The following is a 57,671-nucleotide window of genomic DNA, read 5'->3' on the forward strand; positions in this document are numbered from 1 at the left end:
TACGTAATGACATGGCAGATCTCTCATTCCACGGCATAAGCAGCTCCACTCAGAAGTACTCATACCTATGTTGTAAGTGTCTACCATGTCCCCGAACAAGTGTTCATGATGTCCTCGGTCTGTACACTCCCACAGCGAGAGGGGGCTGATTGCCCCTGCTCTGCTGGAGCTAAAGAGATAATCTCGGCACCAAAGTGAGTCACTACAGTTTCAGACCCACTCCACCAAGGAGAGCTGATACGAAGCTGTGATCAGGAACAGGAGTTAATCAGTCACCGGGTGTACAGAACGAATGGCGTAGGCAAATTGTGACTCGATCGGTCCCCTCTCCCTGTGGGAGAGGGTTAGGGTGAGGGCATTATTTGCGGCTCAGGCTGCCACGGCGGAACAGGTTACGGCGAATGCGCGTCATACCCGGTTTAGGTTTGCGCGGTTCATCCAGGCTGGCAAGCACCAGCTCCAGCACCCGCTCGGCAACATCACGGTGGCGCTGAGCCACGGCAAGCACCGGGCATTCCAGGAAATCCAATAACTCATGATCACCAAAGGTGGCAATCGCCAAATCCGCCGGTAAACGCCCACGCTGTTTCAGCGTAACGTCCATCACGCCCTGCAACAGCGAGAATGAGGTGGTAAACAACGCCTGTGGCATCGGATGGGTTTTCAACCATTCCGCGAACAGCACTCCGGCTGCTTCACGCTCATAGCTATTGGCATAGAGATAATCCACCTGCCGTTCATCATCCTGCCAGGCCTGACGGAAGCCCTGCTCACGCAAGAAGCTGACCGAAAGCTCAGGTAAAGCCCCCAGATACAACACCGACTTGGCGGGGAAAGTGCGTAACTCCTGCGCCAAGGCAAAGGCGTCTTCCTGATCGGCCCCCACCACGCTGATAAAGTGTTCACGATCCAGAGCGCGATCCAACGCGATAATCGGGAAAGGATCGTTAGCCCAGCGTTGATAGAAAGGATGCTCCGGCGGTAACGCAGTGGAGACGATGATCGCATCAACCTGGCGTTGCAGCAGGTGCTCAATGCAGCGCATTTCATTATCCGGCTGATCTTCCGAGCAGGCGATCAACAGTTGATAACCGCGCTGACGCGCCTGGCGTTCCAAGTAGTTGGCGATGCGGGTATAGCTGGTATTTTCCAGATCCGGGATCACCAGGCCGATAGAACGAGTGCGGCCCGCACGCAGCCCTGCCGCTACGGCATTCGGGTGATAATTGTGCTCCCTGACCACGGCCATCACTTTTTCGACGGTTTTATCGCTGACACGATACTGCTTCGCCTTGCCGTTGATGACATAACTGGCCGTAGTGCGCGAAACGCCTGCGAGACGCGCGATTTCATCCAGTTTCACGTTAACCCCTTTAAATGACTCTCAAAATGACAATGGATCGTGTGGCGTTGTTTACCCCACGCTTTCAATGTACGGCTAAGCATGCAGCGAACCGAAACCGAAAGCGGAAGGGTAATGAGTAACCATGATAGTCACTATGGTTATTCAACCCGTAATGGCGATCTAACAGCAGAAAACACTGCCGAGCAACCGCTTTCGCCCAAAGGTGCCAGCAAATGGGCAAAAAATTAAAAAGAAAGGGCGCAGCAAACCTGCCACGCCCCGGATACCGTGCAGAAAACCCGCTATCAGCGCATAATCTTGTCGCCACGCGACACGCCAACAATCCCCGAGCGGGCCACTTCGACGATTTCCGCTACTTCACGTACGGCGTTGAGGAAAGCGTCCAGCTTGTCGCTGGTCCCCGCCAACTGCACGGTGTAAAGCGACGAGGTGACATCCACAATCTGGCCACGGAAGATATCCGTGCTGCGTTTCACCTCTTCACGACCATAGCCGCTAGCCTGCAGCTTCACCAGCATGATTTCACGCTCAACGTGAGCCCCCTGCACCAGCTCACTGACGCGTAGAACGTCAACCAGCTTATGCAACTGCTTCTCTATCTGCTCCAGTACCTTTTCATCACCCACCGTCTGGATCGTCATGCGCGACAAGGTTGGATCATCGGTAGGAGCAACCGTCAGGCTTTCGATGTTGTAGCCACGCTGAGAGAACAGCCCGACGACGCGCGACAACGCACCGGATTCGTTTTCCAGTAATACCGATAAGATACGGCGCTTCATCAGGTTCTCTCCGTTTTGCTTAGCCACATTTCGTCCATGCTTCCACCGCGGATCTGCATTGGATAAACATGTTCGGTCTCGTCGACGGTCACATCGACAAACACCAGACGTTCTTTTTCAGCCAGCGCCTGCGCCAGCTTGCTTTCCAGCTCATCCGGGGTACGAATGGCGATGCCAACATGGCCATAGGCCTCGGCCAGCTTGACGAAGTCCGGCAAGGAATCCATATAGGACTGAGAATGGCGGCCAGAATAGATCATGTCCTGCCACTGCTTCACCATGCCCAGGTAGCGGTTATTCAGGTTGACCACCACTACCGGCAAATTGTACTGCAGAGCCGTGGACAACTCCTGGATATTCATCTGGATGCTGCCGTCACCGGTGACGCACACTACCGTTTCGTCTGGCAGTGCCAGTTTCACCCCGAGGGCGGCTGGCAGGCCAAAGCCCATAGTGCCCAAGCCACCCGAGTTGATCCAACGGCGCGGTTTATCGAACGGATAATAAAGCGCGGCAAACATCTGATGCTGGCCAACGTCGGAGGTGACATAGGCATCGCCTTTGGTCAGGCGGTGCAGCGTTTCGATCACCGCCTGAGGTTTGATGGTGCCACTGTCTTTGTTGTAGCCCAGGCAATCACGCGCGCGCCACTGTTCAATGGACTGCCACCAGTCACGCAGCGCATCGAAATCCTGCGCTTTGTCCTCATGCGCCAGCAGTTCCAGCATCTGCGTCAGCACCTGTTTGGCATCGCCAACGATAGGAATATCGGCATCCACCGTTTTGGAAATGGAAGTCGGGTCGATATCGATATGCAGCACCGTGGCATCCGGGCAGTATTTGGCCAGGTTATTGGTAGTGCGATCGTCAAAGCGCACCCCAACGGCAAAAATCACGTCGGAATGATGCATGGTCTTGTTGGCTTCATAGGTGCCGTGCATGCCCAGCATACCGACGCTTTGGCGGTGAGTCCCCGGGAACGCCCCCAGCCCCATCAGCGTACAGGTGACCGGCAGGTTCAGCTTTTCCGCCAGTTGCAGTAACTCTTCATGACACTCCGAATTGATGGCACCGCCGCCCACATACATGATCGGCTTTTTTGCCGCCAGAATGGTCTGTAGGGCGCGTTTGATCTGCCCGCGGTGGCCTTGCACCGTCGGGTTGTAGGAACGCATGCTGACGTCCTGCGGATACGCGTAAGGCATTCTTATCGCCGGGCCGACGATATCCTTCGGCAGATCGACCACCACTGGGCCAGGGCGGCCGGTAGAAGCCAGGTAAAACGCCTTTTTCAGCACGGAAGGAATGTCTTCGGTACGCTTGACCAGGAAGCTGTGTTTTACCACCGGGCGGGAGATACCCACCATGTCGCACTCTTGGAACGCATCGTAACCAATCAGTGAGCTCGGCACTTGACCAGATAGCACCACCATCGGGATGGAATCCATATAGGCGGTGGCGATGCCGGTAATGGCGTTGGTAGCCCCAGGGCCAGAAGTGACCAGCACGACACCCACTTCGCCGGTTGCTCGTGCATAGCCATCGGCCATATGCACCGCCCCTTGCTCGTGGCGCACCAGAATATGATCGATGCCCCCTACCGTGTGCAGGGCATCATAGATATCGAGTACCGCCCCGCCCGGATAGCCGAATACATGCTTAACGCCCTGATCGATCAGCGATCGGACGACCATCTCGGCTCCTGACAATATTTCCATGGGTTTGCCTCCAGGCTTACATAGCTTGTTCTTGTCTGACGCCGGAACGTAGCGCCTGTCCTGTCTGGGGCATGGCCCCAAAAATCTTATGGACGTTTTGGACTCTTAACATAGCGTCAGAATATGGGGCAGGCAAACGGCAAAATGGCTTATCGTGGGCAAGGGTATTGCCATCAGGCTGGAGAAGTGCGGCTTGGCAAAACTATGCACTAGCTGAGCGGTTGTTCAGCTAGGCATTATTTCGAGGGTGGGGGTAATTACAGAACTATATCAGGCAGGGCGGCTGAGGATTTTTCGTCCGCCTGCCGCCCCTATCATCACTTTTCCTGATACATCGACTCTATTTCATGCTGATAACGCTGTAGGATCACCTTGCGACGCAGCTTCAGCGTCGGAGTCAGCTCTCCCAATTCCATCGAGAAGGCCGCCGGCAGCAGGGTAAATTTCTTCACCTGCTCAAACAGAGCCAACTCTTTTTGCATCTCCCGCAAACGCTTTTCGAACATTTCGATAATATGGCTGTTGCGCAGCAGCTCGAGCCTATCCTGATACTTAAGATTGACCGATTTGGCATACTCTTCCAACGATTCAAAACTCGGGACGATCAACGCGGAGACAAATTTGCGTGCATCGGCAACGATCGCGACCTGTTCAATAAAGCGATCCTGCGCCAGGGTACCTTCCAGCATCTGTGGCGCAATGTATTTGCCGCCGGAGGTCTTCATCAGATCCTTCAGCCGTTCGGTAATAAACAGGTTGCCGCCATCGTCGATCATGCCAGCATCACCGGTTTTCAACCAACCGTCTGCGGTAAAGCTATCGGCCGTCTCCAAGGGTTTATTGAAATAGCCACGCATCACGATTGGCCCACGCACCTGGATTTCATTTTCATCGCCAATGCGCACTTCTACGCCGGGCAGCGGCTTGCCGATCGAACCAAAGCGAAAGTTGTTCTCTTCCCAGCATGAGACCGTGGCACAGGTTTCCGTCATGCCGTAGCCGTATTTGATGTTGATGCCCATCGCCTGGAAAAACAGAATGACGTTATCATCAAGCTTGGCACCGGCCGCCGGCAAGAAGCGCACCCGCCCCCCCAGGATCCCCCGCCGCTTGCTTAACACCAGCTTGTCAGCCCAGCGGTGAGAGAGGTCGAACAGCTTGCCTAACGGTTTCCCAGCCCTTTCCTGGAGGAACTTACGTTCACCGCAGACGATGGCCCAGTGGAATAAGGCACGCCGTAACCAAGGCGCACGAGCGACCTTTTCATGCACCGCGCTGAAGATTTTTTCATAAAAGCGTGGCACTGCACACATCAGGGTCGGTTTGACATCGGCCATCGCTTCCCGCACCCAGTCGGTATTGGGCAGATAAACGTTCTGCGCGCCCGAATGCATGATAAAGAAGCTCCAGGCACGTTCAAACACGTGTGACAGTGGCAGGAAGCTGAGGGAAACGTCATCCGCCGTCACCGTAAGACGATCGTCATGCAGCTGCAACTGTGCGGCCATATTGCGGTAGTCAAGCATCACGCCTTTCGGCTCCCCGGTGGTGCCTGAGGTGTAGATAAGGGTGAATAAATCCTGCAAATCGCGCTCGGCAATTCTTTGCTGACGCTGGGCTTCGAAACGCTCGATATCCGCAAGACGTTCGAAATGATGCAGGTGTTGAGCAATCTCACAGCCGCGCAAATCAGCTGAAGCATCAAAGACAATAATGTGGGTCAGTTGCGGGCATACGCCACGCAGCGCAATCGCGGCATCCAACTGTTCTTGTTCGCCGACAAACAGAATGCGGATATCGGCATCGTTAATGATAAATGCCGCCTGAGCAGGAGTGTTGGTGGCATAAAGCGGCACGCTGACCGCCCGCAGCTCGAGGATCGCCAGATCGGCCAACGACCAGGCCATGCTGTTGTTGGCAAAAATCGCGATACGTTCCTGTACTTCGACGCCCAGTGCCAGCAAGGCGCAGGCAATATGTTGCATATGCGCCCCGACCTGCGACCAGGTCAGCCGTGTTTCTCCCTGCGGGGACCACTGACGGAAAGCCGTATGTTCGGCACGGTTAGCAATGTGATGCTGTATACGTTCGACCTGATGGTAATGCTGCAAGGTATTGGTCATAGCGCTCTATGCCTGAAATTAATCAACCAGTTAACCGCGATTGGAGCGGAAGCTCTCACATCTCAGCTTACACGTGTTTACTTTTTTTGCGCAGTCTACCTAGTCTCCGGCTGTGGGAAAAGGGATTTCAGCGTAGAAGTGTGAGCCAAAACGCGCTTGTGCTCATTTCTCTTGATCTTGGACAAAAGGGAGTGCAAAAGGTTTACGCCAAACAGACAAAGTGGGATCGACGACAAGAAAGGAAAGGTGACAGGTTAAAATAACGGCAGTCTCGTTTGGGGCAGAATAGTGTTTCGGTCACTTAAATTAAATAACCCTCGCGGGTTAATGATATTTTTCACGGTATCACTACACGGAATTATCTTAGTTTTTCTTGAGCCTATTCTTATTAATCTTTCACGCTGTCCATTATCAACCCGACGCACTCGAAAGCGCGCTGGGCCAATAAATCACTAATTAACGCAATACACCCGCTTGGCTAAGTACGGACTTCATCCACTGATGGCCTTCATCACGCTCGGCAGACTCATGCCAGGAAAGATAACAGGTGGTGGTTTTTCTCTCCCAAGGCAGCGGAATTAATTTTAGCTGCAAGGCTTGTGCGTGCTGCTGGGCAAACCAGCGAGGAGCGATTGCCACCATCTCGGTCATGGCGACCAGATTCAATACGCTGAACAGGTCGGTACATTGCTGGGTGACACTGCGTTGTAGGGTTTCGTCCAGATAGTAGGGTTTGCTAAAGGAGCAAAAGCGCTCCAATGCGATGACGGCATGATGCTCCGCCAGCATCTGTTTCTGGCTAATGGTACCTACCAGGCGTGGGTGAGACTGCGCGGCAACCAGGGTCAATTCATCATCGAATAAGGCAATATCCTGAAACTCGGGATGTTCAAGGCGGCTATAGCCAATAACAAACTCGGTTTCCTGATAGCGTAACTGATGCTCGATGTTATTGCTCATGTAAGACTTGGTCTGTATCTGCACGTTGGGAGCCATGCTCTTGACGTTGTTGATTATTTTGGCAGTCAGACGAATATCTAGCGGGCTGCAGATAGAAAGCATAAAGAGGCGTTCACTGCTCAGGGCATCAAAACCAGCGCCTGGCAGCTCATTTTGTACCAGCTGCAGTGCCTGGCGTACCGGGCCAAAAAGTTGGCGGGCGCGCATGGTAGGCTGAATGCCACGGCCGAAGCGGACAAACAGCTCGTCGTTGAACATGATCTTCAAACGCGACACGGCATTGCTGACCGCTGGCTGCGACATCCCTAAGGAATTTGCCGCCTTGGTAATATTCTGCATCTGCATAACTGCATCAAAAACAGTGAGTAAATTAAGATCCACACTGCGCAAATGAATATCACCGTTTTCTTTCCTCAAGACAGTTCCTGAATTATATTCGGACATATCCAAACTCCACTAAGTCCCATGTAGATAATCCCGCTAGCGCGCAGGGGAATAACGGGAAAAGACACGCTACGTTATTCCCACACAGCGAAATTAGTTATCCCTTTTGACTACCCTTGTAAGATAGCAATCGGGCATCATCCTATAAAAATATGACACAGGGTGCATATTAGGCATTGTTCGTCGTTAGGTAGCTTTGGCACATCGGTTCGCAACTCGCCGATGGCATACAAACAAAATTGGCAGACAAAACACCTGTGTTATGGATACCTGTTTGGCCCCATCAACCTCTGGATCAGACCATAAAATGAGTTAATGGACAATCATGCCAGAGCAAAATAGGTATCTTTAGCATCACTTAATTGATTGTAGCGGCTCAGTTCAGCGCTAAAAATACGAATTACGAATAGATTAACAAAAACAAATTGACACCATGAATACCAAACCAGAAACATCAGCATCCTATCAAACCACGTTTGCTGGTTTTTTGCGCCAACGAAAAATTTTAACCTAGTAGTCTTGTTAATCAATGCAACAGCGCCACTTTCAAACCATTTATGCTAATAAAACCCCCATCACCTGCGGATTTAGCGCTGGCCCTGGGAGGTTTTACCGAGTTTCCAACTAGCGCCATCCCCACTGGCGCCGCGCTTTTCAATACCCCTGCTTTAATCAGGTGTTGACATGCCCCGGCCAATAAAGTATCAAATTAGGCAACGAAACAATTTTAGAGAAGCTGACCGCCATGATCCGTACTCACCGTCTACTAGGCCTACTACTAAACGCATCTTATGTGCGCGGTACGCTGGTGGACGGGGTTCAAAGCTGATTCAGCCCATCATCTGCAAAACCCGCGCTACTGCGCGGGTTTTTTTTTACCCGCTTAGCGTGAAACAAACACGACAAGGAACAACACGATGAGCCAACAAGTCATTATTTTCGATACCACATTGCGTGATGGTGAACAGGCGCTGCAGGCGAGCCTGAGCGTTAAAGAAAAAATCCAGATCGCCATGGCGCTGGAAAGAATGGGTGTCGATGTAATGGAAGTCGGCTTCCCAGTCTCCTCACCTGGGGACTTCGAGTCAGTACAGACCATTGCCCGCCAGATCAAAAACAGCCGCGTTTGTGGTCTGGCACGCTGTGTTGATAACGACATTGACGTCGCTGCCGAAGCATTACGCGTGGCCGAGGCCTTCCGTATTCACGTCTTCCTGGCCACCTCCACCCTGCATATCGAATCCAAACTGAAGCGCTCTTTCGACCAGGTGCTGGAAATGGCGGTGCGCTCCGTCAAACGCGCCCGTAACTATACCGATGACGTAGAGTTCTCCTGTGAAGACGCTGGCCGTACCCCCATTGATAACCTGTGCCGCGTGGTAGAAGCCGCCATCAATGCCGGTGCCACTACCATTAATATCCCTGATACCGTTGGCTACACCACGCCAAACCAGTTCGGCGGCATCATCACTACGCTGTACGACCGCGTGCCTAATATTGATAAGGCGATTATCTCCGTCCACTGCCACGACGATTTGGGCATGGCCGTGGGTAACTCTATCGCTGCCGTCCAGGCCGGTGCCCGCCAGGTAGAAGGCACCTTGAACGGCATCGGCGAACGTGCCGGTAACTGTTCACTGGAAGAAGTGATCATGGCCATCAAGGTGCGTCAGGACTTTATGCAGGTGCACACCAATATCAATCATCAGGAAATCTACCGTACCAGCCAGTTGGTCAGCCAACTGTGCAATATGCCCATCCCGGCCAACAAGGCCATCGTCGGTTCCAATGCCTTCGCTCACTCCTCCGGTATCCACCAGGACGGCGTGCTGAAAAACCGGGAGAACTACGAAATCATGACCCCGCAGACCATCGGTCTGAAAGATGTCCAGTTGAACCTGACCTCCCGTTCCGGCCGCGCGGCGGTAAAACACCGCATGGAAGAAATGGGCTACAAGGAGCAGGATTACAATCTGGACGTGCTGTATGCGGCTTTCCTGAAGCTGGCCGACAAGAAAGGCCAAGTGTTTGACTACGATCTGGAAGCCCTGGCATTTATCAACAAGCAGCAGGAAGAGCCTGAGCATTTCAGTCTGGAATACTTCAGCGTGCAGTCTGGCAGCAGCATTATGGCTACCGCCTCGGTCAAACTGAAATGTGGCGACGAAGAGAAGTCCGAAGCCGCCACAGGCAATGGGCCGGTCGATGCGGTTTACCAAGCCATCAACCGTATTACCGACTACCCGATTGAGCTGGTGAAATACCAACTGACCGCCAAAGGCCAGGGCCGCGACGCGCTGGGCCAGGTTGATATCGTGGTGTCTTACAATGGCCGCCGCTTCCATGGCGTGGGCCTGGCAACCGATATTGTGGAATCCTCTGCCAAGGCGATGATCCACGTATTGAACAATATCTGGCGCTCTCAGCAAGTAGAAAAAGAAAAGCAGCGCTTGCAGCAAACCAAACATCAAAATAATCAGGAAACGGTGTGAACATGACTAAGACTTACCACATTGCCGTCTTGCCCGGAGACGGGATCGGCCCAGAAGTAATGGCCCAGGCCCATAAAGTGTTAGATGCCGTGCGCCAACGCTTTGGTATCCGCATCACTACCAGTGAATATGACGTCGGTGGTATTGCCATCGATCGCCACAGCACCCCATTACCCGCAGCGACCGTTGCCGGCTGCGAGCAGGCCGATGCCATCCTGTTCGGCTCGGTAGGCGGCCCTAAATGGGAGCACCTGCCACCGGCAGAGCAGCCGGAGCGCGGTGCGCTGCTGCCGCTGCGCAAGCACTTCAAACTGTTCAGCAACCTGCGCCCTGCTCGCCTGTACCAAGGGCTGGAAGATTTTTGCCCGCTGCGTGCCGATATTGCCGCGCGTGGCTTCGACATTCTGTGCGTACGTGAGTTAACCGGCGGCATCTACTTTGGCCAACCCAAAGGCCGTGAAGGCCAGGGCATGCATGAGCGCGCCTTTGATACCGAGGTCTACCACCGCTTTGAAATCGAACGCATCGCCCGTATCGCCTTCGAGTCTGCCCGCAAACGCCGCAATATCGTCACCTCGATAGATAAAGCCAACGTGTTGCAAAGCTCCATCCTGTGGCGTGAAGTTGTGACTCAGGTAGCCAAGGACTATCCGGATGTGTCGCTGTCGCACATGTATATCGACAACGCCACCATGCAGTTAATCAAAGACCCGTCCCAGTTCGACGTGTTGCTGTGCTCCAACCTGTTCGGCGATATCCTGTCGGACGAATGCGCCATGATCACCGGCTCGATGGGCATGCTGCCTTCCGCCAGCCTGAACGAACAAGGCTTTGGCCTGTACGAACCCGCCGGGGGTTCCGCACCTGACATCGCGGGCAAAAACATTGCCAACCCGATCGCGCAAATTCTGTCTGCCACCCTGCTGCTGCGTTACAGCCTGGGTGCCGATGAAGCCGCAGATGCGATCGAGCGCGCCATTAATCAGGCGTTGGAACAGGGCTACCGTACCGCCGATCTGGCCGGTGCCGGCAAAGCCATCGGCACCAATGAAATGGGCGATATCATTGCCCGCTTCGTGGCTGAGGGGGCGTAAATCATGGCCAAGACCTTATATCAGAAATTATACGATGCCCACGTGGTGCATGAAGCGCCAAACGAGACACCGCTGCTGTACATCGATCGTCATCTGGTGCATGAAGTGACCTCCCCACAGGCGTTCGACGGCCTGCGTGCCATGGGCCGCAAAGTGCGTCAGCCGGGCAAGACTTTTGCCACCATGGATCACAACGTGTCGACCCAGACCAAAGACATCAACGCCAGCGGCGAGATGGCTCGCATTCAGATGCAGGAGCTGATCAAGAACTGCGCAGAGTTCGGCGTCTCACTGTATGACCTGAACCACCCCTTCCAGGGCATTGTGCACGTTATCGGCCCTGAGCAAGGCATGACGCTGCCGGGCATGACCATCGTCTGTGGCGACTCACATACCGCCACGCACGGTGCCTTTGGCTCGCTGGCGTTCGGTATCGGTACTTCGGAAGTGGAACACGTGCTGGCGACCCAAACCCTGAAGCAGGGCCGCGCCAAGACGATGAAGATTGAAGTCACCGGCGATGCCGCAGAAGGTATCACCGCCAAAGATATCGTGCTGGCCGTGATCGGCAAAACCGGCAGCGCTGGCGGTACTGGCCACGTCGTTGAATTTTGTGGCAAAGCTATCGAAGCGTTGAGCATGGAAGGCCGCATGACGCTGTGCAACATGGCGATTGAGATGGGTGCCAAAGCGGGCCTGGTTGCGCCAGACGACACCACCTTCAATTACCTGAAAGGGCGCCAGTTCGCTCCTACCGGGGAAAACTGGGAGCAGGCCGTGGCCTACTGGCGCACCATGAAGTCCGACGCCGAAGCCAAATTCGATACCACCATCACCCTGCGGGCGGAAGATATCGCGCCACAGGTCACCTGGGGCACCAACCCTGGGCAGGTTATCGCGGTCGATCAGGCAATCCCAACCCCCGATTCCTTTAGCGATCCGGTGGAACGTGCCTCAGCTGAAAAAGCGTTGGCCTATATGGATCTGAAACCCGGCATCAAGCTGACTGACGTCGCAATCGACAAAGTGTTTATCGGTTCTTGCACCAATTCACGCATCGAAGATCTGCGTGCCGCAGCCGCCATTGCCAAAGGCCGTAAAGTGGCCGCAGGCGTGCAGGCGATTGTGGTGCCTGGCTCCGGCCCGGTCAAAGCTCAGGCGGAAGAGGAAGGTCTGGACAAGATCTTTATCGAAGCCGGTTTCGAATGGCGCCTGCCAGGCTGCTCCATGTGCCTGGCGATGAACAACGACCGTCTGAACCCTGGCGAACGCTGTGCCTCAACCAGCAACCGTAACTTCGAAGGGCGTCAGGGCCGCGGTGGGCGTACCCATCTGGTCAGCCCGGCTATGGCCGCCGCAGCTGCCGTTACCGGCCATTTTGCCGACATCCGTGAATTGCACTAAGGAGCACCAGCGTGGCTAAATTTACTCAACATACCGGCTTAGTGGTGCCTCTGGACGCGGCCAACGTCGATACCGACGCCATTATCCCGAAGCAGTTTCTGCAGAAAGTCACCCGCACCGGTTTCGGCCAGCACCTGTTCAACGACTGGCGCTTTCTGGACGATGCGGGTCAGCAGCCAAATCCTGAGTTTGTGCTGAACCTTCCGCGCTATAAAGGGGCCAGCATCCTGTTAGCCCGGGAAAACTTTGGCTGTGGCTCATCCCGTGAGCACGCACCATGGGCACTGACTGATTACGGCTTCAAGGTAGTGATTGCACCAAGCTTTGCGGATATCTTCTACGGCAACTCGTTCAACAACCAGCTGCTGCCGGTCACGCTGAGCGAGCAGGATGTGGATACGCTGTTTAAGCTGGTGGCAGAGCACGAAGGTACAGAGTTCGTGGTCGATCTGGAAAACCAGACGGTGAACGCCGGGGGCAAAAGCTACCCGTTTGAGATCGACAGCTTCCGCCGCCACTGCATGATTAACGGTTTGGACAGCATTGGCCTGACGTTGCAGCACGAAGCGGAGATTTCCCGCTACGAAGCGCAGCAACCGGCCTTTCTGAACTAAACCTCAGCCTCACCCGCCGCCCGGCGGGTGAGGCTTTCATCAAACTCACCAATAGCCTAACCACTTCCACCATACCCCACCAATCAACGCCCAGATCAGCAGGTTGACCACGCTCATGATAAAGCCGGTTTTCCACCATTCCCCCAGAGTGGCATAGCCCGACCCAAAGATGATCGGCGCGGTACCGGTAGCATAATGGGTTAACGACATCATCAGCGAAGACGAGAAGGCCAGGATCAGGCCAAGCAGAGCCGGAGGCGCACCAAGGGCAATACCTGCGGCAAAGAACGCGGCGAACATGGCGGTCACGTGCGCGGTGGTACTGGCAAAGAAGTAATGCGAATAGAGATAGACGAGCGTTAGCAGAATGGTCCCTCCGACCCAGCTCATCCCCATATGATCGATACCCGAACCTACCGTTTGTGACAGCCAGGCAATCAGACCCAGTTTGCCAAGGTAGGTCGCCATCATCACCAAGGCGGCAAACCAGACCACGGTATCCCAGGCCCCTTTGTGCTTCAGCACGTCGTCCCAGCTCAGTACGCCGGTTGCCAGCAGGATCGCCAAACCAATCACCGCAGCCGTCGTTGGGTTAACCGCCAGTGCGGGGCCAAAAATCATCGCAGGAACCCCGGCCCACAGCATCAGCAACAGGGCAAACACGCCCAGCGTGATTTTCTCTGGCAGGGTTATCCGCCCCAGAGTTTGCAGTTTATCTTGCGCAAACAGCGGCGCATCCGGGGTGCTTTTGATTTCTGGTGGATACAGCAGATAAACCACCAGTGGCATGACAATCAGCGAACAGATTGCCGGTACCAACGCCGCTATCGCCCACATGCCCCAGGTGAGTTCGAACTCGGAACCCGCGCCTTTGGCGATCAGATTGACAATCAGCGGGTTAGGCGCAGTTGCGGTGATAAACATCGCCGAGGTGATCGGGTTGATGTTGTAGTTCACCAGTGAGAGATAGCGGCCAATCTTGCCGGAGGTATTCAGCTCGGGCTTGGAGCCAAAGCTGTCCGCTATCGATTTCATTATCGGGTGGATGATCCCGCCGCCACGGGCGGTATTGCTCGGCGTCACCGGGGCCAGCACGGTTTCCGCCAGGGTTAACGCATAGGCAATCCCCAGCGTTTTCTTGCCAAACAGCGAGATAAAGTAGTAGCCAATGCGCGATCCCAGGCCGGTTTTATTCAGGCTCAGGGAGATCATGATCGAGAAACCGATCAGCCAGATGAGTTGGTTGGAGAACCCGCTCAGTGCATCGTCCAGCGCGGCCCCCGGCTTGCCAGGGTTGGTCACTCCGGTCACGGCCACCAGCGCAATGGCAATGATGGATACGGCGCCGATCGGCATCGCCTTGCCGATAATGGCAATGATGGTCCCAATAAACAGTGCCAGCAAATGCCAGGCATTCGGTGCCACCCCTTCAGGGACGGGGATCACAAACCAAATCAGCAGAGCAGCGATAACGGCACAGAGGGCGGGAACAGGTTTGAGCGGCGTTAGTTTATCCATAACATACCCACTTTAATCAACGGGATCGGCATCTCAATAGCAAGATGGATAAGAGCGTGAAGCTCACGCTCTGAGTCCGTTTATCTTAGTGAGAATGGAGCGGTTTTCTCAATGATATGTATCAACTAACCGGGTGTTACAGCTCACACTTCGCGAACTTTGGCACACATCCATAGCGCCAGGATGGCAAGCAGAGTAATCAGGTAGTAAACCGCAGAGTGCCCGAAGTTTTCCACCAACGCGCCTTGCAGTACACCGGCCAGGATCACCCCGGTCGAAATGCTGTTGGTAAACATGGTGGTCGCGGCACCGGGCCGCCCCGGCATCAGATCCTGAAAATACAACATGCCGATCCCGGCAACGATGCCGATAAACACCGCGTTGAACAGCTGCAATACCATCAGGGCCGACTGGAACTTGAACAGCACCAGCCCGGCATAAAACAGTACGCCTGCCGCCACCGCAAACAGCATCATATTGCGTTTGCCAAAGCGTTTGACGTAATAACCCGCCAGCAGCATAGCCGGAATTTCCAGCCCGGCGGCGGTCCCCATCAGCCAACCTGCCAGCCGTTCTGGCAAGCCCAGGTCGGCAGTGATATACAGCGGCATATCGATGATATACATGGTGTTGCAGGTCCACATCAGCATCGAGGCCACAAACAGCAGGCGCACATCGGGATCGCGCCAGGCGCTGATTGGCGCGATAGGCGGAGAATCTACGCTGATCTCAACGTTGGCACGGGGCACCGAAGGCAATATCAGCCACACCAGCAGCACGCTGACGACAAAAATCCCCGCCGCAATTATAAACATCACGGTAAAGCCGTAGTTCAGTGCCAACATAAACGACAGCGGCGGGCCAATCACCCAGGCCAGTGAAAGCTGAGCGCGCATCACCGAACTGAACATCACTACTTCACGTGCCGAGCTGTCCGCATACTCACGCGCCAGGGCAAAAATCTGCGGCATGGCGGTATTGGCAATCGCGGCCAGCAATACACCAGCAGTGATCAAGGTCAGATAATCACGGTTGAACGCAAACAACAGGCTATTGCCCACCGCCATGGCACAGCACACCAGGATCAGCTTGCGCCGATCGCCACGGGTATCCGAACGCTTGGCCAACAGGAAGCTGACGGCAATCCCGGCGATGGCATTCACGGTATAGAACATACCCACCCATAACGGGCGCACCTTTACCTCGGTGGTCAAAAACAGGCTCAGCGTGGGGGCTTGCAGCGCTCCGGCAATGCCGGTCAGGAAGGCTATCAACAAGAAGGCGGCAAAAACGGGATTAAAACGGCGCGGCAACCAGCGTCTGAAACTCATGGCGATATCCCTATCCAGAAATAAAGAAGGCTATGCTACAGAAGGAAAATTGCCGAAGGAAGTAAAGACGGCAGATAAAAATGCCAGTGGGTGTTACCCCACTGGCTGGTGAAAAGCACCATTACTCAGAAACACTTTTGCGGTGAACGTCAGATACGCTCACGGTATTGCTTGTCGCTCAGCGTGGCGATGTCCCACTGGGTCAAGTGGGCCAGCATCTCCAGCCGCGCCTGTTCAGGTACCACCCGCAGCCAATCTGCCTGCTGGCGGCGGATCGCGGTGAAATAACGCTGATAAAACTGTTTAGTTAACAGAACCGTCATTTGTTATCCCTCCGCTGATTCAACTGCCCTCATTATCGGCGTAATATAGGGAAAGATAAATTGACGACTTGATGCCAGAGAGTTCCTCTTTTATGTCCACCTCACGCCTGCAACAACAGTTCATCCGCCTGTGGCAACGCTGCCATGGCCAAACCACCGAAACCACGCTGCAAGAGTTGGCAGAGGTGCTCAGTTGTTCCCGACGCCACGTTCGTTCGCTACTGGGAGCCATGCAGCACGAGGGCTGGCTGACCTGGCAGGCCGAATCCGGCCGGGGTAAGCGTTCGCAGCTCAGCTTTCACTACACCGGATTGGCACTGCAACAACAACGCGCCGAGGAACTGCTGGAACAGGATCGCATCGACCAACTGGTCCAACTGGTGGGCGATAAAGACGTGGTACGCCAAATGCTGCTTTCCCAGTTGGGGCGCAGCTTCCGCCAGGGGAAACATATCCTGCGAGTGCTCTACTATCGTCAGCTTTACAACCTGTTGCCCGGCTCGGCACTACGCCGTTCAGAAACCCACCTGGCAAGACAGATTTTCAACGGCCTGACGCGGGTAAACGAGGAAAACGGGGAACTGGATCCCGATCTTTCGCATCATTGGCAAACGATCACTCCTTTGCACTGGCGTTTTTATCTACGTCCGGCGATCCATTTTCACCATGGCCGTGAGCTGGAAATGGAAGATGTGATCCAGTCGCTCAACCGCCTGATCCCACAACCGCTATTTTCACATATCGACAGGATCGACTCGCCTACGCCCTATGTCATCGATGTACATCTGCACACGCCGGACTACTGGCTGCCCTGGTTGCTGAGCAGCGTACATGCCATGATCCTGCCGCGCGAATGGCAGAGCCTGCCGGACTTTGCTCGCCATCCGATCGGCACCGGCCCCTATCGCGTGATACACAACAACCAAAGCCAGATGAAAATCCATGCCTTTGACGACTACTTTGGCTATCGCGCCCTGATCGATGAGGTCAACATTTGGGTATTACCAGAAATCACCGAAGAGCTGGCGCACTCCGGCGTCCAGTTACAGGGGGATGATACCGGTAGGAACGAGCTGGAAAGCCGCCTCGAGGAAGGCTGTTATTTTCTATTGTTCGATCAGCGTTCGGCACTGGCGGCCGATCCGGAAATCCGCAGTTGGCTAAGCGAACTGATCAACCCAATCGCACTGCTGAGCCACGCCGGGCCGCTCTACCAGCGTTACTGGGCTCCGGCCTATGGCATTCTCCCGCGCTGGTTACATAACCGTGTGTTGGGGCAGCAACCCAAGCCTGCAGGCTTAACCGAATTGACCCTGACCTTCTACAGTGAACACTCCGAGTTCCACGCAATCAAGCAGGCTATCGCCTCTCTGCTGGCTGAGCAGGGCATCAAACTCAATGTACAGGTCGTGGATTATGAAGCCTGGCATAAGGGCAAGGCGCAAAGCGATCTGTGGTTAGGCAGCGCCAACTTCACCCTGCCGCTGGAGTTTTCGCTGTTTGCCACGCTATACGAACTGCCGTTGATACAACATTGTCTGACGGAAGATATCGCGCAGGATGCCGCTCAGTGGCGGGAAAACAGCCTGTCCATGGCCGAGTTTTGCCAGCGCCTGGTCAGCAGCCATCAGTTGCATCCGTTATTCCACCACTGGCTGCAACTGCATGGTCAACGCAGTATGCGTGGGGTACGGATGAATACCCTCGGCTGGTTCGATTTTAAATCTGCCTGGTTTGCGCCGCCGGAAGCATAATCGCCTTTCACCCACGCCGCTAAGCCTCTACAATAGCGCCGACTCAACGGGGTGCGGAGAACCCGCCAATTTTTGGCCAACGGTTTTCCGCTGAGAGCACACCCGTCGAACCTGATCCGGTCAATACCGGCGGAGGGATTTGAGCATGGCGCGTTAACCTTCGTTAACCCAGTCCTCAGATACCTTTGCCCCCTTTACTATTAGGAGTGCAAAGTGGTCAAAAAATACCTGCCCTGTTTATTACTGCTAGCGGCGATGCCCGTCCTGGCCAAGCCAACGCTGACGGTCTACACCTACGACTCTTTCGCTGCCGACTGGGGCCCTGGCCCGGTGGTAAAAAAAGCCTTTGAGGCCGAATGTGACTGCGAATTGAAATTCGTGGCGCTGGAAGACGGCGTGTCGTTACTCAATCGCCTGAGAATGGAAGGCAAGAACAGCGCCGCCGACGTGGTTTTGGGCCTGGACAACAACCTGCTGCAAGCCGCGCAGCAAACGGATCTGTTCTCCGCCAGCCAAGTCGATACTAGCAAGCTCACGGTTCCCGGTGGCTGGCACAACCAGACCTTCGTTCCCTACGACTATGGCTACTTTGCTTTCGTCTACAATAAAGACAAGCTGAAGAACCCGCCGACCAGCCTGAAAGAGTTGGTGAGCAGCGATCGCCCCCTGAAGATCATCTATCAGGATCCGCGCACCAGCACACCTGGCCTTGGCCTCCTGCTCTGGATGCAGAAAGTGTATGGAGACGAGGCACCGCTTGCCTGGCAACAGTTGGCGAAGAAAACCGTCACCGTTACCAAAGGCTGGAGTGAAGCCTACGGCCTGTTCCTGAAAGGGGAAGGCGACATGGTACTGAGCTACACCACCTCCCCTGCCTACCATCTGATCGAAGAGAAAAAAGACCTCTATGCGGCGGCTAACTTCAGTGAAGGCCACTACCTGCAAATCGAAGTCGCTGGCAAGCTAAAGGCCAGCAAACAGCCAGAACTGGCCGAGCGCTTCATGCAGTTTATGGTCTCCCCGGCCTTCCAGAACACCATTCCCACCGGCAACTGGATGTACCCGGTGATCAAGACGGAACTGCCCGCCGGTTTCGAACAGATGACCGTGCCGCAAACGGCATTGCAATTCAGCGCCGAGGAAGTGGCACAACAGCGTGGTAACTGGATCCGAGCATGGCAAACTGCCGTCAGCCACTGATCCCCCGCTGGTTATGGCCGGGGCTGATGGCCGCAGGTCTGATCCTGCTGATCGCGTTGGCGGCCATGGGCTCGCTGTGGCGTCATGCGCCCGAAAGTGATTGGCGCAGCCTGTGGCAAGACAGCTACCTGTGGCATGTAGTGCGCTTTACCTTTTGGCAGGCGCTACTCTCTGCCGTGATCTCGGTGGTGCCTGCCATCTGGCTGGCCCGAGCGTTATACCGGCGGCGCTTCCCTGGCCGTAACCTGCTGCTGCGGCTGTGCGCCATGACGCTGGTGCTGCCGGTGCTGGTGGCTGTATTTGGCATGTTGAGCGTCTACGGCAGGCAAGGCTGGCTGGCAACGCTCTGTGGTTGGCTGGGCGTGAACTACAGTTTTTCGCCTTATGGCCTGCAAGGCATCCTGCTGGCACATCTGTTCTTTAATATGCCGCTGGCCACCCGCCTTCTGCTACAGGCGCTGGAGAACATCCCCACCGAGCAGCGCCAACTGGCCGCACAGCTGGGGATGAACGGCTGGCAGCAGTTCCGCTTTGTGGAATGGCCTGCGTTACGCCGCCAGATCCTCCCCAGCGGCGCACTGGTGTTTATGCTGTGTTTTGCCAGCTTTGCAACCGTGCTTTCGTTGGGCGGCGGGCCACAGGCCACCACCATAGAGCTGGCGATCTATCAGGCCTTGAGTTACGACTACGATCTCAGCCGCGCGGCACTGCTGGCGCTGATCCAACTGGCTTGCTGCCTGGGGCTGGTGGTGCTCAGCCAGCGTTTGAGCCAGGCTCTGCCGGTTGGCCATACCCACGCCCAGCGCTGGCGTGATCCGCAGGACAGTCTGGGGCGGCGCATTAGCGATACGCTATTTATTGTCGCTGCGCTACTGTTACTGCTACCTCCGTTGCTGGCGGTGATCATCGACGGTGCCAACCAAACGCTGGTCACCGTGCTGCAACAGCCCATTCTCTGGCAGGCCCTGTTCACCTCACTACGCATCGCACTAGGCGCGGGCATTTTGTGCGTGGTATTGACCATGATGCTGCTATGGAGCAGCCGTGAGCTGAAGCTGCGACAACGGGCCGCCTGGGGCCAAACGCTGGAACTGAGCGGCATGGTGATCCTGGCGATGCCGGGTATTGTGCTGGCTACCGGTTTCTTTCTGTTGCTGAGCGATACCACTGGACTGCCGCAGTCGCCTTATGCGCTGGTGATCCTCACCAATGCGTTGATGGCGATACCCTACGCACTAAAAGTGCTGGAAAATCCAATGCGCGATCTGGCCGAGCGTTATAATCCACTATGCTTGTCGCTGGATATCCACGGCTGGCAGCGGCTGCGCTGGATCGAGCTGAAAGCGTTGCAACGCCCGCTGGCGCAGGCTTTGGCCTTTGCCTGTGTGCTGTCGATTGGCGATTTCGGCGTGGTAGCACTGTTCGGCAACGAGCAGTTCCGTACCTTGCCTTTTTATCTCTATCAGCAGATTGGCGCATATCGCAGCAACGACGGGGCCGTGACTGCCCTGCTGCTACTGCTGCTCTGTTTCCTGCTGTTTACCCTGATTGAACGTTTACCGGGCCGCCATGCTGACGCTTGAAAAACTGACCTATCTGTACGAACACCTGCCGATGCGTTTTGACCTGCGCATTCAGCCGGGAGAACACGTCGCGGTGCTGGGCCCTAGCGGCGCAGGCAAAAGCACCCTGCTCAGCCTGATCGCCGGTTTTCTGCCAGCGGCCAGCGGTAAACTGTGGCTCAACAGCAGCGATCATACCGCTTCGCCGCCAGCCAAACGCCCGGTGTCGATGCTGTTTCAGGAAAACAACCTGTTTGCCCACCTGACGGTCAAGCAAAACATCGGCCTGGGGCTGGATCCTGGACTGCGCCTAACCGCCGCACAGCAGGAACAACTAGCACAGATTGCCCAACAGGTCGGGTTGGAGGAGCATCTGCAGCGCCTGCCGTCACAGCTTTCCGGCGGGCAGCGGCAGCGGGCAGCCTTGGCGCGTTGCCTGATCCGCCAGCAGCCGATCCTGCTGCTCGATGAGCCTTTCTCTGCACTCGATCCGGCACTGCGCAGTGAGATGCTGCAACTGCTGCAAAACGTCTGCGACCAGCGCCAACTCACGCTGCTGATGGTTTCACACAATCTTGAGGATGCCGCCCGCATCGCGCCGCGTACGTTGCTGGTCGTGGATGGGCGGATTTATTACGACGGCCCGACGCAGGCATTAGTAAGCGGCAGCGCTCCGGAGGCCAAGGTGCTGGGTATTCCGGTTAAACCGTGATCTACCACGCGTTTTTTATGCTGAACCAATAAACCTGTTGTGCGAATTTTGCACCTGTGGTTTTATAAAATTCTGTTTTTTACTACTGATGATAAGGCTCCCTGTGATCGCATCCTCGCTGACCTCGACCCTACTAACAACCGCGCTACCAGCCGCGGTGGTCGTCGTGCGTGTGGTGGTGGTCGTCGGCAACGCGCCGTAGGGTCCGAATCAACGCATCGATTCCCAAACCCCGCCGGCGCAAACCGGGCGGGGTTTCTTGTTTTAGTCTCCCTGCCCAGAAAAGCTAACCGGCCCAGAGAAAAGGATAGGCACATGGCAACTTCGGGCACGCCACACCAAGGCCAACGTATTACCGGCGCACAGCTGATCGTGCATCTGCTGGAGCGTCAGGGTATCACCACTATTGCAGGCATTCCCGGTGGCGCAGCGCTGCCGCTGTACGATGCTCTGAGCCAAAGCACCGTCATCCAGCACGTGCTGGCCCGCCACGAGCAAGGGGCCGGTTTTATGGCGCAGGGCATGGCACGTACCAACGGCAAGGCGGCGGTCTGTATCGCTTCCAGCGGCCCGGGAGCCACCAATCTGGTGACCGCCATTGCCGACGCCAAGCTCGATTCGATCCCGCTGGTGTGCATCACTGGCCAGGTATCTTCCTCGATGATCGGTACCGATGCCTTCCAGGAAGTGGATACCTACGGCATTTCCATTCCCATCACCAAATACAACCACCTGGTCCGTGATATCAGCGATCTGCCGCAGGTGATCTGCGACGCATTCCGCATTGCCGAATCCGGCCGCCCAGGCCCGGTGTGGATCGACATCCCGAAAGACGTGCAAACCGCCGAAATTGAGTGGGATTTGTTACCGCCAATGGCCGTACCAGACGCCCCACCGGCCTTTGATAGCAAGCAGGTCGAACAGGCTGCTGCAATGATCAATCAGGCCAAGCGCCCTATTCTGTATCTGGGCGGCGGCATCATCTGCGCAGAAGCCCATAAACCGGCGCTGGAAATGGCCGAGCGCTCCAACCTGCCAACCACCATGACGCTGATGGCATTGGGAGCAATGCCGGTGGAACACCCGCTGTCATTAGGCATGTTGGGGATGCATGCCGCGCGCAGCACCAACTTTATCCTGCAAGAAGCCGACCTGCTGATCGTGCTTGGCGCCCGCTTCGACGACCGGGCAATCGGTAAAACCGAGCAATTCTGCCCGAACGCCAAAATTATCCACGTGGACATCGACCGTGCCGAACTGGGCAAGGTTAAACAGGCCAATATTGCCATCCATGCCGATGTCGGCCAGGTGCTGCAACAGCTGTTACCGATGATCGAAGCACAGCCGCGTACCGAATGGATGAACACCGTTAACGATCTGAAGCGTGAATTCCCGATCAACATGCCAAATGTGGCAGACCCATTGAGCCATTACGGGCTGGTTAAAGCCGCAGCACGCTGCGTGGACGAAAGCGCCATTATCACCACCGATGTAGGCCAGCATCAGATGTGGGTAGCCCAGGCTTATCCACTGAGCCGCCCGCGCCAGTGGCTGACCTCCGGCGGTTTGGGCACCATGGGCTTTGGTTTGCCTGCTGCGATTGGTGCAGCCCTGGCAGAGCCTCAGCGCAAGGTGCTGTGTTTCTCCGGTGACGGCAGCCTGATGATGAATATTCAAGAGATGGCGACCGCCGTTGAGCATAATCTGGACGTGAAAATCATCCTGATGAACAACCAGGCCTTGGGATTGGTACACCAGCAGCAGACGCTGTTCTATCAACAGCATATCTTTGCCGCCACCTATCCAAAGCGTACCGATTTCCTGAAGATTGCCGCCGGGTTTGGCCTGGACACCTGCGATTTGAATGCCGAGGCAGATCCACAGGCCGCGTTGCTGGCGGCCATCCAACGTCCTGGCCCTTGCCTGATCCACGCGCTGATCGATATCAACGAAAAAGTTTACCCAATGGTGCCACCGGGTGCCGCCAACATCGAAATGATTGGAGAATAAGCCATGCAATCACTACAAAAGAATCCACAGGTGATCCTGGAGTTGGCGGTACGGAACCATCCGGGCGTAATGACCCACGTTTGTGGCCTGTTTGCCCGCCGTGCCTTTAACGTGGAAGGTATTTTATGTATGCCGCTGAAAGATGGAACCCAGAGCCGCATTTGGCTATTGGTGGCCGACGATCAACGCCTGGTGCAGATGATCAGCCAGGTTGAAAAGCTGGAGGATGTGTTACAGGTGAAACGCCATAGCGAAGATATGCGGGTGTTTGAGCAGTTGGAGGCGTTCTTCCAGTAAACTTTCGCGGCTGAATGTTAAAGGCCGGGAGTGGTTAGCCCCCGGCCTTAGCTACGTTTCCATTATCAGTTCAGTAACTGAAGCACATAACGGATCAGTTCCAGCAACGCGATCAGCGCCCCAAGAACGATGATTGCCTTATCGATATCAATCATCCGGTTACTCCATTTCATGGAGTGAGGACACTACCGCTTACCCATACGCTGCCTGTCACGGTAGCTGCCTTCCAATGTTAGTTACTGACTGTCTCACCCCGGCCAGAGTTACCAGCTCTAGAGCGGGAAATAAAAAAACCGACCTCACCAGTCGGTTTTTTTACGCCTGAAATCAGCCCGCCAGCACTTTCCACAGCAGATGTCGATATACCGGCATCAACGCCTGCTGATGCATATAATAGAAACACACCAGCGCCCCTACCCAGCTCGCAATACAGGCCAACCGCAGCCGCCTCGGCGTTAGCCAGCGCGTCAGCTTATCGGCACTGCGCTTTCCTTCACGCCACCAGCGCCAACTCAGCCAAGCTGCCAGCCACAACAGTACCACCACGCCAAACAACAGCCATTTGAACAACGCGCTGTTGGCGCTGGCAGGAATATCGATCGCGACTCCCGCCAGAATGCCGGGAAAGAAATAGACCGGTGGCCAGGTCAGGCAACCGATGATATTCGGCAGGGCAAATTTGTAGGGAGGCAGATCGAGCATGCCGGCAACCATCGGCACCAGCGGGCGCGTCGGGCCAACAAAACGGCCGATCAAAATCGTAACGATACTGTGCTGATGCAGCGCATGCTCGGTTTTATCCAGCATCGCCTTGTTCTTTTTCAGGAACGACCAACGGTGCAGCGGCCCCTTGAAAGCCCGGCCGATAAAGTAGGAGATCCAATCCCCCAGCAGACAACCGACAATGCCCGCCCCCCAGGCCATATAAAAGTCCACCTGTCCGCTGCCGATCAGTGCACCAATGCTGGCCATCATCACCGTGCCCGGCAATAACAAACCGACCAACGCCAGCGACTCCAGGAACGCCACCAGCATGACCACCACCAGGGTGAAAGCCAATGACTGGGTGATCAACTGCTGTAAATAGGCTTCCATTAAACCTCTGTTGGTAAGCTAAACGTATGGGCGAAGGATTGTCCGGCGCGGGCCAGGGGGAGTCAATCGTTGAATTGTATGTAGATTTAGCCAATCCGGCCAGTAATAGACAATTACTGTATAAAAACCCATACTATAAACATCTATAGATCACCGATGCTCAGAAACTAGTGACATCTCTACAGCAGGGTTTCTTACTCACCCGCCATTGGCGTGATACGCCCGCCGGTACCGAAGTTGAGTTCTGGCTGGCAACCGATAGCGGGCCACAGCGGCTACGGCTGGCCCCACAGACCTCCGTGGCATTCATTCCCGCCGAACAGCGTCAGCGGGCAGAGTTGCTGCTGCGTGAAGAGCGTCATGTCGAGCTGAAACCCTTGCCGCTGCAGGATTTCCATTCCCGTCCGGTGATGGGCCTTTATTGCCGCCAGCATCGTCAGTTGATCAAGCTGGAAAAACTGCTCAAAGAGGGTGGCGTCAACGTGTTTGAGGCCGATATCCGCCCGCCGGAACGCTATCTGATGGAGCGCTTTATCACCGCCCCGGTGTGGTTCAACGGCCAACCCGACGGTAACGGCCTGTGGCTCAACGGCCAGATGAAGCCTGCCCCAGACTACCGCCCCACTCTAAAGCTGGTATCACTGGATATCGAAACCACCGCCCATGGCGAGCTTTACTCCATCGCGCTGGAAGGCTGTGGCCAGCGCCAAGTGTATATGCTCGGCCCGGCCAACGGCGGCACTGAGGCGCTGGATTTCGAACTGGAATACTGCAACAGCCGCCCACAAATGCTGGAACGCCTGAACCAATGGCTGGAGCAGCACGATCCCGACGCCATTATCGGCTGGAACCTGGTGCAGTTCGATCTGCGGGTGCTGCAGAAACACGCCGAACGTTATCAGATCCCCCTGCGCTTTGGCCGTAGCGGTAACCTGTTGGAATGGCGCGAGCACGGCTTTAAGCAAAACCACTTCTTCGCCTCGGCCTCCGGGCGATTAATTATCGACGGTATCGAGGCGCTGAAATCGGCCACCTGGAACTTCCCGTCCTTCAGCCTGGAATATGTGGCGCAAACGCTGCTTGGGGAAGGGAAATCGATCGACAACCCTTACCAGCGGATGGCGGAAATAGACCGCCGCTTTGCCGAAGATAAACCCGCTCTGGCTCGCTATAACCTAAAAGACTGCGAGCTGGTGACGCGTATTTTCGCCAAAACCGAACTGTTGACCTTCCTGCTCGAACGCGCCACCGTGACCGGCTTGGCGGCCGATCGCAGCGGCGGTTCGGTGGCGGCCTTCAACCATCTTTATATCCCGCGCATGCATCGTCAGGGCTATGTGGCTCCAAACCTTGGGGAATTGCCGGAAGAGCACAGCCCCGGCGGCTTTGTGATGGATTCACAGCCCGGCCTGTATGATTCGGTGCTGGTACTGGATTACAAAAGCCTGTATCCGTCGATCATCCGCACCTTCCTGATCGATCCCGTCGGGCTGGTAGAAGGCATGCAGCACCCAGATGATGAAAACTCGGTGCCGGGTTTTCGCCAGGCTCGCTTCTCCCGCACCAAACACTGCCTTCCCGAGATTGTTCGACAGATCTGGCAGGGGCGCGAAGCGGCCAAACGCCACAACAACAAACCGCTGTCGCAGGCGCTCAAGATCATTATGAATGCCTTCTACGGCGTGCTGGGATCGAGCGGCTGTCGCTTCTTCGATCCCCGGCTGGCCTCGTCGATCACCCTGCGCGGCCACGAGATCATGCGCCAGACGCGGGAGTTGATCGAAGCTAAAGGTTACCAGGTGATCTACGGCGATACGGACTCGACCTTTGTCTGGCTGAAAAAGGCCCACAGTGAACAGCAGGCCGCCGAGATTGGCCGCGAACTGCTCGATCACGTCAATCAATGGTGGCAGCAGCATCTGCAACAGCAATATGGGCTGGAAAATGCGCTGGAGCTGGAGTTTGAAACCCACTATTCCCGCTTTTTAATGCCCACCATCCGCGGTGCCGAGCAGGGCAGCAAAAAACGCTACGCCGGGTTGATCAGCAAACCGGACGGCAGTGAAGAGATGGTGTATAAAGGGTTGGAAACGGTACGCACCGACTGGACCCCGCTGGCGCAGCAGTTTCAGCAGCAGCTCTATCAACGCATCTTCAAGCGCCAGCCCTATCAGGACTTTGTGCGCGATTACGTGGCCAAAACGCTGAACGGCGAATTTGACGACCGGCTGGTGTACCGTAAACGCCTGCGGCGCAAGCTGGACGACTATCAACGCAATGTCCCGCCACACGCCCGAGCAGCCCGCCTGGCCGATGACTATAATCGTCAACAGGGGCGGCCACTGCAATATCAGAACGGTGGCTGGATCAGCTATGTAATGACGCTAGCCGGGCCAGAGCCGCTGGAAACCCGGCAATCTGCGATCGATTACGATCATTATCTCGAACGCCAACTGCAACCGGTGGCAGACGCTATACTTCCCTTCCTGTACGACGATTTTTCGGCGTTGGTCACCAGGCAGATAGGCCTGTTCTGAGCGGTCAAAGCAGGGGGTAATCCCCCCCCATGGGGAAACCCTTTCTTTTTACTGGTGTTAGTCGGCATTTGGGAAGAAAAAATCATCGGGTTTTACAGGTGACGAATGCGCCGCCTTCCATTACCATAGCGCCCTTCCCAAATTCTGAACCACTATTCACAACATCGTTGTCGCCATGCCGTCACCAGACGTCTGGCGTAACAGGCTATTACCCGCTAAATGAAAATAAAGCTCGCCAACCGGTAACAACGTGGTGGCAGGCAAGATGCCGGGAATAGCAGGCAGTTGAAACAGGTTACCCAGGGCTTATCTGCCGGGTAGCAAGACTTACTTAATAAGAATCGAGCCGACAAACTATGCCTTTTACACTTGGTCAACGCTGGATCAGCGATACGGAAAGCGAATTGGGACTGGGAACCGTGGTAGCACTGGACGTGCGCATGGTGACCCTGCTTTTCCCCGCAACCGGTGAAAACCGCCTCTATGCCAGAAACGACTCGCCAATCACCCGCGTGATGTTTAACCCGGGCGACACCATCAGCAACCACGAAGGCTGGCAGTTGCAGGTGGAGGAAGTCAAAGAGGATAACGGCCTGTTGACCTATATCGGCACGCGTCTGGACACCCAGGAAAGCGGCGTCGCTATGCGTGAAGTGCTGCTGGACAGTAAGCTGACCTTCAGTAAACCGCAAGACCGCCTGTTTGCCGGTCAGATTGACCGCATGGATCGCTTTGCGCTGCGTTTCCGCGCCCGCAAATACCAGAGCGAACAGTATCGCCTGCCGTTCGCTGGCTTGCGTGGTATGCGCGCCAGCCTGATCCCGCACCAATTGCATATCGCCTACGAGGTCGGCCAGCGTCATGCGCCGCGCGTTCTGTTGGCTGATGAAGTGGGCTTGGGTAAAACCATCGAAGCCGGGATGATTATTCATCAGCAACTGCTGGCTGGCCGCGCCGAACGCGTGCTGATCGTGGTGCCGGAAACCCTGCAACACCAGTGGCTGGTTGAAATGATGCGTCGCTTCAACCTCTATTTCTCCCTGTTTGACGATAGCCGCTATTCCGAAGCGATGCTCGACAGCAGCAACCCGTTCGAAACCGAACAGTTAGTGATCTGTTCGCTGGATTTCGTGCGTCGCAACAAACAGCGCCTTGAGCAGTTGGCCGATGCCCACTGGGATCTGCTGGTGGTAGACGAAGCTCACCACCTGGCCTGGAGCGAAGACGCGCCGAGCCGTGAATATCAGGTGATTGAACAGTTGGCGGAGCACATCCCGGGCGTACTGCTGCTGACGGCAACCCCGGAGCAGCTTGGCCAGCAAAGCCACTTTGCCCGCTTGCGCCTGCTGGATCCCAGCCGTTTCCATGACTACCAAGAGTTTGTCACCGATCAACAGAAATACCGCCCGGTAGCCGATGCGGTGACGCTGTTGCTGAGCGGCGAGCGCCTGGCGGATGACAAGCTGAACCTGTTGGGTGAGCTGATCGACGAGCAGGACATTGAACCCCTGCTGAAAGCGGCCAACAGCGATACCGACAACAGCGAGCAGGCGCGCCAGGAACTGGTCACCATGCTGATGGATCGCCACGGCACCAGCCGCGTGCTGTTCCGTAATACCCGTAACGGCGTAAAAGGCTTCCCACGCCGCCACCTGCACCAGATCAAACTGCCGTTGCCAACGCAATATCAGACGGCGATCAAGGTGTCCGGCATCATGAGCGCCAAGAAAACCGTCGAAGCCCGCGCCCGCGACATGCTCTACCCAGAACAGATTTATCAGGAGTTCGAAGGGGAGAATGCGACCTGGTGGAACTTCGATCCGCGCGTTGAGTGGCTGCTGGATTATCTGGTCGCCAACCGTCATGAGAAAGTGCTGGTGATTTGCGCCCAGGCCGCGACCGCTCTGCAACTGGAGCAGGTGCTGCGTGAGCGCGAAGCGATCCGGGCCGCCGTGTTCCACGAAGGGCTGAGCATTATCGAACGCGATCGCGCCGCCGCCTACTTCGCTTCACAGGAAGAAGGTGCACAGGTGCTGCTGTGCTCCGAAATCGGTTCGGAAGGGCGTAACTTCCAGTTTGCCAGCCAGATGGTGATGTTCGACCTGCCGTTTAACCCGGATCTGCTGGAACAGCGTATTGGCCGTCTGGATCGTATTGGCCAGATGCACGACATCCAGATCATGGTGCCTTACCTGGAAAACACCGCTCAGGCCGTGCTGGGCCGCTGGTTCCATGAAGGGCTGGATGCCTTCGAGCACACCTGCCCAACCGGCCGGCCGATTTATGACAGTTGCTATGAGCAACTGATTGGCTACCTGGCCGCCCCTACCGAGCAGGAAGGTCTGGATGAGTTTATCCATGCCTGTAACCAGCAGCATAAGCAATTGAAAACGCAGCTGGAACAGGGCCGTGACCGTCTGCTGGAAATGCACTCCAACGGCGGTGACAAAGCGCAGGCGCTGGCGGAAGCCATTGCGGCGCAGGACAACGACGTTAACCTGGTGAGCTTTGCGCTCAACCTGTTCGATATCGTCGGCATCAACCAGGAAGACCGCAGCGACAACCTGATCGTCCTGACTCCGTCCGACCATATGCTGGTACCGGACTTCCCGGGGCTGCCGCAGGATGGCTGCACCGTGACGTTTGATCGCGAGCAGGCGCTGTCGCGTGAAGATGCCCAGTTTGTCAGCTGGGAACACCCGATTATCCGCAACGGGCTGGATCTGATCCTCTCCGGCGACACCGGGAGCTGTGCAGTTTCCCTGTTGAAAAACAAGGCACTGCCGGTGGGCACCCTGCTGGTCGAACTGGTGTATGTGGTTGAGGCGCAGGCCCCTAAACACCTGCAATTGACCCGCTTCCTGCCGCCAACGCCGATCCGCATGTTAATGGATCGCAAGGGAACCAACCTGGCAGCACAGGTCGAGTTCGAAAGCTTTAACCGCCAACTGAACGCGGTCAATCGCCACACCTCCAGCAAACTGGTCAATGCGGTGCAGCAAGAAGTGCACGTGATGCTGCAACAGGCAGAAAGCCTGGTGGAAGAACAGGCCCGCGCCCTGATCGAACAGGCCAAGCAAGAGGCCGATGACAAGCTGAGTACCGAGCTGGCACGTCTGGAAGCCCTGAAAGCGGTTAACCCGAATATCCGTGATGACGAAGTCGAAGCGCTGGAGTTCAACCGCAAGCAGGTGCTGATTAACCTCAACGAAGCGGGATGGCGGCTGGATGCTATTCGTCTGGTAGTGGTGACACACCAGTGATCCACACAACGGGGAGCCAAGGCTCCCCGGTTTGCCCTTCTCAGCGGAGCTAACATGGAACCTTACAATCCCCCGCAAGATCCGATGCACGTGCTGTATCAGGATGAGCACATCATCGTGGTCAACAAACCTAGCGGGCTGCTTTCCGTGCCTGGCCGAGCCCCGGAGAACAAGGACAGCCTGATGACGCGTATCCAGGCAGACTTTCCTGCGGCGGAGTCCGTGCATCGCCTGGATATGGCTACCAGCGGGGTGATCGTGGTGGCATTGAACAAGGCCGCCGAGCGTGAGCTAAAACGCCAGTTCCGCGAGCGCGAGCCGAAAAAATGCTACATCGCCCGCGTGTGGGGGCATATGGCACAGGATGAAGGGATGGTGGATTTACCGCTGATTTGCGACTGGCCTAACCGGCCCTTGCAGAAAGTCTGTTTCGAAACCGGCAAGGCCGCACAGACCGAATATGTGGTGCTTTCACGGGACGCGGATGGCAGCACGCGGGTCAAGCTGCTGCCCATCACCGGGCGCTCACACCAATTGCGTGTGCATATGCTGGCATTGGGTCACCCCATTCTTGGCGATGGCTTCTACGCCCCGCCAGAGGCCAAGGCGATGGCACCGCGCCTGCAGCTGCACGCACAAGAGTTGCGTATCACCCATCCCGCGTTCCAGACACCGATGCATTTTCGCGTAGAGCCGGATTTCTGAGTTTTAAGAGCGCCGCACACGGCGCCCTTAACTATTTAAAGCCCTTCTCGCGTTTGATCAGGTCGTAGGCTGCCTGGATCTCCTGCGCTTTCTGTTTCGCCATCTCCATCATTTCCGGCGGTAATCCCTTGGCGACCAGTTTATCCGGGTGATGCTCGCCCATCAGCTTACGATAGGCACGTTTGATGGTGGTGGCATCGTCGCTGCTGCTCACGCCCAGCACCTTGCAAGCATCCTCCAGCGTTGGGCCACGTTGCGCCTGCTGGTAGCCGCCCTGGGAGTATCCCCCTTGCTGCCCCTGCCAACTGCCGCCACCGAACTGACGCCCGCCTTCAATCATGCTGAGGAACTGATCGAACTGAGCGCGGGAGATCCCCAACTCTTCGGCGATCACATACAGCACCTGGCGTTCATTCGGATGCAGCGAGCCGTCGGCAAACGCGGCCTGGATCTGAATTTCCAGAAACATCCGAATCAGGTCAAAGCGACCAAAACAGATGCTGCGTAACTGCTGCAAGGTTTCACGCAGCGGAAACTGGCTGTGCTTGCCTTCGCGGAACGCCTGCTGCGCCGCGGTTCGGGCCTCGCCATGCAGTTGCAGGCGGTCCATAAACAGACTGGCTATCTGGATATCAGCTTCGGTCACCCGCCCTTTCGATTTGGTCAGATGCCCCATAACCTGAAAGGTAGTGCGGAAAAATAACGTCTGCCGCGTTTGCTGATCGGTAAAGAAGCCCCGACTGCGCTTGTTATTACGTGCGGTATCAATCATATGGCCAACGATCAACCCCAGCACGACACCCCAGAATCCGCCGCCAGCCCAAATGGCGACAATCACTCCGAGCAGTTTTCCCCAATACTGCATATACTCCCCAACTATCAAACCGTAATAAGCCGTGTATCCCCATCGGTACGTGCAAGGGTTAAGGCGATTTTTTCCAAGAATTCGATTATCATACCTGTCATTTATCTCTGCGCCTAACGACGACGCAATCGAACGGCAGGATTTAACACTAGCGCAACGCTGATGAGTGATATAGTCTCTGACCGTTTGCCGGACATGACGCCTCTGATGACGGAACACCAAAACCGCGTATGAAAAAAAGTTTCCCAACACTGCTGGCCACGTTAATTTGGACGGCGATATATAGTCAGCACGCGCTGGCAGATCTGGCCGAGCAATGTATGCTCGGTGTGCCTGTTTATGATAAACCCGTGATCAGCGGCGACCCCAACAGCCTGCCGGTCACCATCATTTCCGATGATTCACAAGCCAACTATCCGAACAACGCGCTGTTCACCGGCAACGTCAACGTCGAACAGGGCAACAGCACCCTGACGGCGAAGCAGGTTGAGCTGAAGCAGACGCAAAAAGACGGGCAGCCGGATCCCATCCGTACCGTTACCGCCACCGGTGACGTGAATTACGCGGATAATCAGATCAAACTGAAAGGCCCTAAAGCCTGGTCAAACCTGAACACCAAAGATACCGACGTCTATCAGGGCGACTATCAGATGGTGGGCCGCCAAGGGCGTGGTGACGCCGACAAGATGAAGATGCGCGGTCAAAACCGCTACACCATCCTGGAAAACGGTACCTTCACCTCGTGCCTGCCTGGCGATAACAGCTGGAGCGTTGTGGGCTCCGAAGTGATCCACGATCGCGAAGAAGAAGTGGCCGAAGTGTGGAACGCCCGCTTCAAGATTGGCAAGGTGCCGGTGTTCTACAGCCCCTATTTGCAGCTGCCAGTGGGCAATAAACGCCGCTCCGGCTTCCTGATCCCCAATGCCAAATATGGCAGTAATAACGGCTTCGAGTTCATGCTGCCGTATTACTGGAACATTGCGCCAAACTTTGATGCCACCATCACCCCGCACTACATGACGAATCGCGGCCTGCAGTGGCAGAACGAATTCCGTTATCTGTTGCAACCGGGTCTGGGCACCATGGCCTTCGACTGGCTGCCAAGCGATAGGCAGTACGAAAAAGATCACGGAGATGTCGACGACAGTAAGCGTTGGCTATTCTACTGGGGCCATAACAGCGTAATGAATCAGGTGTGGCGTTTCAACGTCGACTACACCAAGGTCAGCGACCCTTATTACTTCACCGATCTGGATTCCAAATACGGTTCCACCACCGATGGCTACGCCACGCAGAAATTCAGCGTCGGTTATGCTGACGAGAACTGGGATGCTACGCTGGCCTCCAAGCAGTTCCAGATCTTCAGCGGTGCAGGTAACCAGAACGCCTACCGTGCACAGCCGCAGTTGGATCTCAACTACTATAAATCGGATATCGGTCCGTTTGATTTCCACACCTTCGGCCAGGTTGCCAACTTTACCAGCGTCAACCCGAATAACCCGGAAGCCACCCGTTGGCACATTGAACCGGCGATCAATCTGCCGCTGGTCAACAGTTGGGGCAGCCTGAATACCGAAGCCAAACTGATGGCGACGCATTTCCAGCAGACCATCCCGAACGGTTTTGCCGCCGACTATGCCAACCGTAACCCGGGTAGCCCGGTTCCCGATCTGGAAGGTTCGGTCAACCGCGTACTGCCGCAGTTCAAGACCGACGGCAAGGTGGTGTTCGATCGCCCAATGGATTGGTCAGAAGGTTATACCCAAACCATCGAGCCACGTATGCAGTACCTGTACGTGCCTTATCGCGATCAAAGCGATATCTATACTTATGACTCAACCCTGCTGCAAACCGACTACTCGGGCCTGTTCCGCGACCGCTCCTACAGCGGCCTGGATCGCATCGCCTCGCAGAACCGCGTGGCAGCCGGTGTCACTTCGCGTATTTATGATGACGCGCTGGTTGAACGTTTTAACGTTTCCGTAGGTCAAATCTACTACCTCAGCCGCTCGCGGACCGGGGATCAAAGTAGCAACTTTGATAATAGCGATGATACCGGCAGCGTCGTCTGGGCTGGTGACACCTATTGGAAGATTGACGATCGCTGGGGCCTGCGCGGTGGTGTGCAATACGACACCCGTCTTGACAGCTTCGCGTTAGGCGACGCGGTAGTGGAATATCGTCAGGATCAGAATCGTATGGTGCAGTTGAACTACCGTTATGCCAGCCCGGAATATATTTCGGCAACCCTGCCGGATATCAGCAACCCAGGCTATCAGGACGGTATTTCACAGGTCGGTCTGGTGGCCAGTTGGCCGATTGCCGATCGTTGGGCAGTCGTCGGGGCGTATTACTACGATACCCGTGCGAAACAAACTGCTAACCAGTTGGTCGGCCTGCGCTATAACACCTGCTGCTGGGCGGTTAACGTGGGATATGAGCGCAAGATCACCGATTGGGACTACGGCAATCAGGTCAGCAAGTACGATAACAAAGTTTCATTCAACGTCGAACTGCGTGGCTTGAGCAGCGATCACAGCCTTGGCACCAATGAAATGCTGCGTTCGGGTATTCTGCCTTACCAACGTGCCTTCTGATATTGATTAACGAATTGAAAAAAACAACTTTCACCCGCATTTGCGGAAACAGATAACGGGAAATGTATGAAGAACTGGAGAACGCTTCTTCTCGGATTGGTGGTTTGTGCCAATACCGCGTTCGCAGCACCGCAACAAATGGATAAAGTCGCCGCCGTCGTCGATAACGGCGTAGTACTCGAGAGCGACGTGAACGGCCTGATGCAATCGGTGAAACTCAACGCACAGCAGGCTGGCCAGCAATTGCCAGACGACAATACGTTGCGTCACCAGATCATTGAACGTCTGATTATGGATAATATCCTGCTGCAGATGGCGCAAAAAATGGGGATCACCGTCAGCGATGCCGATCTGGACAAGGCAATCGGCAATATCGCCGCCCAGAACAAGATGAGCCTGGATCAACTGCGTAGCCGCTTGGCGTATGAAGGTCTGAACTACAACACTTACCGTGCGCAGATCCGCAAGGAAATGCTGACCTCAGAAGTGCGTAACAACGAAGTGCGTCGCCGTGTCACCATCCTGCCGCAGGAAGTTGACGCGTTGGCCAAGCAGGTCGGCGCGCAGAACGGCGGTGAAACCGACATCAACATCAGCCACATCCTGATCCCGCTGCCAGAAAACCCATCGCAGAAGCAGGTTGATGAAGCCGAAGCGCTGGCGAAACGCCTGGCGGGTGAAGCAACCGGCGGTGCCGATTTCGGCAAGCTGGCGATCACCTACTCCGCCGACTCACAAGCGCTGAAAGGCGGCCAGATGGGTTGGGGTAAACTGCAGGAAATGCCAACGCTGTTCGCAGAACGTCTGTCCAGCTCCAAAAAAGGTGACGTGGTTGGGCCGATCCGCTCCGGCGTCGGCTTCCATATCCTGAAGGTCAACGATATCCGTGGCGGTACCCAGTCGATTTCAGTGACAGAAGTGCATGCCCGTCATATCCTGCTGAAACCGTCAGTAGTGATGACCGACGATCAGGCACGCGCCAAGCTGCAGGAAGTGGCTGCGGCCATCAAGAGCGGCAAAGCGAAGTTTGAAGACGAGGCCAAACAGCTGTCACAAGATCCAGGCTCTGCTCTGCAGGGCGGCGATCTGGGTTGGGCTTCGCCAGACATGTACGATCCTGCCTTCCGCGATGCGCTGCTGAAGCTGCAAAAAGGCCAGATCAGCGAGCCGGTACACTCTTCCTTTGGCTGGCACCTGATCCAGTTGCTGGATACCCGCCAGGTGGATAAAACCGATGCGGCGCAGAAAGATCGTGCCTACCGCATGCTGTTTAACCGCAAGTTTGCCGAAGAAGCGCAAACCTGGATGCAGGAACAACGTGCCGCTGCTTACGTGAAGATCCTCGATGGAAGCAATGCACCGCAATAACCGTATCGTCATCACCCCCGGCGAGCCTGCCGGGGTTGGGCCGGATTTGGTCACCGTACTGGCACAACAGGATTGGCCTGTTGAGCTGGTGGTGTGCGCCGATCCGGCCTTGTTGCTTGAGCGCGCCCGCCAGTTGGCGTTACCGCTCACGCTGCGCGACTACCAGCCAGGCCAACCTGCACAGCCACAGCGTGCCGGGACCTTAACGGTATTGCCCGTTGCAGCTCCGGCGGCCGTGGTCGCTGGCGAACTTAACGTCGCCAACAGCGCCTATGTGGTAGAGACTCTGGCACGTGCCTGTGACGGTTGCCTGAACGGTGAGTTCGCCGCGCTGGTCACTGGCCCGGTCAACAAAAGCATCATCAACGACGCTGGCGTGGCCTTTACCGGCCACACCGAGTTCTTTGCCGATCGCAGCCATTGTGAACGCGTGGTGATGATGCTGGCTACCGAGGAGCTTCGCGTCGCTCTGGCAACGACCCATCTGCCGTTACTGGCAGTCCCGGGTGCCATTACCCAACAGAGCCTGTTCGAAGTGATCACCATTCTCGATCGGGATCTGAAAAACCAGTTTGGCATTCCGCACCCGTTGATTTACGTCTGTGGGCTAAACCCACACGCGGGGGAAGGCGGCCATATGGGGCGTGAAGAGTTGGATGTGATTATTCCGGCTTTGGAGGTGCTGCGTAGTCGCGGCATCCAGCTGATTGGCCCGCTCCCGGCGGATACGCTGTTCCAGCCCAAATATCTGCAACATGCAGATGCGGTGCTGGCGATGTATCACGATCAGGGCTTGCCTGTACTAAAATACCAGGGGTTTGGTCGGGCGGTGAATATCACCCTCGGTTTGCCTTTTATCCGTACCTCGGTCGACCATGGTACCGCGTTGGAACTGGCTGGCAGCGGCACTACCGATGCAGGCAGCTTCAAAACGGCCTTGGCTCTCGCCATTAAAATGATAATTAACAGCAATGAATAATAGAGTCCACCAAGGGCACTTTGCCCGCAAACGTTTTGGACAGAACTTTTTAACCGATCAGTTTGTCATCGATAGCATTGTCTCAGCCATTCACCCACAGCCGGGCGAAGCGGTCGTCGAAATCGGCCCTGGCCTGGGAGCCTTGACCGAGCCGGTTGGCGCGCGTATGGATCGCATGACGGTGATTGAACTTGACCGCGATCTGGCAGCCCGCCTGGCCAATCACCCACAGCTGAAAGACAAGCTGACCATTCATCAGCAAGATGCCATGACGGTGAACTTCGCCGAGCTGGCAGCCGTGGAAGGCCAATCGTTGCGCGTGTTTGGCAACCTGCCGTATAACATCTCGACGCCGCTGATGTTCCACCTTTTCAGCTATACTTCAGCTATCCGCGACATGCACTTTATGCTGCAAAAAGAGGTGGTCAACCGTCTGGTTGCCGGCCCAAACAGCAAGGCATACGGGCGCTTGACCGTGATGGCGCAGTATTACTGCAACGTTATTCCCGTGTTGGAAGTGCCGCCGACTGCGTTCGCGCCACCGCCTAAAGTCGATTCTGCCGTGGTTCGTCTGGTACCGCATCTGGTGATGCCAAATATTGTCGGCGATGTGCGTATGCTCAGCCGCGTGACCACCCAGGCGTTTAACCAACGCAGAAAAACCATCCGCAACAGCCTGGGCGATCTTTTCACCCCGGAACAGTTGACGGAACTCGGCGTCGATCCGACGCTCAGAGCAGAGAATATTTCTGTAGCGCAGTACTGTAAGCTGGCAAACTGGCTTTCACAACAGCAGGCGCAGCAGCAATAAAGGAGCAGTTGTCATGATTGATTCGCCCCGTGTATGTGTGCAGGTACAGAGTGTGTATGTGGAATCACAATCGATACCTGAGGAAGAACGTTACGTCTTCGCGTATACCGTTACCATCCGTAATCTGGGGCGCTTTGACGTGCAACTGCTGGGCCGTTACTGGCTGATAACCAACAGTAACGGTCGGCAAACTGAAGTTCAGGGCGAGGGAGTGATCGGTGAACAGCCCATTATCCAGCCCGGCAGCGAGTTCCAATATACCAGCGGTGCGATACTCGAAACGCCGCTGGGCACCATGGAAGGCCACTATGAAATGGTTGATCAACAGGGTCAGCCATTCCGTACCGCTATTCCGGTGTTCCGTTTAGCCATCCCTACGCTGATCCACTAATATGTCGACATATCTTATCGGCGACGTTCATGGCTGTTTCGATGAACTGCAGTCGCTATTAGCGCAGGTTAATTTCGATCCCCTGCAAGACCAACTGTGGCTGACTGGCGACCTGGTCGCCCGTGGCCCCGGCTCGCTCGAAGTGCTGCGCTACGTCCGCTCTCTCGGCCCGGCATTGCGAATGGTTCTGGGTAACCACGACCTGCACCTGCTGGCGGTGTACGCCGGTATCAGCCGTAACAAACCCAAAGACCGCATTACCCCCTTGCTCGAAGCCCCTGATGCTGACGAGCTGATCAACTGGCTGCGTCGCCAGCCGGTGCTACAGGTGGATGATGAACGCAAACTGATCATGGGTCACGCTGGCATTACCCCACAGTGGGATATCGAGACCGCACAGATGTGTGCCCGTGAAGTGGAAGCGGTACTCAGCAGCGACAGTTATCCGTTATTTCTGGATGCGATGTACGGCGACATGCCCAACAACTGGAGCCCGGAACTGAGCGGGTTGGCACGCCTGCGCTTTAGTACTAATGCCTTGACCCGCATGCGCTATTGCTTCCCTAATGGCCAGTTGGACATGATCTGCAAAGATGCGCCGGGCACCGCTCCCGCTCCGCTGAAACCCTGGTTTGATCTGCCACGTCTGGTCGATCCCGAATACAGCATCATCTTCGGCCACTGGGCATCACTGGAAGGCAGAGGCACGCCGGAAGGGATCATCGGCCTGGATACCGGCTGCTGTTGGGGCGGGGATTTAACCCTGCTACGTTGGGAAGACAAGCGCTACTTTACCCAGCCAAGCAACCGCCGCGATGCAATAGACGGCGCGGATACGCTGGCAGCGTCTTAAAACGACAATGGGCACCCAAGGGTGCCCATTTGATAGCTAACCCGCCTTAGCGGCGTTCCAAAATCTCAAAACAGTAACCATGCGAGTTCAGTGCATCCGCATCGTGGAAGGCGCTGAACGAGGTTTCCCATTCGTCTGGCTCGTAATCCGGGAAGTAGGTATCGCCCCCCACTTCGGCATCGATATGCGTTAGATACATCCGGGAAGCCCGTGGCAGGAACTGGCTATAAATGCTGCCACCGCCCATCACCATCACTTCTTCCACCTCGCCAGCCGCAGCCAAGGCCTCCTCCAGCGAAGTCACCCAGGTCACGCCAGGTTCTTTACCCGGCTGGCTGCTTAACACGATATTATGGCGGCCCGGTAATGGGCGGCCAATCGACTCAAAGGTCTTACGGCCCATAATCACCGGTTTATTTAACGTGTTACGTTTAAACCACGCCAAATCCTCCGGCAGGTGCCACGGCATGGCATTTTCCATACCAATAACGCGATCCGCCGCCAAAGCAGCAATCAGGCTGATAATCATTGTTTAACCCTGTATAGGCAGCAAAATTGTTCACACTATACGTAAAGCCCCGGCCACCGTCGATAGACGAATCGAGCGATAGTCATATATCGGACGGCTCTGAAGATAAACTCCAGTAATCCCAGATCCTTAGAAAAAAGCCCTAAACGCCGGGACGTTTACGATACAGCCACAGACCCGGTACCGACAGGCCAATCGACAAGGCTCCCACGATAAAACAGGCTTTGAGGAAGTTGGAGATCATCACCGACATCAGGGCTTCGCTGTAGCCCAAATGTGAAATCTCCACCACGCTGATCATCGCGGTATAGGCTGAAATACCGGGGAACATCGGGATCACCGCCGCAACGGTAAACACCTTGGGATGTGCCAGCAGCCAGCGTGACCAGTAAATGCCGATGATACCGATCAGGATGGCGGCCAGGAACGAGCCCCACTCGATATTCATGCCGAAATGCATCATCAGCATCCGCGAACCGTGCCCCAGCGCCCCAAGCAAGGCACAGTAGCGCAGCGCTCGTAGCGGCACGTTGAACACCATGGCAAAGCCGAGCGCGGGTACCGCCGCCAGCAGCATGTCCTGTAACAGCGCCCACAGCAGGCTCATGACCACCCCCGTAAATCCCACAGCGACATCGCCATCACCACGCCGATGCAGGTTGCCAGCGTCAGTAAACTGGCCATCGCCCAGCGGGCCAGGCCGGTATTGACGTGGCCTTTAAACATATCGGCTACCGCGTTGATCAGCGGGAAACCGGGCACCAGCAACAGCACGCTGGCCGCCATCGCTACGCTGGAGGTTTGGTGGAAAAACGGCACACGTAACAGCAGGCCGGAGACCGACGTGGCGACAAAGGCCGTCAGGCAAAAGTTGATCAGCGGGTTCATATGGCGAGCGGTCAGCATCTGGCGCACAAACATCGCCAGACCACTGGCCATAAAGGTGACCGCAAAAGCATCTGGCCCGCCGCCGTTGAGCATGCTGAAACAGCCACAGGACAACCCCACCATCAGCACCACCAGCCAACGCGGATAGCGCAACGGACGGATTTTTTCAAAGCGCCGCGCCACGTCATGGACGTCGGCCAAATGGTGTTCCGCCAGGATCACAATGTGCTGCACCTCGGTCACCATTTGCATGTTGATCCCACGATCGACGTTCTTTCGCGTGGTGGTCAGGCAGGCATCATTGCTGATGGTGGTAAGCACCACGGCGTTGGCCGAGATGGAGCTTTCTACACTATCCATGCCAAGCGCCAGGCCCAAGCGAGTCGAAAGTTGTTCCACCACCATGCTTTCCGCCCCGTGCTGTAGCAGCAGCAACGCACACTGAATACACAGACGGGTGATCTCACGCTGTTGCTGGTTTACACCGGGTATCTCTGCGGTTAATTCCTTTTTCATGTCGCTCAATCACATCCTCTTAATGAAGACCCATCATATAACCAGAGATTGATGTAATAGGTTGATGCACGTCAGGAGGAGTGGCGTTATTATCAGCAGAATTAGGCCTTTTTCAGAGACTCGCTCATGCTTGAAACCTCATTGTTTGTCGCCGGCATTGCCACGCTCGGCATGCTTTCCCCCGGGCCAGACTTTTTTCTGGTGATTAAAAACGCAGCGCGCTATCCGCGCCTGGCAGCAATGATGACCGCGTTCGGCGTGATTTGCGGCGTGGCAACTCATATGTCTTACTGTGTCGCGGGTCTGGCGGTAGTGATCACCACCACGCCGTGGTTGTTCAACGTGCTGAAATACGCCGGTGCGGTGTACCTGATTTGGGTCGGTATTCAAGCCTTGTTGTCACGCGGTGGCAGCAAGATGAACGTCAGCAGCCTGCCTCAACAGCAGGTCAGCCTGAAAAGCGCCTTTGTACAAGGTTACCTGTGTAATCTGCTCAACCCGAAAGCCACGCTGTTCTTCCTCGCGGTGTTTACCCAGGTATTGCAAATCAACTCCGGCCTGGGTGAAAAACTGTGGTATGCCGGGATTATTTTCGGTCTTTCCGCCGTTTGGTGGCCGGTGCTGGTGTTTTTAATCCAAAGCGGGCCGGTACGCCGTGGGCTGGAGAAAACCCAGAAGGTGGTCGATAAGCTGCTGGGTGGGATGTTAATCGCCTTGGGCATCAAGGTCGCGCTGAGCTGAAAAACCGGCGAGGGGCAAACCCTCGCCAGCCAATTACCCTTTCGCTTCCACTACTTCTTCCTCAGGCGCTTTGCCATCAATACTGCCGCGCCAGCCGTTTTGCTGCACGTGAGATAGGCGCATCTGATCTTGCTCGATGGCCGACGACAGCATTTCTTTAGCCCGTTGCAGACTGGCGACACGGAACTCGGTATCTTCGTAGTTCTCCAGCGTATCCTCCAGCATCTTCAGGTTATACCGCCGGAAGGTATCCGCCTTTTCACGGGCTTCGTAGGCGTCCAGCCCCAGCAGTTCGAGAGTTTCTCTGCCGATCAGTAACGAGCTTTCAAAGGTTTCCCGCGCAGGTTTTTCAACCCCCAACTGCCGCAGTTGATACCAGTGGTCCACATCGCGGGCACGCGCCACCACTTTCAGGTGCGGGAAATGGCGTTTGACCAGCGCCGTCAGTTGCAGGTTAGCCTCCACGTCGTCGATGGCGTTAATCAGGATTTTGGCATGTTCCGCTCCTGCCGCTTCCAACAGATCGGCCCGCGTCGCATCGCCATAAAACACCTTGGTGCCAAATTTGCGCAGCGTTTCGATATGGTCCGGATCGTGATCCAGCACCACGGTATGCACGCCGTTGGCCAGCAGCATACGGCCTGCGATCTGGCCAAAACGGCCAAAACCGGCGATGATCACGCTGGCATTCTCTTCGTCGATCACATCTGCCGGGCGTTCGTCCTGCGGGGCATTTTTGGCCAGGCGAGCGGCAACCACCAGCAGCAATGGCGTGGCGGCCATCGAAAGTGCAACGGCCAACGTCAGCGATTTAGCCCATTCGAGTGGTAACACGCCAGCCATCTGTGCCGCAGCAAAGATCACAAAGGCAAACTCACTGCCCTGCCCCAGCAAAATGGCGAACAGCCCGCGCTGGCGCTTGGGTACCCCAAGCATCGGCGCAACCAGCCACAGCAGTGCCGCCTTCAACAGCATAAAGCCCAGCAACAGCGAGGCAATCAGCAACGGGTGATGGAACAGCGTGCCAAAGTCGATAGACATCCCCACGCCGATAAAGAACAACCCAAGCAACAGGCCTTTAAATGGCTGAATATCGCTTTCCAGCGCATGGCGGTATTCGGAACTGGCCAGCAACACGCCAGCCAGAAAGGCCCCCATCGCCATCGACAGCCCGGCCATTTCCAGCAGAATGCCAAAACCAAACACCAGGAACAGCGCCACGGCGCTGAAGACTTCACGCATGCCGGAACGCGCCACAAAGTGCAGCAAGGGCCGGGTCACATAGCGCCCCAACAGCACTACGACCGCCAGCGCCCCCACCACTTTGGCAGCAGAAAACACAAAGGCACCCAGCGTGGTAGCCGCGCCGCTGCTGGCTAGTAGTGGGATCATCGCCACCAAGGGAATAGCGGCAATATCCTGGAACAACAGTACCGCAAACGAGCTGCGGCCAATCGGCGAAGGCGTCAGGTTACGCTCACTCATCGCCTGCATGGCAATTGCCGTTGAGGAGAGTGCCAACGTCAAGCCAATCAGCAAGGCGACCTGCCAATTCAGGCCGAGGAAATAGCAGAAGGCGCTTAGCACCAGGCCGCATCCCACCATCTGGATGCTCCCGCCACCAAATACCGCTGCACGCAGCGTCCACAACCGCCGGGGATCCAGCTCCAACCCGATGATAAACAGCATCAACACCACGCCGATTTCGGCAAAAGTCAGTATCGACTCGGGATCGGAAACCAGTTTCAGCCCCCAGGGGCCAATCACACAGCCCGCAATCAGATAGCCGAGTACCGATCCCAACCCCAGGCGCACGGCAATCGGCACCAAAAGCCCGGCTGATCCCAGATAGATCAGCCCTTCAATCATCATCGAGTGATTATCCATTCACTGACTCCTGCTCTGCTGCTGGCTCGTTGTGTTCCATCAGATACTGCACCAGCCGCTGACGATAGGCTTCCCCGGCGGCGATCAAAGCCGGTTCGTTACAGGTAAAGGTGTTGTGCACGGCAAAATACGGTTGCCACTTCATACCGCAGTAAATCGCCGTGGCCTGTAGCGGCTGACCCAGTGCGGCAAAGTTGGGGTAATCGCCCAAAGTGAAATGCTGCTCATCTCCGCCGCTGGTGACCGCCCACAGACAGTCTTTCCCCACCAGGGCGTTGCCCTCGTGGCCATAGGCCCAGCCATGCTCCAGCACTTTGTCGATCCACAGTTTCAGCAACGGCGGCAAGCTGTACCACTGCATCGGATGCTGTAAAACCACCATATCGGCCCGTTCCAGCGCCCGCTGCTCGGCGTTGATATCGATATTAAAATCCGGATACAGTTCATACAGCGCACGGACCTCCACGCCGGGAATGTCTTTTACCGCCTGTAGCAACCGTTGGTTGGCATGGGAATGCCGGGGATAGGGATGGGCGTAAATAATCAGGATCATGCGCTTCTCGTTGTTGCGTTTCATACAACGAGTATATACCAGTCACCGTGCCGCCATTAATGACTTGAAAGCTTGCTAGCCCACGATGCCCCCATCCCCTGATCATCAGGATATGGGGGCAATATGACATCACTGGCTTACGGTAATTATTGATTTAACATGTTGATAATCTCAAACAAATGGTCAATTTCCTGACGAGTGTTGTAATGCATCAAACCGATCCGCACGACACCGCCACGTTGCTCCAGACCCAGTTGGCGGATTAGCCCCAGCGCATAAAAATGCCCGTTGCCGACACAAATATTGTGCTCTCCCAGCGCTCTGGCAACCGATTCAGGCAGCCCGTGCTCAAACGTCACGGCGAAAGTCGGTGTTCGGCAATTAGCATCAGGCCGATCGATTCCGTACAAACGCGCCCCCTTCACTTGCCGTAGTTTTTCCAAGAAATAAGCGCTGAGCGCTTCTTCATGCTGGCTGAGTTGGCTAAAGCTGTCTTGCAAGCGCTGGCGCAAGGGCGCTCCGGGTTCTCCCCACTGAGCCAGATATTCGATCGCAGCAGTCACCCCCGCAAGCCCTTCAAAACTCTGAGTTCCCGTTTCGAAACGCCCAGGACCAAGATCGGTGGCCGGTTCGACCTTGTAAGGACGTAACGTTTGTAACCACGGCGTAGCCAGATAGGCAATCCCGACGTGTGGACCAAAAAATTTATACGCGGAACACAGGAGTATGTCGCAACCCAACGCCTGAACATCAATAAGACGGTGTGGAGCATAGTGCACTGCATCTACATACACCAAAGCGCCAACCTGGTGTGCCGCCTCGACGATACGCTTTATATCCACGATCGAGCCTGTGGTATTTGACGCATAGGTGACAGCCACCAACCGGGTTCTGGCGTTCATGAGCGCACAAAGTTTATCGACGTCTAACGTACAATCCTGCGTATTAACAGGAACCTGATGGACAACGATCTGTTTATCGGCAGCGGCCTGTTGCCAGCTCGAAACGTTCGCATAGTGATCCAGAGCGGTGACGATCACCTCATCCCCGGCTTGCCAATCCCGGCTGATAGCGCGGCTCAGCTGAAAAGTCAGTGAGGTCATGTTGGCGCCAAAGACAATGTTGTCGGCCGAGCTGGCATTCAAGAACGCCCGAACGGACTCTCTGGCTTGTAACATCACTCGCTCAGTGGCTTTGCTGGAAAAATAGTGCCCCCCCAGGTTGGCATTATGGTGGCCCAAATAATCGACCATCTTGTCTAACACCGTGCGCGGGACCTGTGAGCCACCGGGACCATCAAAGAACACCACGCTTTTTCCTTGATACAGCTGACCCAGAGCGCTGAATTGCGTCCGGCTTTGTTCAGGCGTAAATTTCATGCCACCCTCGCTGTCAGAACAAAAACATCCATATGCCCTTCTTTATCGGTCACGACGGCACGGATTGGGCAGGCGTTATGCCACAGCTTACTATCAGCAATCATCGCAACTTCGCCATTTTCCAACACCTTACGGAAAAATGGCTCTTCGCGATTGCTGTTATAGAGCAGGATATCCCCCCCGACAATGTTATGCCTGTCGATACCGACTATCGCGATATGATCAAAACCATCACGATGGATGCCTTCTGGTGCCACCTGAGTTTCATCATAGGTGGTGGTAATGCGGATTTGGTGGATCTCGATTTCCTGGTTGTTCGGTAGAGCATTGCTTTCAACAAAGAGCCCACACATTTCGCGCATCCCCTCATTTTGCCAGGTCGTGGCCAGGAGCGGTTCAAACTGGCGGACAATATTGCCCTGAAAATGGTTGATATCCTCAGATTGTACAAACTCATGTTTGCCCGTCTCTACCACCTTTCCATCCTGAAAACGCATGACGGAATAACGCCGCAGGCGGTACTTGCCATCCGCATGCTGAGTGTGGGGAAGCGTGTTGAATGAAGGAGCCAGTTGAGCAATCCCCTCCTGGCTAAGATGGGTGATCTGCAGGATATTCTCGTGTTTGTTTAGCATGATGACACCTTATTGAACAGGCCCGTTTTACAACAGAAAATAACAGTAATCATCATTAAAAATAGATAAAGATAATGGGATATCAAATTTATCATCACAAAAATATGACGTACGCCCGAAAAATCAGCACAAGCCGCAAATCATCACTTTTGGGTTGCTCCAGCAATAAAAAAGGCGCTGCAAAAGCAGCGCCTCAGTGGTAGCCAAGTTATTAACTTACTTGGTGATACGTGCGTGCAGTTCCTGTACCGACGTGACCTGCTCGGTTGGATCGGCCTTCATCGCCATCGAGGTAGCAAAGCCGCCGTTCATCGTGGTGTCGTAGTGCACTTTATACTGCAGCGCACTGCGGCGGATCAGCTTGGAGTCTTCAATCGCCTGACGCCCCGCAGTGGTATTCACGATGTAGGTGTATTCGCCGTTCTTGATGCGGTCCTGAATGTGCGGACGCCCTTCATGCACCTTGTTGACCAGGCGTGGGTTAATCCCCGCTTCGCCCAGCACCACTGCGGTGCCGTGGGTAGCATCCAGTTCAAAGCCCTGCTTGAGCAGGCTGGCAGCCAAATCCACCACGCGAGCCTTGTCCCCACTGCGAACTGACAGCAGCGCACGGCCTTTCTTCATGCCGGAGTTACTGCCCAACATCGCCTTGGAGAAGGCTTCGGCGAAGGTACGGCCAACGCCCATCACTTCACCGGTCGAGCGCATTTCTGGCCCGAGGATCGGGTCAACGCCTGGGAACTTGTTGAACGGCAGCACCACTTCCTTGACCGAGTAGTACGGCGGGATGACCTCTTCAGTCACGCCCTGTTCGGCCAGTGATTTACCGGCCATCACGCGCGCCGCCACTTTTGCCAACGCTACGCCGGTAGCCTTGGAAACGAACGGCACGGTACGTGCGGCACGTGGGTTCACTTCGATCAGGTAGACTTCGTTGTTCTTCACCGCAAACTGCACGTTCATCAGACCACGAACCTGCAGCTCAAACGCCAGTTTTTCTACCTGCTGGCGCATCACGTCCTGGATCTCTTTGCTCAGCGTGTAGGCTGGCAGTGAACAAGCGGAGTCACCGGAGTGGACGCCAGCCTGTTCGATATGCTCCATGATGCCACCGATCAGCACGCGCTCGCCGTCACAGATAGCATCCACATCCACTTCTACCGCGTCGTCCAGGAAGCGGTCCAGCAGCACTGGCGCATCGTTGGATACGCTGACCGCGTTCTGGAAGTAACGACGCAGGTCGATGTCGTCGTAGACGATCTCCATCGCACGGCCACCCAGCACGTAGGATGGGCGCACCACCAGCGGATAACCGATGCCGGCCGCTTTCTCAACCGCCTGCTCGATGGTTGCCACGGTGGCGTTGGCCGGTTGCTTCAGGCCCAAGCGGTTAACCGCCTGCTGGAAACGTTCACGGTCTTCGGCACGGTCAATCGCATCAGGGCTGGTGCCAATAATCGGCACGCCTGCCGCTTCCAACTCACGCGCCAGTTTCAACGGGGTTTGCCCGCCATACTGCACGATCACGCCTTTTGGCTTCTCGATACGGACGATTTCCAGCACGTCTTCCAGCGTCACCGGTTCGAAGTACAAGCGATCCGAGGTGTCGTAGTCGGTAGAGACGGTTTCCGGGTTACAGTTGACCATGATGGTCTCGTAGCCGTCTTCGCGCAGCGCCAGCGAGGCGTGTACGCAGCAATAGTCGAACTCGATGCCCTGGCCGATACGGTTCGGGCCACCGCCCAGGATCATGATTTTCGGACGATCGTTGGTCGGGTTGGATTCACACTCGTCTTCATAGGTGGAATACATGTAGGCGGTGTCGGTCGCAAACTCTGCCGCACAGGTGTCCACACGCTTATAGACCGGGTGCATGTTGAAGCTGTGGCGCAGCTTGCGGATTTCGCTTTCCGCAACGCCAGCCAGCTTGGCCAGGCGCGCATCGGCAAAGCCTTTACGCTTGAGCGTACGCAGGAAATCAGCGTTCAGGCCGTTGATGCCCGCTTCGGCAACCTGCTCTTCCAGACGCACCAGCTCTTCAATCTGCACCAGGAACCAGCGGTCGATATTGGTCAGGTTGAACACGCCATCGACGGACAGACCGGCGCGGAAAGCATCGGCGATATACCAAATGCGATCGGAACCCGCATCCTTCAGCTCACGGCGGATCTTGGTCAAGGCTTCCGGATCGTCCAGGCTCACTTTCGGATCGAACCCGGTCGCGCCCACTTCCAGGCCGCGCAGCGCTTTCTGCAATGACTCCTGCTGAGTGCGGCCAATCGCCATCACTTCGCCGACCGACTTCATCTGGGTGGTCAGGCGATCGTTGGCACCGGCAAACTTCTCGAAGTTGAAGCGCGGGATCTTGGTGACGACATAGTCGATGGACGGCTCAAAGGAGGCTGGCGTACGGCCACCGGTGATGTCATTCATCAGCTCATCGAGGGTGTAACCCACCGCCAGCTTGGCGGCGATCTTGGCAATCGGGAAGCCGGTCGCTTTCGAGGCCAGCGCCGATGAACGGGATACGCGTGGGTTCATTTCAATCACGATCAGGCGGCCAGTTTTCGGGTTCACCGAGAACTGCACGTTGGAGCCGCCGGTTTCCACTCCGATCTCACGCAGTACCGCCATCGAGGCGTTACGCATGATTTGGTATTCTTTGTCGGTCAGCGTTTGCGCTGGAGCCACCGTGATGGAGTCACCGGTATGGATACCCATAGCATCGATGTTTTCGATCGAGCAGACGATGATGCAGTTGTCATTCTTATCGCGCACCACCTCCATCTCGTACTCTTTCCAGCCGATCAGCGATTCGTCAATCAGCAGCTCTTTGGTCGGGGACAGATCCAGACCGCGCTCGCAGATCTCTTCGAACTCTTCGCGGTTATAGGCGATGCCGCCACCGGTACCGCCCATGGTGAATGACGGGCGGATAATGCATGGGAAGCCCACATCAGCGGCCACCGCCAACGCTTCTTCCATATTATGGGCAATGCCGGAACGCGCCGTGTCCAGGCCAATTTTCTTCATGGCGATATCGAAACGGCGGCGGTCTTCGGCTTTGTCGATGGCATCGGCGGTAGCGCCGATCATGGTGACACCAAACTCGGCCAGTACGCCCTGACGTTCCAACTCCAACGCACAGTTCAGCGCGGTTTGCCCACCCATGGTTGGCAGCACCGCATCCGGGCGCTCTTTCTCGATGATTTTACGCACCACTTCCCAGTGGATCGGCTCGATGTAGGTGGCATCGGCCATTTCCGGGTCGGTCATGATGGTGGCCGGGTTCGAGTTGACCAGTACGACGCGATAACCTTCTTCACGCAGCGCCTTACACGCCTGGGCACCAGAGTAGTCAAATTCACACGCCTGGCCGATAACGATCGGGCCAGCGCCGAGGATCAGGATGCTTTTTATATCTGTACGTTTTGGCATGGCTTTTCTGGCTCCTGATTATTTGGCGTTGGTACGGTAAGTCTCAATCAGTTCGATAAAGTGATCGAACAGCGGCGCGGCATCGTGCGGGCCTGGGCTGGCTTCTGGGTGGCCCTGGAAGCTGAACGCGGCTTTATCGGTACGATGGATGCCCTGCACCGTGTGGTCGAACAGGGACTTATGCGTGACCCGCAATGTGTTCGGCAGATTATTTTCATCGACGGCAAAGCCGTGGTTCTGCGCGGTGATCATCACGGTATTGTTATCCAGATCCTTCACCGGGTGGTTACCGCCGTGGTGGCCAAGCTTCATCTTTATGGTTTTGGCACCGCTGGCCAGCGCCAACAGTTGGTGGCCCAGGCAGATACCAAATACCGGGATATCGGTTTCCAGGAAACGTTTGATCGCGGTGATGGCGTAATCGCAAGGCTCCGGGTCACCAGGGCCGTTGGACAGGAAGATGCCGTCCGGATTCATTTTCAGTACGTCTTCCGCAGGGGTTTGCGCTGGCACCACAGTGAGGCGGCAGCCGCGATCCACCAGCATACGCAGGATATTACGCTTGGCGCCGTAATCGTAGGCCACTACATGGTAAGGCAGTTCGCCCGCAGGTTTAGCCTCCGGCAAATCGCCTTCCAGCGTCCAGCTCCCCTGTTGCCAGGCGTAAGCTTCTTTGGTGGTGACCTCTTTTGCCAGGTCCATGCCTTTCAGGCCAGGGAAAGCCTTGGCTTTTTGCAGCGCCAGATCGGCATCGGTGAGGTCGCCCGCGATGATGCAGCCATTCTGTGCGCCTTTCTCACGCAGCAGACGAGTCAGCTTGCGGGTATCGATATCGGCAATCGCCACAATATTGTGACGCTTGAGGTAATCGGCCAGGCCCATTTCGTTGCGGTAGTTGCTGGCAATCAGGGGCAGGTCGCGGATGACAAGGCCTTGAGCATGAACAGCGGAGGATTCTGCGTCGGAATCATTGGTGCCGACATTGCCGATATGAGGATAAGTAAGAGTAACGATCTGGCGGGAGTAGGAAGGATCAGTGAGGATTTCTTGATAACCGGTCATCGAGGTATTGAAGACCACTTCCCCCACTGCCGTACCTTCTGCCCCGATGGCCCGACCGTGGAATTGGGTTCCGTCTTCCAGAACCAATAGCGCTGACTTAATCAAAACACCCTCCGAGGAATAATCAATCACAATATTTGCATATTAATTCAGATTTCACGCCCTAAATCAATGCAAAAACCGCCCTCAAGGCCAATTTTTGGCAAATTGGGCGCATTTTAATGATGAGCGTCCCGCTTGTCTAGATAAAGCGCCATTTTTTTCATTATTTTTGCAGCCTTCAGGGTTTAAAGGGGGTCACAGGCACAAAAACACCAGCAAACTTGACCGGGTAAACGGTTGCGAGACACAGTGACAGAAAAAATGGCTTAAAACAGCTTAAATCTGCGTAGGGAGCAATAAAGATGACGGAAAAAACAGGAATAAGACTAGATAACATATAAAAACAATAGCTACATTATTAAAAATGATATTAACCATCATTTTCAATGTTAAAAAAAAGGACAATAAAATTATTGTCCGATTATCATATCATTATGATCAACACAACCACATCACTATGGTGTTCATTAAAATTATAACTGGTCTAAACCGAGCACATCACGCATATCAAACAGCCCATTATGCTGGTTTGATATCCATGACGCGGCACGCACCGCGCCATTGGCAAACGTCATCCGGCTTGAGGCTTTATGGGTGATTTCTACCCGCTCGCCAATATCGGCAAACATGGCGGTATGTTCACCCACAATATCCCCGGCACGAATGGTGGCAAAGCCGATGCTCTTTGGATCGCGCTCGCCGGTATAGCCCACGCGCTCGTAAACCGCGCACTCTTTCAGATCGCGTCCCAAGGCACCGGCAATCGCCTCGCCCATAGCTAACGCCGTTCCTGAAGGAGCATCTACCTTGTGGCGGTGGTGAGCTTCCACAATTTCGATATCGGTATAATCGCCCATTACCTTGGCCGCTTTTTCCAGCAACTTGAGCACCACGTTGACGCCCACGCTGAAGTTGGCGGCAAACACGATGCCAATCTGCTGTGCCGCGGCCTGGATCGCCGCTTTACCTGCATCATCAAAACCGGTGGTGCCGATCACCATGGCTTTGCCGTGGGCCACGCAAAACGCCAGATGGGCCAGGGTGCCTTCCGGGCGGGTGAAGTCGATCAGGATATCGAAATCGTTGACAACCTTTTCCAGGTTATCGCTGACGGTGACACCCAATGCACCAACGCCAGCCAGCTCACCGGCATCTGTGTCAACCAGGCTAGAACCCAGGCGCTCCAGTGCCGCCCCCAATACTACGCCCTGTGCCTGCTGCACGGCCTGGATCAATTGGCGCCCCATGCGGCCACCGGAACCCGCAATCGCGATGCGGATTTGTGAATCAGTCATACTTCGCTCTCTTTTATGGTCAAAAGCCACTCCTCGGCTATGGGTTCAGGGTAACTTCCCTACCCTATCACTACCAGAGGATTTGCTTACGGATTAGAAAATTATGATATGCCCGGTATGTTATCAGTAACGCTGTCAATTGATTAACAATTACCCGATTAGCGTCAACCGTCTGGTGCTACATAATCATGCACTATTTATGCATTACGATGAATGGCGATAAAGTCGATTTTTGCTCATTCTGCACGCTAAAGGACGAGCTTAATACTGCAATACATAAAGCCTAAGGCAGGTGGGAGACATACAGGTTAGCCGACCGTTTAGCGCATGGATGCGCGATTCTAGCCCCCAGAGACGGGTTTACGGCGTGTCGGCGTTCTGTATGGCTCCCACCTGTTACACGATTAATTACAGCGAGTTAAAACGCAAAACGGGAAGCCAAGGCTTCCCGTTACTTAATGATATTGGCAACGATCAGTCGATCTGCTTGATATCCATGCGCAGTTCTTTCGGTACTTCAAACACGATGTTCTCTTCGCGGCCGCTGAGCTCCTGCACGTCTTTGCCGCCCAATGCTTTCAAGCGGCTGATGACGTCCTGAACCAGCACGTCCGGCGCAGAGGCTCCGGCGGTGACGCCAATGTTGCTGGCGTCTTTCAACCAGGATTCCTGAATGTCCGCCGCCGAGTCGATCAGATAGGCTGGTTTACCCACACGCTGGGCAAGTTCCGCCAGGCGGTTGGAGTTGGACGAGTTCTTCGACCCCACCACCAGCACCACGTCGGCATCACCAGCCAAGCTGCGCACCGCTTCCTGACGGTTGGTGGTGGCATAGCAGATATCGTCCTTGCGCGGCCCGATAATATCCGGGAAGCGCTTACGCAACGCATCGATCACATCGGAGGTATCATCCACCGATAAGGTCGTCTGGGTCATAAAGCACAGGTTATGCTCGTTCTTCACCTGCAATTGCCAGACATCTTCCGGCGACTCAACCAGGTACATGCCCCCCTCAGGGTTACTGTACTGGCCCATGGTGCCTTCCACTTCCGGATGCCCGGCATGGCCAATCAGGATCGCTTCGGTGCCCTTACGGCTGGCCCGAGCCACTTCCATATGCACCTTGGTCACCAATGGGCAGGTGGCATCAAACAGCATGGTCAGATCGCGGGCCTTAGCTTCGGCCCGAACAGCCTGCGACACGCCGTGGGCAGAGAAGATCAGGATCGAGCCGTCCGGCACTTCCGCGATCTCTTCGATAAATACCGCACCACGCTCGCGCAGGCTTTCGACCACATAGCGGTTATGCACCACTTCGTGACGCACGTAAATCGGCGCACCATAAATCTCCAGCGCACGTTCTACGATGCTGATCGCACGATCGACCCCGGCGCAGAAGCCACGCGGGTTAGCCAGCAATATTTGCATGCGCTTCCTCCTGCTGCGGGTCGATCTCCAGCACTTCGATATCGAAGGTCACCGGATGCCCCGCCAACGGATGGTTGAAATCAACGGTGATCGAATCTTCCGCCACTTCACGCACCACACCAGGCATTTCACTGCCGTCGATGGCGGTAAACAGCATGATGGTGCCAACATCCGGCACGCCGGTTTCGTTAAAATCGCGGCGTGAGAAGAACTGGATCAGATCCGGGTTCTCCGCACCGAACGCGGCTTCCGGTTGCAGGGTAAACGCACATTTGTCCCCTGCCCGCAGGCCGATCAGCTGCTGTTCCAGCGGAGCAGACAGGCTGCCATCACCCAGGCGGAACAGCGCTGGTTTGCCGTTACCCTGGGTTGATTCCGCGGTCGTTCCATCTGCCAGTTTCAGCGTGAAATGCACCAGCACTGCGCTGTTGCCGTTAACCTGAGCCGTCATATCACTTACCTTCGCTGTTGACGCTTTTCTTCGCCGGCAAGAACCCTTCCAGCACGATCATGGCGGCACCGACGCAGATAAAGCTGTCCGCCAGATTGAAGGTCGGGTAATGCCAGTTGCCGATATAAAAGTCGATGAAATCGACCACAAAGCCATGCCACAGACGATCAAACAGGTTGCCGAGCGCACCGCCGATAATAAAGGCATAGGCGATATTGTTCAGCTTCTGCTGGGCACTGCTGCGATACATCATCACCAGCAGCACCACCACGATGGCGACCGCAATACCGGCAAAGAACCAGCGCTGCCAGCCACCGTGATCCGCCAGGAAACTGAACGCCGCACCGTAGTTACGGGCGTAGTACAGGTTGATAGACGGGAACAACGGCTGGGTCTGGCCCAGCACGAAGTTACTCAGGATCCACTGTTTGCTGAAAAAATCCAGCGCCAGCACCACCACTACCAGCCATAGCCAGCGCAAGCCGGTCGAACTTATCGGTCTACTCATCAGGCGCTTGATCTCAGGCAAAGTTACGTTTTTCGCCGTCACCGGCTACGTTGGTCACACAGCGGCCGCAGAGTTCTGCGTGCTCCGCCACCTGGCCGACATCGGTGGTGTAATGCCAGCAGCGCGGGCACTTCTCACCATCCGCTTTGCTGAATGCAATTTTCAGCCCTTTCAACAGTTCGCTTTGCTGCGCATCGGCAGGAGCATCTGCAAACGGTGCTACGCTGGCCGATGAAGTCAGCAACACAAAGCGCAGTTCGTCCTGCAGGCTGTTCAGACGTGCTGCCAGATCGCTATCGGCGTACAGCGTAACCGCCGCCTCCAACGAACCGCCAATGTGCTTGTCCGCACGTGCCTGCTCCAGCACCTTGTTCACTTCACCACGCACTTTCAGCAGATCGGCCCAGAACGCATCGTTCATGCCTTCGCCTGCCGCCAGCCCGAACAGACCGTCGTACCACTCTTCGGTAAACACGTACTGCGGGCGCTCACCTGGCAGGAAGGCCCAGATTTCATCGGCGGTAAACGACATGATCGGCGCCATCCAACGTACCAGCGCTTCCGCAATGTGGAACAGAGCGGTCTGGCAGCTGCGACGGGCAACGCTGTCGCTTTTCGCGGTGTACTGACGGTCTTTAATGATGTCCAGATAGAAGGACCCCATTTCTACCGAGCAGAACTGCATCAGGCGCTGCACCACTTCGTGGAAATCGTAGTTGGCATAGGCCTGCTCGATATCCTGCTGCGCGGCCATTGCACGACCTACGGCCCAGCGATCCAGTACCACCATCTCTTCCGGTGCCACGCAGTCAGTGCTTGGATCAAACCCGTTCAGGTTGGCCAGCAGGAAACGCGCGGTATTACGGATGCGGCGATAAGAATCGGCAGCACGCTTGAGGATTTCGTCGGAAACCGCAATCTCGCCGGTGTAATCGGTAGAGGCGACCCACAGGCGCAGAATGTCGCCACCCAGCTTGTTCATCACGTCCTGCGGGCTGACGGTGTTGCCGATTGATTTGGACATTTTGCGGCCCTGACCATCGACGGTAAAGCCGTGGGTCAGCACTTCTTTGTAAGGCGCTTTACCCTTCATGGCGGTTGAAATCATCAGCGATGACATGAACCAGCCACGATGTTGGTCGGAACCTTCCAGATACATGTCGGCAGAGTGGCCGTTGAATTCTGGACGCACGTCAACCACGGAAGAATGGGTTGAACCCGAGTCGAACCAGACGTCCAGCGTATCTGGCACTTTCACATAATCGGCCGCTTCGGCACCGAGGATATCGGCAGCGTCCAGATCCCACCAGGCCTGGATCCCGTCTTGCTCAACACGCTTGGCCACTTCTTCCATCAGCTCTACGCTGCGTGGGTGAAGCTGCTCGGTGTCTTTATGTACGAACAGGGACATTGGGACGCCCCAGGTACGCTGGCGTGAGATACACCAGTCTGGGCGGTTAGCAACCATGGTTTCGATACGCGCCTGGCCCCAATCCGGGATCCATTGCACGCCTTTGATCTCTTCCAGCGACTGCTTGCGCAGACCCTTTTGATCCATGCTGATAAACCATTGCGGCGTGGCACGGAAGATGATCGGCGTTTTGTGGCGCCAGCAGCACGGGTAGCTGTGTTGCAGTTTTTCCACGTGCAGCAGAGCACCCTTTTCACGCAGCAGCTCAACGATCAGATCGTTGGCCTTGAACACGAACTTGCCGTCCAGCGTTGGATAGGTGCCGGTCAGGTAGCAGCCGTTCGGGCCAACCGGGTTGGCGACTTCCAGGCCGTATTTCTGGCCGATCACGAAGTCATCCGGGCCGTGGCCAGGAGCGGTATGTACGGCACCGGTACCGGCATCCAGCGTAACGTGATCGCCTAGGATCGCTGGCACGTCAAAGCCCATAAACGGATGGGTAAAGCGCATCAGTTCCAGATCGCTGCCCTTGCAGCTACCCAGCACTTCCCAATGGCTGATGCCTGCACGTTTCATCACGCTTTCTACCAGGTCCGCTGCCAGGATCAGGCACTGGCCTTCAACCTGGACCAGATGGTAGGCGAACTCTGCATTCAGCGAGATCGCACGGTTGGCAGGCAGCGTCCACGGTGTGGTCGTCCAGATCACCAGTGACACAGGGCCATTAACGCGGGTTACGCCAAATTTGCTGGCCACAGCCGCCGCATCAACCGCGTGGAACGCGACGTCGATGGATGGCGAGGTTTTGTCGTAATATTCAACTTCCGCTTCCGCCAGGGAAGAACCACAGTCCGTGCACCAGTGCACCGGCTTGGCGCCTTTGAGCAGATGACCATTGCTGATGATCTTGCCCAACGCACGGATGATGTTGGCTTCGGTTTTAAAATTCATGGTCAGGTACGGATGATCCCAGTCACCCAGCACCCCCAGACGGATAAAGTCTTTCTTCTGGCCTTCTACCTGCTCGGCGGCATATTCACGACATTTCTGGCGGAACTCTGCCGGTGTCAGTTTCTCACCCGGTTTGCCATACAGTTGCTCAACCTTCAGTTCGATAGGCAGACCGTGACAGTCCCAGCCAGGAACATAAGGCGAATCAAAGCCAGCCATCCCTTTTGACTTGATAATAATGTCTTTGAGGATCTTGTTTACCGAGTGACCAATGTGAATGCTGCCATTCGCATACGGAGGGCCGTCATGCAGAATGAAGGATTTCTTGCCCTTTTTGGCGGCACGAATGATCCCGTACAGATCCTGTTCATACCAACGTGCGAGCATGCCAGGTTCACGCTTGGCGAGATCGCCACGCATCGGGAACCCTGTTTCCGGCAAGTTCAGGGTATTCTTGTAGTCACTCATTAGATTCTCGATCTCGTTTCGGTTCGTAGATTAAGCCGGTGTCTGTAGCCCGAAGAACGTCCGGGCCGTCACCACATCATTGGCGATTTGCTGCTTTAGCGCATCGAGCGAAGCAAAACGCTGTTCATTGCGCAATTTTGCGCGCAGCACCACATCCAAGTGGCGCCCGTAAAGATCCATGGTTACGTCCAGCAGATGCACTTCCAACTGCTGACGTACGCCTGCCACCGTAGGGCGGGTGCCGATATTGGCCACGCCAGGCAA

The 57,671-nt window shown here is 55.7% G+C and carries 47 protein-coding genes and 1 riboswitch (1 of these 48 running past the window's edge); of the genes, 21 read left to right on the forward strand and 26 right to left on the reverse strand.

Features of this window, described 5'->3' with window-relative positions:
• Nucleotides 1-358 precede the first annotated feature (358 nt).
• The 5 genes from cra to leuO form a co-directional block, all read right to left on the reverse strand.
• Entirely contained in the window at nucleotides 359-1,363 is a 1,005-nt protein-coding gene (gene cra / locus A6U95_RS03825; protein WP_021179314.1) for a catabolite repressor/activator, read from the reverse strand.
• Nucleotides 1,364-1,650: 287 nt separating this feature from the next.
• A complete protein-coding gene (gene ilvN, locus A6U95_RS03830; RefSeq protein WP_021179312.1) occupies nucleotides 1,651-2,145 on the reverse strand; it encodes an acetolactate synthase small subunit in 495 nt (164 codons plus the stop codon).
• Entirely contained in the window at nucleotides 2,145-3,863 is a 1,719-nt protein-coding gene (ilvI, locus tag A6U95_RS03835; RefSeq protein WP_065683546.1) for an acetolactate synthase 3 large subunit, read from the reverse strand. The genes ilvN (A6U95_RS03830) and ilvI overlap by 1 nt, the downstream gene beginning before the upstream one ends.
• A 317-nt stretch (nucleotides 3,864-4,180) precedes the next feature.
• Nucleotides 4,181-5,986, reverse strand: a complete 1,806-nt coding sequence (locus A6U95_RS03840; protein WP_065683547.1) for a long-chain fatty acid--CoA ligase — start codon at nucleotides 5,984-5,986, stop codon at nucleotides 4,181-4,183.
• A 456-nt stretch (nucleotides 5,987-6,442) separates the two neighbouring features.
• Entirely contained in the window at nucleotides 6,443-7,390 is a 948-nt protein-coding gene (leuO, locus tag A6U95_RS03845; RefSeq protein WP_065683548.1) for a transcriptional regulator LeuO, read from the reverse strand.
• A gap of 917 nt (nucleotides 7,391-8,307) precedes the next feature.
• Between leuO and leuA the strand changes: the two genes are divergently transcribed.
• The 4 genes from leuA to leuD are packed head-to-tail and all read left to right on the forward strand — an operon-like array spanning nucleotide 8,308 to nucleotide 12,994.
• Entirely contained in the window at nucleotides 8,308-9,882 is a 1,575-nt protein-coding gene (gene leuA / locus A6U95_RS03850) for a 2-isopropylmalate synthase (protein ID WP_021179308.1), read from the forward strand.
• 2 nt (nucleotides 9,883-9,884) lie between these two features.
• Nucleotides 9,885-10,976, forward strand: coding sequence for a 3-isopropylmalate dehydrogenase (gene leuB, locus A6U95_RS03855; RefSeq protein WP_024483539.1), 1,092 nt, complete (start codon nucleotides 9,885-9,887; stop codon nucleotides 10,974-10,976).
• A 3-nt stretch (nucleotides 10,977-10,979) separates the two neighbouring features.
• Complete coding sequence (leuC, locus tag A6U95_RS03860) at nucleotides 10,980-12,380, forward strand: 3-isopropylmalate dehydratase large subunit (protein ID WP_024527182.1); 1,401 nt, start codon at nucleotides 10,980-10,982, stop codon at nucleotides 12,378-12,380.
• 11 nt (nucleotides 12,381-12,391) lie between these two features.
• Nucleotides 12,392-12,994 carry a 3-isopropylmalate dehydratase small subunit gene (gene leuD / locus A6U95_RS03865; RefSeq protein WP_024483541.1) on the forward strand — a complete coding sequence of 201 codons (603 nt, stop codon included), beginning with the start codon at nucleotides 12,392-12,394 and terminating at the stop codon, nucleotides 12,992-12,994.
• A 45-nt stretch (nucleotides 12,995-13,039) separates the two neighbouring features.
• Here leuD and A6U95_RS03870 read toward each other — a convergent pair whose 3' ends face one another.
• The 3 genes from A6U95_RS03870 to sgrT form a co-directional block, all read right to left on the reverse strand.
• Entirely contained in the window at nucleotides 13,040-14,512 is a 1,473-nt protein-coding gene (locus A6U95_RS03870) for a DASS family sodium-coupled anion symporter (protein ID WP_065683549.1), read from the reverse strand.
• 143 nt (nucleotides 14,513-14,655) lie between these two features.
• On the reverse strand, nucleotides 14,656-15,843 hold the full coding sequence (locus tag A6U95_RS03875; RefSeq protein ID WP_065683550.1) for a sugar efflux transporter: 1,188 nt from the start codon (nucleotides 15,841-15,843) through the stop codon (nucleotides 14,656-14,658).
• Nucleotides 15,844-15,992: 149 nt separating this feature from the next.
• Complete coding sequence (gene sgrT, locus A6U95_RS29560; protein WP_071784940.1) at nucleotides 15,993-16,166, reverse strand: glucose uptake inhibitor SgrT; 174 nt, start codon at nucleotides 16,164-16,166, stop codon at nucleotides 15,993-15,995.
• Nucleotides 16,167-16,258: 92 nt separating this feature from the next.
• On the opposite strand from sgrT, the gene sgrR reads away from it, so the two are divergent.
• The 7 genes from sgrR (at nucleotide 16,259) to ilvN (A6U95_RS03905) (ending at nucleotide 23,701) form a co-directional block, all read left to right on the forward strand.
• Nucleotides 16,259-17,920 carry an HTH-type transcriptional regulator SgrR gene (sgrR, locus tag A6U95_RS03880; RefSeq protein ID WP_065683551.1) on the forward strand — a complete coding sequence of 554 codons (1,662 nt, stop codon included), beginning with the start codon at nucleotides 16,259-16,261 and terminating at the stop codon, nucleotides 17,918-17,920.
• 37 nt (nucleotides 17,921-17,957) lie between these two features.
• Nucleotides 17,958-18,076, forward strand: a riboswitch (TPP riboswitch).
• 57 nt (nucleotides 18,077-18,133) lie between these two features.
• Nucleotides 18,134-19,120, forward strand: a complete 987-nt coding sequence (thiB, locus tag A6U95_RS03885; RefSeq protein ID WP_065683552.1) for a thiamine ABC transporter substrate binding subunit — start codon at nucleotides 18,134-18,136, stop codon at nucleotides 19,118-19,120.
• Nucleotides 19,096-20,703, forward strand: coding sequence for a thiamine/thiamine pyrophosphate ABC transporter permease ThiP (gene thiP, locus A6U95_RS03890; RefSeq protein WP_065683553.1), 1,608 nt, complete (start codon nucleotides 19,096-19,098; stop codon nucleotides 20,701-20,703). The genes thiB and thiP overlap by 25 nt, the downstream gene beginning before the upstream one ends.
• A complete protein-coding gene (gene thiQ / locus A6U95_RS03895) occupies nucleotides 20,690-21,394 on the forward strand; it encodes a thiamine ABC transporter ATP-binding protein ThiQ (RefSeq protein ID WP_065683554.1) in 705 nt (234 codons plus the stop codon). Before thiP ends, thiQ begins: the two co-directional genes overlap by 14 nt.
• Before the next feature lie 103 nt (nucleotides 21,395-21,497).
• Entirely contained in the window at nucleotides 21,498-21,596 is a 99-nt protein-coding gene (gene ivbL / locus A6U95_RS30535; protein WP_102026041.1) for an ilvB operon leader peptide IvbL, read from the forward strand.
• Nucleotides 21,597-21,709: 113 nt separating this feature from the next.
• Complete coding sequence (gene ilvB / locus A6U95_RS03900; RefSeq protein ID WP_024483548.1) at nucleotides 21,710-23,404, forward strand: acetolactate synthase large subunit; 1,695 nt, start codon at nucleotides 21,710-21,712, stop codon at nucleotides 23,402-23,404.
• A gap of 3 nt (nucleotides 23,405-23,407) precedes the next feature.
• Nucleotides 23,408-23,701 (forward strand): acetolactate synthase small subunit, encoded by a 294-nt coding sequence (ilvN, locus tag A6U95_RS03905; protein ID WP_024527189.1) that lies wholly within the window; start codon nucleotides 23,408-23,410, stop codon nucleotides 23,699-23,701.
• Between the two features lie 65 nt (nucleotides 23,702-23,766).
• Here ilvN (A6U95_RS03905) and dinQ read toward each other — a convergent pair whose 3' ends face one another.
• The gene (gene dinQ / locus A6U95_RS29565) at nucleotides 23,767-23,856 is read right to left on the reverse strand and encodes a damage-inducible type I toxin DinQ (RefSeq protein WP_138106268.1); all 90 of its coding nucleotides are present in this window, start codon (nucleotides 23,854-23,856) and stop codon (nucleotides 23,767-23,769) included.
• A 172-nt stretch (nucleotides 23,857-24,028) separates the two neighbouring features.
• Entirely contained in the window at nucleotides 24,029-24,796 is a 768-nt protein-coding gene (locus A6U95_RS03910) for a DedA family protein (RefSeq protein WP_065683555.1), read from the reverse strand.
• Nucleotides 24,797-24,966: 170 nt separating this feature from the next.
• Here A6U95_RS03910 and A6U95_RS03915 point away from each other — a divergent pair, with 170 nt between their 5' ends.
• From A6U95_RS03915 to rluA, 3 genes are all read left to right on the forward strand, one after another.
• Nucleotides 24,967-27,333, forward strand: a complete 2,367-nt coding sequence (locus A6U95_RS03915; protein ID WP_065683556.1) for a DNA polymerase II — start codon at nucleotides 24,967-24,969, stop codon at nucleotides 27,331-27,333.
• Between the two features lie 356 nt (nucleotides 27,334-27,689).
• Nucleotides 27,690-30,596, forward strand: coding sequence for an RNA polymerase-associated protein RapA (gene rapA, locus A6U95_RS03920; protein WP_024483551.1), 2,907 nt, complete (start codon nucleotides 27,690-27,692; stop codon nucleotides 30,594-30,596).
• 54 nt (nucleotides 30,597-30,650) lie between these two features.
• The gene (gene rluA, locus A6U95_RS03925) at nucleotides 30,651-31,301 is read left to right on the forward strand and encodes a bifunctional tRNA pseudouridine(32) synthase/23S rRNA pseudouridine(746) synthase RluA (RefSeq protein WP_065683557.1); all 651 of its coding nucleotides are present in this window, start codon (nucleotides 30,651-30,653) and stop codon (nucleotides 31,299-31,301) included.
• Nucleotides 31,302-31,332: 31 nt separating this feature from the next.
• Here the strand turns inward: rluA and djlA are convergent, their stop codons facing one another.
• Nucleotides 31,333-32,166, reverse strand: a complete 834-nt coding sequence (djlA, locus tag A6U95_RS03930; RefSeq protein ID WP_024483553.1) for a co-chaperone DjlA — start codon at nucleotides 32,164-32,166, stop codon at nucleotides 31,333-31,335.
• Nucleotides 32,167-32,396: 230 nt separating this feature from the next.
• Between djlA and lptD the strand changes: the two genes are divergently transcribed.
• The 6 genes from lptD (at nucleotide 32,397) to apaH (ending at nucleotide 39,165) form a co-directional block, all read left to right on the forward strand.
• Nucleotides 32,397-34,763 carry an LPS assembly protein LptD gene (gene lptD, locus A6U95_RS03935; RefSeq protein ID WP_065683558.1) on the forward strand — a complete coding sequence of 789 codons (2,367 nt, stop codon included), beginning with the start codon at nucleotides 32,397-32,399 and terminating at the stop codon, nucleotides 34,761-34,763.
• A 66-nt stretch (nucleotides 34,764-34,829) separates the two neighbouring features.
• Nucleotides 34,830-36,131, forward strand: coding sequence for a peptidylprolyl isomerase SurA (gene surA, locus A6U95_RS03940; protein WP_065683559.1), 1,302 nt, complete (start codon nucleotides 34,830-34,832; stop codon nucleotides 36,129-36,131).
• On the forward strand, nucleotides 36,118-37,110 hold the full coding sequence (gene pdxA / locus A6U95_RS03945; protein ID WP_083196318.1) for a 4-hydroxythreonine-4-phosphate dehydrogenase PdxA: 993 nt from the start codon (nucleotides 36,118-36,120) through the stop codon (nucleotides 37,108-37,110). Before surA ends, pdxA begins: the two co-directional genes overlap by 14 nt.
• On the forward strand, nucleotides 37,103-37,921 hold the full coding sequence (gene rsmA / locus A6U95_RS03950; protein WP_021179275.1) for a 16S rRNA (adenine(1518)-N(6)/adenine(1519)-N(6))-dimethyltransferase RsmA: 819 nt from the start codon (nucleotides 37,103-37,105) through the stop codon (nucleotides 37,919-37,921). Before pdxA ends, rsmA begins: the two co-directional genes overlap by 8 nt.
• 13 nt (nucleotides 37,922-37,934) lie before the next feature.
• Entirely contained in the window at nucleotides 37,935-38,312 is a 378-nt protein-coding gene (gene apaG, locus A6U95_RS03955) for a Co2+/Mg2+ efflux protein ApaG (RefSeq protein ID WP_024483557.1), read from the forward strand.
• Between the two features lies 1 nt (nucleotide 38,313).
• Nucleotides 38,314-39,165, forward strand: coding sequence for a bis(5'-nucleosyl)-tetraphosphatase (symmetrical) ApaH (gene apaH, locus A6U95_RS03960; RefSeq protein WP_065683561.1), 852 nt, complete (start codon nucleotides 38,314-38,316; stop codon nucleotides 39,163-39,165).
• A gap of 46 nt (nucleotides 39,166-39,211) precedes the next feature.
• On the opposite strand, the gene folA is transcribed toward apaH, so the two are convergent.
• The 3 genes from folA to A6U95_RS03975 form a co-directional block, all read right to left on the reverse strand.
• Nucleotides 39,212-39,694, reverse strand: a complete 483-nt coding sequence (folA, locus tag A6U95_RS03965) for a type 3 dihydrofolate reductase (RefSeq protein ID WP_024483559.1) — start codon at nucleotides 39,692-39,694, stop codon at nucleotides 39,212-39,214.
• A 142-nt stretch (nucleotides 39,695-39,836) separates the two neighbouring features.
• Nucleotides 39,837-40,301 carry a threonine/serine exporter gene (locus A6U95_RS03970; RefSeq protein WP_065683562.1) on the reverse strand — a complete coding sequence of 155 codons (465 nt, stop codon included), beginning with the start codon at nucleotides 40,299-40,301 and terminating at the stop codon, nucleotides 39,837-39,839.
• Entirely contained in the window at nucleotides 40,298-41,098 is an 801-nt protein-coding gene (locus tag A6U95_RS03975; protein WP_024527198.1) for a threonine/serine exporter ThrE family protein, read from the reverse strand. Before A6U95_RS03975 ends, A6U95_RS03970 begins: the two co-directional genes overlap by 4 nt.
• Nucleotides 41,099-41,224: 126 nt before the next feature.
• On the opposite strand from A6U95_RS03975, the gene A6U95_RS03980 reads away from it, so the two are divergent.
• Complete coding sequence (locus A6U95_RS03980) at nucleotides 41,225-41,839, forward strand: LysE family translocator (protein ID WP_021179269.1); 615 nt, start codon at nucleotides 41,225-41,227, stop codon at nucleotides 41,837-41,839.
• 33 nt (nucleotides 41,840-41,872) lie between these two features.
• Here A6U95_RS03980 and kefC read toward each other — a convergent pair whose 3' ends face one another.
• From kefC to ribF, 12 genes are all read right to left on the reverse strand, one after another.
• Nucleotides 41,873-43,726 carry a glutathione-regulated potassium-efflux system protein KefC gene (gene kefC / locus A6U95_RS03985; RefSeq protein ID WP_065683563.1) on the reverse strand — a complete coding sequence of 618 codons (1,854 nt, stop codon included), beginning with the start codon at nucleotides 43,724-43,726 and terminating at the stop codon, nucleotides 41,873-41,875.
• On the reverse strand, nucleotides 43,719-44,279 hold the full coding sequence (gene kefF, locus A6U95_RS03990; RefSeq protein WP_065683689.1) for a glutathione-regulated potassium-efflux system oxidoreductase KefF: 561 nt from the start codon (nucleotides 44,277-44,279) through the stop codon (nucleotides 43,719-43,721). Before kefF ends, kefC begins: the two co-directional genes overlap by 8 nt.
• A gap of 146 nt (nucleotides 44,280-44,425) precedes the next feature.
• A complete protein-coding gene (locus A6U95_RS03995) occupies nucleotides 44,426-45,658 on the reverse strand; it encodes a cysteine desulfurase-like protein (protein WP_065683564.1) in 1,233 nt (410 codons plus the stop codon).
• Nucleotides 45,655-46,293, reverse strand: a complete 639-nt coding sequence (locus A6U95_RS04000) for a 2OG-Fe dioxygenase family protein (protein WP_065683565.1) — start codon at nucleotides 46,291-46,293, stop codon at nucleotides 45,655-45,657. Before A6U95_RS04000 ends, A6U95_RS03995 begins: the two co-directional genes overlap by 4 nt.
• A 216-nt stretch (nucleotides 46,294-46,509) precedes the next feature.
• The gene (carB, locus tag A6U95_RS04005) at nucleotides 46,510-49,731 is read right to left on the reverse strand and encodes a carbamoyl-phosphate synthase large subunit (protein WP_024527203.1); all 3,222 of its coding nucleotides are present in this window, start codon (nucleotides 49,729-49,731) and stop codon (nucleotides 46,510-46,512) included.
• 18 nt (nucleotides 49,732-49,749) lie between these two features.
• Entirely contained in the window at nucleotides 49,750-50,898 is a 1,149-nt protein-coding gene (gene carA / locus A6U95_RS04010; RefSeq protein WP_065683690.1) for a glutamine-hydrolyzing carbamoyl-phosphate synthase small subunit, read from the reverse strand.
• A 470-nt stretch (nucleotides 50,899-51,368) separates the two neighbouring features.
• Nucleotides 51,369-52,190: a 4-hydroxy-tetrahydrodipicolinate reductase gene (dapB, locus tag A6U95_RS04015; protein WP_065683566.1), complete on the reverse strand. Its 822-nt coding sequence runs from the start codon at nucleotides 52,188-52,190 to the stop codon at nucleotides 51,369-51,371.
• A gap of 474 nt (nucleotides 52,191-52,664) precedes the next feature.
• Complete coding sequence (ispH, locus tag A6U95_RS04020) at nucleotides 52,665-53,618, reverse strand: 4-hydroxy-3-methylbut-2-enyl diphosphate reductase (RefSeq protein ID WP_024527206.1); 954 nt, start codon at nucleotides 53,616-53,618, stop codon at nucleotides 52,665-52,667.
• On the reverse strand, nucleotides 53,599-54,069 hold the full coding sequence (gene fkpB, locus A6U95_RS04025; RefSeq protein ID WP_024483572.1) for an FKBP-type peptidyl-prolyl cis-trans isomerase: 471 nt from the start codon (nucleotides 54,067-54,069) through the stop codon (nucleotides 53,599-53,601). Before fkpB ends, ispH begins: the two co-directional genes overlap by 20 nt.
• Before the next feature lies 1 nt (nucleotide 54,070).
• Complete coding sequence (gene lspA, locus A6U95_RS04030; RefSeq protein ID WP_024527207.1) at nucleotides 54,071-54,577, reverse strand: signal peptidase II; 507 nt, start codon at nucleotides 54,575-54,577, stop codon at nucleotides 54,071-54,073.
• Between the two features lie 13 nt (nucleotides 54,578-54,590).
• Complete coding sequence (ileS, locus tag A6U95_RS04035) at nucleotides 54,591-57,407, reverse strand: isoleucine--tRNA ligase (protein WP_065683567.1); 2,817 nt, start codon at nucleotides 57,405-57,407, stop codon at nucleotides 54,591-54,593.
• Nucleotides 57,408-57,437: 30 nt separating this feature from the next.
• Nucleotides 57,438-57,671, reverse strand: partial view of a bifunctional riboflavin kinase/FAD synthetase gene (gene ribF, locus A6U95_RS04040; RefSeq protein ID WP_024483575.1) — the final stretch only. The gene runs 705 nt beyond the window's last position; the window shows 234 of its 939 coding nt (coding positions 706-939); its start codon lies beyond the right edge, outside the window; it ends in the stop codon at nucleotides 57,438-57,440.

It is taken from the genome of Serratia sp. 14-2641, from assembly GCF_001692375.1.
Classification (GTDB): domain Bacteria; phylum Pseudomonadota; class Gammaproteobacteria; order Enterobacterales; family Enterobacteriaceae; genus Chania; species Chania fonticola_C.

What these genes read in the sequence shown, in the direction of transcription:
- ilvN (WP_021179312.1), bottom strand. Translation starts at nt 2,145, where the DNA reads ATGAAGCGCCGTATCTTATCGGTATTACTGGAAAACGAATCCGGTGCG.
- ilvI (WP_065683546.1), bottom strand. Translation starts at nt 3,863, where the DNA reads ATGGAAATATTGTCAGGAGCCGAGATGGTCGTCCGATCGCTGATCGAT.
- A6U95_RS03840 (WP_065683547.1), bottom strand. Translation starts at nt 5,986, where the DNA reads ATGACCAATACCTTGCAGCATTACCATCAGGTCGAACGTATACAGCAT.
- leuO (WP_065683548.1), bottom strand. Translation starts at nt 7,390, where the DNA reads ATGTCCGAATATAATTCAGGAACTGTCTTGAGGAAAGAAAACGGTGAT.
- leuA (WP_021179308.1), top strand. Translation starts at nt 8,308, where the DNA reads ATGAGCCAACAAGTCATTATTTTCGATACCACATTGCGTGATGGTGAA.
- leuB (WP_024483539.1), top strand. Translation starts at nt 9,885, where the DNA reads ATGACTAAGACTTACCACATTGCCGTCTTGCCCGGAGACGGGATCGGC.
- leuC (WP_024527182.1), top strand. Translation starts at nt 10,980, where the DNA reads ATGGCCAAGACCTTATATCAGAAATTATACGATGCCCACGTGGTGCAT.
- A6U95_RS03870 (WP_065683549.1), bottom strand. Translation starts at nt 14,512, where the DNA reads ATGGATAAACTAACGCCGCTCAAACCTGTTCCCGCCCTCTGTGCCGTT.
- A6U95_RS03875 (WP_065683550.1), bottom strand. Translation starts at nt 15,843, where the DNA reads ATGAGTTTCAGACGCTGGTTGCCGCGCCGTTTTAATCCCGTTTTTGCC.
- sgrT (WP_071784940.1), bottom strand. Translation starts at nt 16,166, where the DNA reads ATGACGGTTCTGTTAACTAAACAGTTTTATCAGCGTTATTTCACCGCG.
- sgrR (WP_065683551.1), top strand. Translation starts at nt 16,259, where the DNA reads ATGTCCACCTCACGCCTGCAACAACAGTTCATCCGCCTGTGGCAACGC.
- thiP (WP_065683553.1), top strand. Translation starts at nt 19,096, where the DNA reads ATGGCAAACTGCCGTCAGCCACTGATCCCCCGCTGGTTATGGCCGGGG.
- thiQ (WP_065683554.1), top strand. Translation starts at nt 20,690, where the DNA reads ATGCTGACGCTTGAAAAACTGACCTATCTGTACGAACACCTGCCGATG.
- ilvB (WP_024483548.1), top strand. Translation starts at nt 21,710, where the DNA reads ATGGCAACTTCGGGCACGCCACACCAAGGCCAACGTATTACCGGCGCA.
- ilvN (WP_024527189.1), top strand. Translation starts at nt 23,408, where the DNA reads ATGCAATCACTACAAAAGAATCCACAGGTGATCCTGGAGTTGGCGGTA.
- dinQ (WP_138106268.1), bottom strand. Translation starts at nt 23,856, where the DNA reads ATGATTGATATCGATAAGGCAATCATCGTTCTTGGGGCGCTGATCGCG.
- A6U95_RS03910 (WP_065683555.1), bottom strand. Translation starts at nt 24,796, where the DNA reads ATGGAAGCCTATTTACAGCAGTTGATCACCCAGTCATTGGCTTTCACC.
- rapA (WP_024483551.1), top strand. Translation starts at nt 27,690, where the DNA reads ATGCCTTTTACACTTGGTCAACGCTGGATCAGCGATACGGAAAGCGAA.
- rluA (WP_065683557.1), top strand. Translation starts at nt 30,651, where the DNA reads ATGGAACCTTACAATCCCCCGCAAGATCCGATGCACGTGCTGTATCAG.
- djlA (WP_024483553.1), bottom strand. Translation starts at nt 32,166, where the DNA reads ATGCAGTATTGGGGAAAACTGCTCGGAGTGATTGTCGCCATTTGGGCT.
- lptD (WP_065683558.1), top strand. Translation starts at nt 32,397, where the DNA reads ATGAAAAAAAGTTTCCCAACACTGCTGGCCACGTTAATTTGGACGGCG.
- surA (WP_065683559.1), top strand. Translation starts at nt 34,830, where the DNA reads ATGAAGAACTGGAGAACGCTTCTTCTCGGATTGGTGGTTTGTGCCAAT.
- pdxA (WP_083196318.1), top strand. Translation starts at nt 36,118, where the DNA reads ATGCACCGCAATAACCGTATCGTCATCACCCCCGGCGAGCCTGCCGGG.
- rsmA (WP_021179275.1), top strand. Translation starts at nt 37,103, where the DNA reads ATGAATAATAGAGTCCACCAAGGGCACTTTGCCCGCAAACGTTTTGGA.
- apaG (WP_024483557.1), top strand. Translation starts at nt 37,935, where the DNA reads ATGATTGATTCGCCCCGTGTATGTGTGCAGGTACAGAGTGTGTATGTG.
- apaH (WP_065683561.1), top strand. Translation starts at nt 38,314, where the DNA reads ATGTCGACATATCTTATCGGCGACGTTCATGGCTGTTTCGATGAACTG.
- folA (WP_024483559.1), bottom strand. Translation starts at nt 39,694, where the DNA reads ATGATTATCAGCCTGATTGCTGCTTTGGCGGCGGATCGCGTTATTGGT.
- A6U95_RS03970 (WP_065683562.1), bottom strand. Translation starts at nt 40,301, where the DNA reads ATGAGCCTGCTGTGGGCGCTGTTACAGGACATGCTGCTGGCGGCGGTA.
- A6U95_RS03975 (WP_024527198.1), bottom strand. Translation starts at nt 41,098, where the DNA reads ATGAAAAAGGAATTAACCGCAGAGATACCCGGTGTAAACCAGCAACAG.
- A6U95_RS03980 (WP_021179269.1), top strand. Translation starts at nt 41,225, where the DNA reads ATGCTTGAAACCTCATTGTTTGTCGCCGGCATTGCCACGCTCGGCATG.
- kefC (WP_065683563.1), bottom strand. Translation starts at nt 43,726, where the DNA reads ATGGATAATCACTCGATGATGATTGAAGGGCTGATCTATCTGGGATCA.
- kefF (WP_065683689.1), bottom strand. Translation starts at nt 44,279, where the DNA reads ATGATCCTGATTATTTACGCCCATCCCTATCCCCGGCATTCCCATGCC.
- A6U95_RS03995 (WP_065683564.1), bottom strand. Translation starts at nt 45,658, where the DNA reads ATGAAATTTACGCCTGAACAAAGCCGGACGCAATTCAGCGCTCTGGGT.
- A6U95_RS04000 (WP_065683565.1), bottom strand. Translation starts at nt 46,293, where the DNA reads ATGCTAAACAAACACGAGAATATCCTGCAGATCACCCATCTTAGCCAG.
- carB (WP_024527203.1), bottom strand. Translation starts at nt 49,731, where the DNA reads ATGCCAAAACGTACAGATATAAAAAGCATCCTGATCCTCGGCGCTGGC.
- dapB (WP_065683566.1), bottom strand. Translation starts at nt 52,190, where the DNA reads ATGACTGATTCACAAATCCGCATCGCGATTGCGGGTTCCGGTGGCCGC.
- ispH (WP_024527206.1), bottom strand. Translation starts at nt 53,618, where the DNA reads ATGCAAATATTGCTGGCTAACCCGCGTGGCTTCTGCGCCGGGGTCGAT.
- fkpB (WP_024483572.1), bottom strand. Translation starts at nt 54,069, where the DNA reads ATGACGGCTCAGGTTAACGGCAACAGCGCAGTGCTGGTGCATTTCACG.
- lspA (WP_024527207.1), bottom strand. Translation starts at nt 54,577, where the DNA reads ATGAGTAGACCGATAAGTTCGACCGGCTTGCGCTGGCTATGGCTGGTA.
- ileS (WP_065683567.1), bottom strand. Translation starts at nt 57,407, where the DNA reads ATGAGTGACTACAAGAATACCCTGAACTTGCCGGAAACAGGGTTCCCG.